This window comes from Pseudomonas sp. RIT-To-2 (assembly GCF_029623465.1).
Lineage (GTDB): Bacteria > Pseudomonadota > Gammaproteobacteria > Pseudomonadales > Pseudomonadaceae > Aquipseudomonas > Aquipseudomonas silvicola.
Genome location: NZ_JAPYKM010000035.1, coordinates 1 through 56,568 on the forward strand (window position 1 = coordinate 1; position 56,568 = coordinate 56,568).

At 62.4% G+C, this 56,568-nt stretch carries 54 protein-coding genes and 1 pseudogene (1 of these 55 only partly in view); 31 read left to right on the forward strand and 24 right to left on the reverse strand.

Translation table 11 applies throughout. The features are described from left to right. Positions 1–452 (forward strand): hypothetical protein (locus QBK88_RS24620; RefSeq protein WP_445764994.1); only part of this gene is annotated, 452 nt, incomplete at its 5' end. Positions 453–514: 62 nt separating this feature from the next. Here the strand turns inward: QBK88_RS24620 and QBK88_RS24625 are convergent. Then, the gene (locus tag QBK88_RS24625) at positions 515–688 is read right to left on the reverse strand and encodes a hypothetical protein (protein ID WP_277964058.1); all 174 of its coding nucleotides are present in this window, start codon (positions 686–688) and stop codon (positions 515–517) included. Between the two features lie 237 nt (positions 689–925). On the opposite strand from QBK88_RS24625, the gene QBK88_RS24630 reads away from it, so the two are divergent. From QBK88_RS24630 to QBK88_RS24670, 9 genes are all read left to right on the forward strand, one after another. Continuing rightward, positions 926–2,329, forward strand: coding sequence for an MBOAT family O-acyltransferase (locus QBK88_RS24630; RefSeq protein WP_277964059.1), 1,404 nt, complete (start codon positions 926–928; stop codon positions 2,327–2,329). After that, on the forward strand, positions 2,316–3,362 hold the full coding sequence (locus QBK88_RS24635; RefSeq protein ID WP_277964060.1) for an SGNH/GDSL hydrolase family protein: 1,047 nt from the start codon (positions 2,316–2,318) through the stop codon (positions 3,360–3,362). The genes QBK88_RS24630 and QBK88_RS24635 overlap by 14 nt, the downstream gene beginning before the upstream one ends. Continuing rightward, on the forward strand, positions 3,363–4,577 hold the full coding sequence (locus tag QBK88_RS24640; protein WP_277964061.1) for an SGNH/GDSL hydrolase family protein: 1,215 nt from the start codon (positions 3,363–3,365) through the stop codon (positions 4,575–4,577). Between the two features lie 305 nt (positions 4,578–4,882). After that, positions 4,883–5,473, forward strand: a complete 591-nt coding sequence (locus QBK88_RS24645) for an amino acid synthesis family protein (protein WP_158158722.1) — start codon at positions 4,883–4,885, stop codon at positions 5,471–5,473. Positions 5,474–5,491: 18 nt separating this feature from the next. Continuing rightward, complete coding sequence (locus QBK88_RS24650; RefSeq protein ID WP_277964062.1) at positions 5,492–6,325, forward strand: alpha/beta fold hydrolase; 834 nt, start codon at positions 5,492–5,494, stop codon at positions 6,323–6,325. Then, on the forward strand, positions 6,322–7,803 hold the full coding sequence (locus QBK88_RS24655) for an aldehyde dehydrogenase (RefSeq protein WP_277964063.1): 1,482 nt from the start codon (positions 6,322–6,324) through the stop codon (positions 7,801–7,803). The genes QBK88_RS24650 and QBK88_RS24655 overlap by 4 nt, the downstream gene beginning before the upstream one ends. A 13-nt stretch (positions 7,804–7,816) precedes the next feature. Then, on the forward strand, positions 7,817–8,302 hold the full coding sequence (locus tag QBK88_RS24660; RefSeq protein WP_277964064.1) for a flavin reductase family protein: 486 nt from the start codon (positions 7,817–7,819) through the stop codon (positions 8,300–8,302). Positions 8,303–8,490: 188 nt separating this feature from the next. Further along, on the forward strand, positions 8,491–9,243 hold the full coding sequence (locus tag QBK88_RS24665; RefSeq protein WP_277964065.1) for a GntR family transcriptional regulator: 753 nt from the start codon (positions 8,491–8,493) through the stop codon (positions 9,241–9,243). Positions 9,244–9,245: 2 nt separating this feature from the next. Then, positions 9,246–9,809 (forward strand): NUDIX hydrolase, encoded by a 564-nt coding sequence (locus QBK88_RS24670; protein WP_277964066.1) that lies wholly within the window; start codon positions 9,246–9,248, stop codon positions 9,807–9,809. Here the strand turns inward: QBK88_RS24670 and QBK88_RS24675 are convergent, their stop codons facing one another. Beyond that, a complete protein-coding gene (locus QBK88_RS24675) occupies positions 9,810–10,121 on the reverse strand; it encodes a DUF1330 domain-containing protein (protein WP_268145590.1) in 312 nt (103 codons plus the stop codon). 83 nt (positions 10,122–10,204) lie between these two features. Here QBK88_RS24675 and ribBA point away from each other — a divergent pair, with 83 nt between their 5' ends. The 5 genes from ribBA to QBK88_RS24700 all read left to right on the forward strand — a co-directional run bounded on the left by ribBA (position 10,205) and on the right by QBK88_RS24700 (position 15,502). Next, positions 10,205–11,314 carry a bifunctional 3,4-dihydroxy-2-butanone-4-phosphate synthase/GTP cyclohydrolase II gene (gene ribBA, locus QBK88_RS24680; RefSeq protein ID WP_277964067.1) on the forward strand — a complete coding sequence of 370 codons (1,110 nt, stop codon included), beginning with the start codon at positions 10,205–10,207 and terminating at the stop codon, positions 11,312–11,314. 251 nt (positions 11,315–11,565) lie between these two features. Next, positions 11,566–12,591: an ABC transporter substrate-binding protein gene (locus QBK88_RS24685; protein WP_277964068.1), complete on the forward strand. Its 1,026-nt coding sequence runs from the start codon at positions 11,566–11,568 to the stop codon at positions 12,589–12,591. Continuing rightward, complete coding sequence (locus QBK88_RS24690; protein ID WP_277964069.1) at positions 12,576–13,526, forward strand: ABC transporter permease; 951 nt, start codon at positions 12,576–12,578, stop codon at positions 13,524–13,526. The genes QBK88_RS24685 and QBK88_RS24690 overlap by 16 nt, the downstream gene beginning before the upstream one ends. 6 nt (positions 13,527–13,532) lie before the next feature. Continuing rightward, positions 13,533–14,354 carry an ABC transporter permease gene (locus QBK88_RS24695; protein WP_277964070.1) on the forward strand — a complete coding sequence of 274 codons (822 nt, stop codon included), beginning with the start codon at positions 13,533–13,535 and terminating at the stop codon, positions 14,352–14,354. Continuing rightward, positions 14,351–15,502: an ABC transporter ATP-binding protein gene (locus tag QBK88_RS24700; RefSeq protein ID WP_277964071.1), complete on the forward strand. Its 1,152-nt coding sequence runs from the start codon at positions 14,351–14,353 to the stop codon at positions 15,500–15,502. The genes QBK88_RS24695 and QBK88_RS24700 overlap by 4 nt, the downstream gene beginning before the upstream one ends. A gap of 125 nt (positions 15,503–15,627) precedes the next feature. On the opposite strand, the gene QBK88_RS24705 is transcribed toward QBK88_RS24700, so the two are convergent. Together QBK88_RS24705 and QBK88_RS24710 are read right to left on the reverse strand one after the other, a co-directional pair. Further along, entirely contained in the window at positions 15,628–15,918 is a 291-nt protein-coding gene (locus QBK88_RS24705; protein ID WP_277964072.1) for a DUF3077 domain-containing protein, read from the reverse strand. 382 nt (positions 15,919–16,300) lie between these two features. Further along, entirely contained in the window at positions 16,301–17,716 is a 1,416-nt protein-coding gene (locus tag QBK88_RS24710; protein ID WP_277964073.1) for a cytosine permease, read from the reverse strand. A gap of 183 nt (positions 17,717–17,899) precedes the next feature. Between QBK88_RS24710 and QBK88_RS24715 the strand changes: the two genes are divergently transcribed. Together QBK88_RS24715 and QBK88_RS24720 are read left to right on the forward strand one after the other, a co-directional pair. Next, positions 17,900–18,385 carry a flavin reductase family protein gene (locus tag QBK88_RS24715; protein WP_277964074.1) on the forward strand — a complete coding sequence of 162 codons (486 nt, stop codon included), beginning with the start codon at positions 17,900–17,902 and terminating at the stop codon, positions 18,383–18,385. A gap of 118 nt (positions 18,386–18,503) precedes the next feature. Next, positions 18,504–19,541, forward strand: a complete 1,038-nt coding sequence (locus QBK88_RS24720) for an LLM class flavin-dependent oxidoreductase (RefSeq protein WP_158158707.1) — start codon at positions 18,504–18,506, stop codon at positions 19,539–19,541. Between the two features lie 136 nt (positions 19,542–19,677). On the opposite strand, the gene QBK88_RS24725 is transcribed toward QBK88_RS24720, so the two are convergent. Continuing rightward, positions 19,678–20,985, reverse strand: coding sequence for an MFS transporter (locus QBK88_RS24725; RefSeq protein ID WP_277964075.1), 1,308 nt, complete (start codon positions 20,983–20,985; stop codon positions 19,678–19,680). A 237-nt stretch (positions 20,986–21,222) separates the two neighbouring features. On the opposite strand from QBK88_RS24725, the gene QBK88_RS24730 reads away from it, so the two are divergent. Further along, entirely contained in the window at positions 21,223–22,041 is an 819-nt protein-coding gene (locus QBK88_RS24730; protein ID WP_277964076.1) for an NAD-dependent epimerase/dehydratase family protein, read from the forward strand. A gap of 178 nt (positions 22,042–22,219) precedes the next feature. On the opposite strand, the gene QBK88_RS24735 is transcribed toward QBK88_RS24730, so the two are convergent. Then, positions 22,220–23,428 (reverse strand): MFS transporter, encoded by a 1,209-nt coding sequence (locus QBK88_RS24735; protein WP_277964077.1) that lies wholly within the window; start codon positions 23,426–23,428, stop codon positions 22,220–22,222. A gap of 146 nt (positions 23,429–23,574) precedes the next feature. On the opposite strand from QBK88_RS24735, the gene QBK88_RS24740 reads away from it, so the two are divergent. Further along, positions 23,575–24,534, forward strand: coding sequence for a bifunctional helix-turn-helix transcriptional regulator/GNAT family N-acetyltransferase (locus tag QBK88_RS24740; RefSeq protein WP_277964078.1), 960 nt, complete (start codon positions 23,575–23,577; stop codon positions 24,532–24,534). Between the two features lie 43 nt (positions 24,535–24,577). Here the strand turns inward: QBK88_RS24740 and QBK88_RS24745 are convergent, their stop codons facing one another. The 9 genes from QBK88_RS24745 to glnT form a co-directional block, all read right to left on the reverse strand. After that, positions 24,578–24,871: a DUF1330 domain-containing protein gene (locus QBK88_RS24745; protein ID WP_277964079.1), complete on the reverse strand. Its 294-nt coding sequence runs from the start codon at positions 24,869–24,871 to the stop codon at positions 24,578–24,580. Between the two features lie 47 nt (positions 24,872–24,918). Further along, complete coding sequence (locus QBK88_RS24750) at positions 24,919–25,725, reverse strand: hypothetical protein (RefSeq protein WP_277964080.1); 807 nt, start codon at positions 25,723–25,725, stop codon at positions 24,919–24,921. A 57-nt stretch (positions 25,726–25,782) separates the two neighbouring features. Continuing rightward, entirely contained in the window at positions 25,783–26,772 is a 990-nt protein-coding gene (locus QBK88_RS24755; protein WP_277964081.1) for a methyltransferase, read from the reverse strand. Between the two features lie 169 nt (positions 26,773–26,941). After that, entirely contained in the window at positions 26,942–28,192 is a 1,251-nt protein-coding gene (locus QBK88_RS24760) for a glutamate carboxypeptidase (RefSeq protein WP_277964082.1), read from the reverse strand. Between the two features lie 277 nt (positions 28,193–28,469). Next, positions 28,470–29,786, reverse strand: coding sequence for an ammonium transporter (locus QBK88_RS24765; RefSeq protein ID WP_277964083.1), 1,317 nt, complete (start codon positions 29,784–29,786; stop codon positions 28,470–28,472). A gap of 223 nt (positions 29,787–30,009) precedes the next feature. Then, positions 30,010–31,332, reverse strand: coding sequence for an FMN-binding glutamate synthase family protein (locus QBK88_RS24770; protein WP_176569868.1), 1,323 nt, complete (start codon positions 31,330–31,332; stop codon positions 30,010–30,012). An 11-nt stretch (positions 31,333–31,343) separates the two neighbouring features. Further along, a complete protein-coding gene (locus QBK88_RS24775) occupies positions 31,344–32,027 on the reverse strand; it encodes a GltB/FmdC/FwdC-like GXGXG domain-containing protein (RefSeq protein WP_268145608.1) in 684 nt (227 codons plus the stop codon). Between the two features lie 11 nt (positions 32,028–32,038). Then, entirely contained in the window at positions 32,039–32,944 is a 906-nt protein-coding gene (locus QBK88_RS24780; RefSeq protein ID WP_277964084.1) for a class II glutamine amidotransferase, read from the reverse strand. 59 nt (positions 32,945–33,003) lie between these two features. Further along, positions 33,004–34,338, reverse strand: a complete 1,335-nt coding sequence (gene glnT, locus QBK88_RS24785) for a type III glutamate--ammonia ligase (RefSeq protein ID WP_277964085.1) — start codon at positions 34,336–34,338, stop codon at positions 33,004–33,006. A 257-nt stretch (positions 34,339–34,595) separates the two neighbouring features. On the opposite strand from glnT, the gene QBK88_RS24790 reads away from it, so the two are divergent. From QBK88_RS24790 to QBK88_RS30985, 9 genes and pseudogenes are all read left to right on the forward strand, one after another. Continuing rightward, complete coding sequence (locus QBK88_RS24790) at positions 34,596–35,201, forward strand: helix-turn-helix domain-containing protein (RefSeq protein WP_158154074.1); 606 nt, start codon at positions 34,596–34,598, stop codon at positions 35,199–35,201. Positions 35,202–35,490: 289 nt separating this feature from the next. Continuing rightward, positions 35,491–36,357 (forward strand): formyltetrahydrofolate deformylase, encoded by an 867-nt coding sequence (gene purU / locus QBK88_RS24795; protein ID WP_277964086.1) that lies wholly within the window; start codon positions 35,491–35,493, stop codon positions 36,355–36,357. Then, positions 36,354–37,247: a bifunctional methylenetetrahydrofolate dehydrogenase/methenyltetrahydrofolate cyclohydrolase FolD gene (folD, locus tag QBK88_RS24800; RefSeq protein WP_277964087.1), complete on the forward strand. Its 894-nt coding sequence runs from the start codon at positions 36,354–36,356 to the stop codon at positions 37,245–37,247. Before purU ends, folD begins: the two co-directional genes overlap by 4 nt. Continuing rightward, positions 37,229–38,470 carry an FAD-dependent oxidoreductase gene (locus QBK88_RS24805; RefSeq protein ID WP_277964088.1) on the forward strand — a complete coding sequence of 414 codons (1,242 nt, stop codon included), beginning with the start codon at positions 37,229–37,231 and terminating at the stop codon, positions 38,468–38,470. The genes folD and QBK88_RS24805 overlap by 19 nt, the downstream gene beginning before the upstream one ends. Positions 38,471–38,480: 10 nt before the next feature. After that, a complete protein-coding gene (locus QBK88_RS24810; protein ID WP_277964089.1) occupies positions 38,481–38,777 on the forward strand; it encodes a sarcosine oxidase subunit delta in 297 nt (98 codons plus the stop codon). Then, entirely contained in the window at positions 38,774–41,668 is a 2,895-nt protein-coding gene (locus tag QBK88_RS24815; protein ID WP_277964090.1) for a 2Fe-2S iron-sulfur cluster-binding protein, read from the forward strand. The genes QBK88_RS24810 and QBK88_RS24815 overlap by 4 nt, the downstream gene beginning before the upstream one ends. 3 nt (positions 41,669–41,671) lie before the next feature. Beyond that, complete coding sequence (locus QBK88_RS24820) at positions 41,672–42,232, forward strand: sarcosine oxidase (RefSeq protein WP_277964091.1); 561 nt, start codon at positions 41,672–41,674, stop codon at positions 42,230–42,232. Positions 42,233–42,428: 196 nt separating this feature from the next. After that, positions 42,429–43,430, forward strand: a pseudogene (locus QBK88_RS30980) (methyl-accepting chemotaxis protein); the annotation flags it as partial. A 198-nt stretch (positions 43,431–43,628) separates the two neighbouring features. Beyond that, positions 43,629–44,333 (forward strand): methyl-accepting chemotaxis protein, encoded by a 705-nt coding sequence (locus tag QBK88_RS30985; protein ID WP_445764995.1) that lies wholly within the window; start codon positions 43,629–43,631, stop codon positions 44,331–44,333. Positions 44,334–44,413: 80 nt separating this feature from the next. Here the strand turns inward: QBK88_RS30985 and QBK88_RS24830 are convergent, their stop codons facing one another. From QBK88_RS24830 to QBK88_RS24855, 6 genes are all read right to left on the reverse strand, one after another. After that, the gene (locus QBK88_RS24830; RefSeq protein ID WP_277964093.1) at positions 44,414–45,841 is read right to left on the reverse strand and encodes a hypothetical protein; all 1,428 of its coding nucleotides are present in this window, start codon (positions 45,839–45,841) and stop codon (positions 44,414–44,416) included. A gap of 71 nt (positions 45,842–45,912) precedes the next feature. Then, positions 45,913–47,370: a hypothetical protein gene (locus QBK88_RS24835; protein WP_277964094.1), complete on the reverse strand. Its 1,458-nt coding sequence runs from the start codon at positions 47,368–47,370 to the stop codon at positions 45,913–45,915. Between the two features lie 125 nt (positions 47,371–47,495). After that, positions 47,496–49,163 (reverse strand): gamma-glutamyltransferase, encoded by a 1,668-nt coding sequence (gene ggt / locus QBK88_RS24840; RefSeq protein WP_277964095.1) that lies wholly within the window; start codon positions 49,161–49,163, stop codon positions 47,496–47,498. A 116-nt stretch (positions 49,164–49,279) separates the two neighbouring features. Beyond that, positions 49,280–50,173, reverse strand: coding sequence for an NAD-dependent epimerase/dehydratase family protein (locus QBK88_RS24845; RefSeq protein WP_277964096.1), 894 nt, complete (start codon positions 50,171–50,173; stop codon positions 49,280–49,282). Between the two features lie 95 nt (positions 50,174–50,268). Then, complete coding sequence (locus tag QBK88_RS24850) at positions 50,269–51,174, reverse strand: LysR family transcriptional regulator (protein ID WP_277964097.1); 906 nt, start codon at positions 51,172–51,174, stop codon at positions 50,269–50,271. A 76-nt stretch (positions 51,175–51,250) separates the two neighbouring features. Next, positions 51,251–51,841 carry an NAD(P)H-dependent oxidoreductase gene (locus QBK88_RS24855; protein ID WP_277964098.1) on the reverse strand — a complete coding sequence of 197 codons (591 nt, stop codon included), beginning with the start codon at positions 51,839–51,841 and terminating at the stop codon, positions 51,251–51,253. A gap of 152 nt (positions 51,842–51,993) precedes the next feature. Between QBK88_RS24855 and QBK88_RS24860 the strand changes: the two genes are divergently transcribed. Then, positions 51,994–52,308, forward strand: a complete 315-nt coding sequence (locus tag QBK88_RS24860) for a putative quinol monooxygenase (RefSeq protein ID WP_277964099.1) — start codon at positions 51,994–51,996, stop codon at positions 52,306–52,308. A 31-nt stretch (positions 52,309–52,339) separates the two neighbouring features. On the opposite strand, the gene QBK88_RS24865 is transcribed toward QBK88_RS24860, so the two are convergent. After that, positions 52,340–53,104 (reverse strand): sulfite exporter TauE/SafE family protein, encoded by a 765-nt coding sequence (locus tag QBK88_RS24865; protein WP_277964100.1) that lies wholly within the window; start codon positions 53,102–53,104, stop codon positions 52,340–52,342. A gap of 86 nt (positions 53,105–53,190) precedes the next feature. Between QBK88_RS24865 and QBK88_RS24870 the strand changes: the two genes are divergently transcribed. Then, positions 53,191–54,078 (forward strand): LysR family transcriptional regulator, encoded by an 888-nt coding sequence (locus tag QBK88_RS24870; protein ID WP_277964101.1) that lies wholly within the window; start codon positions 53,191–53,193, stop codon positions 54,076–54,078. Positions 54,079–54,180: 102 nt separating this feature from the next. Beyond that, positions 54,181–54,525, forward strand: a complete 345-nt coding sequence (locus tag QBK88_RS24875; RefSeq protein ID WP_277964102.1) for a cupin domain-containing protein — start codon at positions 54,181–54,183, stop codon at positions 54,523–54,525. A gap of 131 nt (positions 54,526–54,656) precedes the next feature. Here QBK88_RS24875 and mmsB read toward each other — a convergent pair whose 3' ends face one another. After that, on the reverse strand, positions 54,657–55,544 hold the full coding sequence (mmsB, locus tag QBK88_RS24880) for a 3-hydroxyisobutyrate dehydrogenase (RefSeq protein ID WP_277964103.1): 888 nt from the start codon (positions 55,542–55,544) through the stop codon (positions 54,657–54,659). Between the two features lie 10 nt (positions 55,545–55,554). Then, positions 55,555–56,568: the 3' portion of a CoA-acylating methylmalonate-semialdehyde dehydrogenase gene (locus QBK88_RS24885; protein ID WP_277964104.1), read on the reverse strand. It continues 504 nt past the right edge of the window; the window shows 1,014 of its 1,518 coding nt (coding positions 505–1,518); its start codon lies beyond the right edge, outside the window; the stop codon is at positions 55,555–55,557.

Here is a 56,568-nt window from a genome sequence, read left to right on the forward strand (position 1 = left end):
CCACCATGAACACCCTCCACACCCTCACCCTGACAGGCGCCCTCCTGGCAGGGCTTTGCTCTTCTCTCGCCCACGCCGCCTGCACCGACCCCGTGGATCCTGCCGGCGTCCAGCTTCAAGCTCAACAACAGAACGGCGTCACTTACCTGTCCGGAGGCATCGGGCTGGATGAGGCGTGCGCGCTCCAGCGCATGCCGGGTTATGACCTGCACATGACCTTTTCAGAAGGAACGGGGAACAAGTACGTACCGGTGAGCCACATTGCCATCCAGAATGCCCAGGGCCACGAAGTGCTCGACGTGAATGACGTGGGGCCCCTTCTGCTGGCACAGCTGCCCGCTGGCCGGTACGTGGTGGTCGCGCAACATGACGGGCGTGAAGCCCGGGGGACGGTTGAGGTGGCCACCGGCAAAGCCAACACCCTGAATCTGCACTGGAAGGATGCCAACTGAAGCCTTGAGACAACATGGCTGCCCCGCACTAGAGCCAGGCAGCCATGCCAAGGCTTGCCGACTTACTCTTCTTCCTCTTCCTCCTCCATGTCATACCCAGCCTCATGCTTCAGATAACCGCCGGCCTCGCCCCGCGCCGTACCCCATGGCTGCTCGATGAGCTCTCCGCTGTCCCACTCCTGGTACAGGGTTTCCCTGATTGCTGCGCTGTCCATACGATTGCCTGTGCGGTTCATAACCACCTCCTTTGGTTGAAAGGAGAAGACTAGTGCAGCTTTTGGAAGATGGATCCCAATTACTGCCTGCCTGTCGAATTGTCCGACAGACGTAAGGTGGCCTAGTGCAATCTTCATCCAAGGTCGGCTTGTTGGGCCATCTGGCACTCTGACATAATCCGCGCCCCTGATTTGCGGCGATGCGCCTGAAAACGCCCCCCCTTCCTGCTGCCGCAGACAGCGTAACGGACTACGTTGATGAGCTACTTCTCGATCGAATTCGGCCTGTGCTTCATTCTGTTCTTCCTGCTGTACTGGTGCCTCAACTTCAGCCTGCGCGTGCAGAACGTACTATTGCTGGTGGCCAGCTACGCGATCCTGGCCAGTTTCAACCTCACGTTCCTGTACGTGCTCCTGGGCTATAGCGCCGCGGTATTCGCGCTGGGCCACCTGAGTGCGCGCTACCCGGGGCGAAGGTTCACCTACGGGGCCATCCTGGCGCTGGTGCTGGGCTGTTTCTATTTCTTCAAATACCAGGACTTCTTTGCCACCGGCTTCCAGCAAGGCTTGCAGGCGCTGGGCATTGATGGTTCGTTGCCTATCTGGGAAGTACTGCTGCCTGTAGGCATGTCTTTCTATATCTTCCACTCGGTCAGCTACCTGATGTCCATCAACCGCGGCACGCTCAAGCCCGCCGCGCCCTTGGACCTGGCCCTGTACCTGGCGTTCTTCCCCAGCCTGATCGCCGGCCCCGTGAACCGCGCCGAGCACCTGCTGCCGCAGATCAACCCCAGCGCCCCGCGCCAAGTGCTGGAGCCACAGCGCGCCCTCGGGCTGGTGGCCCTGGCCGTGGTGAAGTTGTTCCTGTTCAGCACCTGGCTGGCCAACAATTGGGTGGACCCGGTATTCGACACACCCAGCGGCTTCTCCCCCGAACAGATACTGCTGAGCATCTATGGCTACTCGCTGCAGATCTACTTCAACTTCAGCGGCTACACCAACCTTGTTACTGGCATCGCGTTGCTGCTGGGCTTTCGCCTGCCACGCAACTTCGACTACCCGTACCTGGCGCGCAACCTCAAGGAGTTCTGGGACCGCTGGCACATCAGCCTGTCGACGTTCATCCGCGACTACCTCTACATTCCCCTGGGCGGCAACCGCAAAGGCTACTGGCGCGGTAACCTGAACCTGTTCCTGGCCATGGTGATCTCCGGCCTGTGGCACGGCGCAAGTGTCAACTTCCTGATATGGGGCGCCCTGCATGGCGCTGGGCTGATCGTCTACCGACTGTATGCGCGGACGTTCCCCGGCCCTCGCACCTGGCCGGGCGCTGACCTGCTGGCCCGTTTGCTGACCTTTCATTACGTGGCCTTTGCCTGGATCTTCTTTCGCAGCGCCACCCTGGAAGACACCCAGGACATGCTTGTGGGCCTCACCCACCTGTCTTTCGAAGGCTTGGCGCAAGGCCCCTGGGCAGGTGTGCTGGCGTGCCTGACACTGATCGCCGTTTACCCCTGGCTCGTACAAAGCCTGCGCCAAGCCTTCGCCGCCAGCCGACGAATTCCCTGGCTGGTATACCCGATACCGTTGGGCCTGTTCATTTCCTTGGTCATTTTCGCGTCGCCCTCAGGCGTGCCGGGGTTCATCTATGCCAGCTTCTGATAACGTGGGCAGCCAATTCATCAAGGCCTTGCAGGTAACCCTGGGCCTGCTGGTAACGGCATTGATTCTGGTGTGGCTGAACCAGACGTCGATTCGCCTGTACTGCCAGCAGAAGTACCACGCCGACTGCAGCGTGCCGGGGCTGGGTGACAACGCGTCATGGGGCTTCGGCGCCCGCCTGACCGCCGCCATGGACGACGCGCGCAACGCCTTCTTCGCACGCCTGGAAGAAACACCGGCCAGCGACCAGCCCGCTTCGCCAGTCGCCGCTGCGGAACCGGAGCCAGAAACCATCGTGCAAGCCGCGCCGGTGCAGGCGCCGGTAGCCGCACCGGAGCCCCCGGCACCGGTCAAGATCACCCCGCTGACCATCGCCAACCTCAACCCCAGCGACGAGGTGTTCTTCGTCGGCGACTCATTGATGCAAGGCGTGGCACCGCACCTGGCCAACACGCTGCTCAAGCGCTACAAGATCAACAGCATCAACCTCAGCAAGCAGAGCACCGGGCTTGCCTACCCGGGCTTTTTCAACTGGCCGCTGACGGTGGAGCAAACCCTGCTGGCCAACCACAACATCCGCCTGATCGTGGTGTTCCTCGGCCCCAACGACCCCTGGGACATGCCGGTGGCCAAGGGCAAGCCTTTCCTGCGCTTCCACAGCGCGGACTGGGAAGCCTCGTACCGCCAGCGGGTGGAGCGTATCTATGACCTGGCACGGGCACACAATGTGCAGGTCATCTGGGTAGGCCCGCCGAACATGCGCAAGGACAAGCTGTCCACTGCCATGGCTTACCTGCGCGAACTGTATAAAAGCGAAGCCGAGCGCTACGGCCAGTTGTACTTGTCGGCCAACGACGTGCTGGGCTACCACGACGAGACCAGCTTCTCGCCGTACCTTGAAAGTGCGGACGGCAAGAAGGTCAAGACTCGCGTGGATGACGGCATTCACTTCACCACCACCGGCCAGAAGCTGATCGCCGAGCGGGTGATGTCCCTGATCAATATCCAGAACCACGACCTTACGGAGCGCTGAATGAAACGACTGCCTGGCCCCATGACGCTGCTGAGTGCCGTGCTGTTGAGCGGCTGCAGCCCGGTCTCGGCCGTCGCCACGCAAACTGCGCCAAGCCCCGCCAAAGTGGTGCGGGCCGCCAAGCCGACCGCCGCGGAACCCAACCTGCGGCTATTGCAGAACAAATTGAAGAATGCCCAACGCTCGGCGGTGACCATCGTCCAGTTGGGCGACTCGCACACCGCCGCGGACCTGTTGACCGGCGAACTGCGTACCCGCTTCCAGCAGGACTACGGCAACGGTGGCATCGGCTTCATCGCTGCTACCCCAGTGCCGGGTACCCGTTACGACCAAGTGCGTATTACCGCCGCCAGAAGCCAGTGGAACCTGACCTCGGCGCGCAACCAGCACAGCGACCGCTTCCCTCTGGGTGGCTACTTGTCGGTGCCGCAAACCGCCGGCGCCCACGTGCACCTGGAACCGACACCCCCCACCGACATGCGCTACCGGGTCTCGACCCTGTACCAGGCCGGCAGCAACAACCGCCTGCAAGCCCGCGATGATTACACCCAGGCCGCACGCCCCCTGCCCCTGACCAATGGCCAGTGGCGCCTGAGCCCGGCCATCGGCAACCTGGCGCTGCCCATGGACCTGACCTTCGCCAGCAGCCAGAACCTGGCGGTGGGCGGTTGGAATATCCTGGGGCAGAACAACAGCGGCGTGGTGTTCTCTACCTTGGGCATCAACGGTGCCCAGTTCAGTGTGGTGGACAAATGGCAACCCGGTTGGCTGGATACGCTCAAGGCGCTCAAGCCTGACCTGCTGATCGTGGCCTATGGCACCAACGAGGCATTCGACGATGACCTGGATATCGGCCTGTATGAAAGTCAGCAGACTCAACGTATCCAGCAACTGCGCCAGGCACTGCCAGGCACCGTGCTGCTGATCGTCGGCGCGCCGGACTCGATCAAGAACAAAGGTGCCGGCAGCTGCCAGGCTCGCCAGCCTCGCAGCCTGCACCCCGTGATCGACGTGCAGCAGCGAGTTGCCAAGCAGAACCGTACCCTGTACTGGAACTGGCAAGCCTTCATGGGGGGGGACTGCGCCATCGTCAACTGGCAAGCCCAGGACCTGGCCCGCCCCGACCTGGTGCACTTCACCAAGGAAGGCTACATCAAGGTGGCGGATGCGCTGTATGACTACCTCAATGGCGTGATCGCCCCTGCCAAGCGCTAAAGCCCGCAAAATATGTGTGAGCTGGAATGCCAGCGAGTTTTTCAAGGGCCTGAAAAGCTCGCTGGCCAGCCAGCTCCCATAACGCATCGGCTGCCAGCGCTTCTGACCCGCTTTATCCCCGCCCATCTGCTCCTTATCGCCCACGCCCCTTCTGCGCTATGATCCATGGAATGCCATCTTTTGGCATACCACATACCTTTTATCGCCAACCCGCCCCACCAACGCGCACAAGGGGCTTGCATCGCAAATATTATGGTATACCATCAGACAACAACATCCATCCCAACTCTAGAATGGAGCAGGCCATGAGTTTCGAAATTCGCAAGATCGTGAGCTACACCGAGGAAACCCTGATCGAAGGCGGCAAGGCCACTGACAAGCCAGTGACCATGGTCGGCCTGGCGGTGGTGATCAAGAACCCTTGGGTTGGCCAGGGTTTCGTCGAAGACCTCAAGCCGGTGATCAAGGCCAACTGCTCTGCCCTGGGCGCACTGATGGTCGAACGCCTGACCGCCGCCATCGGTGGTGCCGACAAGATCGAAGCCTATGGCAAGGCCGCGGTAGTGGGTGCCGACGGCGAGATCGAACACGCCTCGGCGGTTATCCATACCCTGCGCTTCGGCAACCACTACCGCGAAGCGGTGCAGGCCAAGAGCTACCTGAGCTTTACCAACAAGCGCGGCGGCCCAGGCACCTCGATCCAGATCCCGATGATGCACAAGGACGACGAAGGGCTGCGTTCGCACTACATCACCCTTGAAATGCAGATCGAAGACGCCCCGCGCGCCGACGAGATCGTGGTGGTGCTGGGCGCTGCCAACGGTGGCCGCCTGCACCCGCGCATCGGCAACCGCTACATCGACCTCGAAGAACTGGCCGCAGAAAAAAACAACTAAGGCTTGCAGGAGCGTTCCATGATTCGGCCTACCGCTGAAACCACCCCGGCCGGCACCAGTTACCTGGCTACCGGCCAAGGCCACCCAGTGATCCTGATACACGGTGTGGGCCTGAACAAAGAAATGTGGGGCGGCCAGATCGTCGGCCTGGCCCCGTATTACAGCGTCATCGCCTACGACATGCTGGGCCACGGCGCCAGCCCGCGCCCGGCTGCCGGTACCTCGCTGGGTGGGTATGCCGACCAATTGCTGGAACTGCTCGACCACCTGCGCATCCCCCAGGCCATCGTCATCGGCTTCTCGATGGGCGGCCTGGTGGCACGTGCCTTCGCGCTGCACTACCCCGAGCGGTTGTCGGGGCTGGTGGTGCTCAACAGTGTGTTCAACCGCAGTGCCGAACAGCGGGCCGGTGTCATCGCCCGCACTGCCCAGGCTGCGGAGCACGGCCCGGACGCCAATGCCGAGGCAGCCCTGTCGCGCTGGTTCAGCCGCGAATACCAGGCCGCCAACCCGGCGCAAATCGCGGCGATCCGCCAGACGCTGGCCAGCAATGACCCCCAGGGTTACCTGACCACCTACGAGCTGTTCGCCACCCAGGACATGTACCGCGCCGACGACCTTGGCAATATCCAGGTCCCGACCCTGATCGCTACTGGCGAGCTGGACCCCGGCTCTACCCCGCTGATGGCACGGCAACTGGCCGAGCGCATTCCCGGCGCGCAAGTTGCAGTGCTCGATGAACAGCGGCATATGATGCCCGTGGAGTCGCCGCGCCTGGTCAACCAGGTGCTGCTGGACTTCCTCGCCCATGCGCTCACTACCCAGAATCAAGCCAAGGGGATCGTTGCATGACTCTCGCCCGCTTCCAGATGTGCATCGACGGCCAATGGGTCGATGCCCTGTCCGGCAAGACCTTCGAAAGCCTCAACCCGGCCACGGCGCAAGCCTGGGCCGTGCTGCCCGACGCCGACGAAGCCGATGTGGAACGCGCCGTGCAATCGGCGCAAAAAGCCTTTGAAAGCCCCGCCTGGCGCGGCCTGACCGCCACCGCGCGGGGCAAGCTGCTGCGCCGCCTGGGCGACCTGATCGCCGAGAACAAAGAGCAACTGGCGCAGCTGGAAAGCCGCGACAACGGCAAGCTGATCCGCGAGACCCGCGGCCAGGTGGGCTACCTGCCAGAGTTCTTCCACTACACCGCAGGCCTGGCCGACAAGCTTGAAGGCGGCACCCTGCCGCTGGACAAACCCGACCTGTTTGCCTACACCGTGCACGAGCCCATGGGCGTGGTGGCGGGGATCATTCCCTGGAACAGCCCGCTGTACCTCACCGCCATCAAGCTGGCCCCAGCCCTGGCGGCGGGCAACACCATTGTCCTCAAACCCTCGGAACATGCGTCGGCGACGATTCTGGAGCTGGCCCGCCTGGCCCTGGAAGCCGGCATTCCGCCCGGTGTGGTCAACGTGGTCACCGGTTACGGCCCCAGCACCGGCGCGGCGCTGACCCGCCACCCGCTGGTACGCAAGATCGCCTTCACCGGCGGCGCCGCCACGGCTCGCCATGTGGTGCGCAGCAGTGCCGAGAACTTCGCCAAACTATCGCTGGAACTGGGTGGCAAGTCGCCCAACATCATCTTCGCCGACGCCGACCTGGACAGCGCCATCAATGGCGCCGTGGCCGGCATTTACGCGGCTTCCGGACAGAGCTGCGTTTCCGGTTCACGCCTGCTGGTACAGGACGATATCTACGACGAATTCGTCGCCCGCCTGGTGGAACGCGCCCAGCGCATCCGCATCGGCAACCCCCAGGATGAAACCAGCGAGATGGGCCCCATGGCCACCGCGCAGCAATTGGCCGTGGTCGAAGGTCTGGTCGCGGCGGCAGTGGCCGAGGGCGCTACCCTGCGCACCGGCGGCAAGCGTGCGCAGACCGGCAGTGACGGCTGGTACTACGAGCCCACCCTGTTCGAATGCGACAGCAACTCGATGAAGATCATGCAAGAAGAAGTGTTCGGCCCCGTGGCTTCGGTGATCCGCTTCAAGGACGAGGCCCAGGCGCTGGCGATCGCCAACGACTCGCAGTTCGGCCTGGCCGCCGGCATCTGGACCCGCGACCTGGGGCGCGCGCACCGTTTGGCGCGCGATGTGCGTTCGGGCATCATCTGGGTCAACACCTACCGCGCGGTCTCGGCCATGGCCCCGATCGGCGGTTTCAAGAACAGTGGCTACGGCCGCGAGAGCGGCATCGATTCGGTGCTGGCCTATACCGAGCTGAAAACGGTATGGATCAACCTCTCGCAGGCACCCATGCCCGACCCCTTTGTAATGCGCTAGGAGTGTTGCTGCCATGATCGAACCCGGCATCTATAAAGAAGTGATGGCGTCGTTCCCGTCCGGTGTAACGGTGGTCACCACCCTGGACCCGGACGGCGGTATCGTCGGCATCACCGCCAGCGCGTTCAGCGCCCTGTCCATCGACCCGGCGCTGGTACTGTTCTGCCCCAACTATGCCTCGGACACCTACCCGGTGCTGCGCGACAGCAAGCGCTTTGCCATTCACTTGCTGTCCGCCGACCAGAAAGCCGAAGCCTATGCGTTTGCCGGCAAGGGCAAGGACAAGGCCCAGGGCATCGAGTGGCACCTGAGCGAACTGGGCAACCCGCTGCTGGCCAAGGCCACGGCGATCATCGAGTGCGAGTTGTGGCGCGAATACGACGGTGGCGACCATGCCATCATCGTGGGCGCGGTAAAGAACCTGATATTGCCGGCCGAACCGGTGACGCCGATGGTTTATCACAAGGGCAAGTTGGGCGCATTGCCGAATATTGTGTAAAACCTTTCCCGAGCTTCGCCCGGTCCCACATCGGATAGGCAAGCCCTTGTGGGGCCGGGCGAAGCCCAGGAAGAGGCCGGCCCATTCAATACAGCTGTTTGCATGATAAACTCGCCCATGATTTTCGGCCCTTGTCCGGCCCCCATTCCGGCCCTGAGGTACCTCCCCAACTCATCAGAGCGGACCCAATGAAACGCCTGCCACTCGACGACAGCTTCAAGGTCAATCGCAACCCGGTCACCCTGCGCGAAATCGTGCTGGATAAACTGCGCAGCGCCATCATGAATTTCCAGCTGCTGCCCGGCGACCGCCTGGTGGAGCGCGACCTGTGCGACCGCCTGGGCGTCAGCCGCACCTCGGTGCGCGAGGCCCTGCGCCACCTGGAATCAGAAGGCCTGGTGGAATTCGCCGACGCCAAAGGCCCCCGCGTGGCCATCATCACCCTTGAAGACGCCCGCGATATCTACGAGCTGCGCTGCGTGCTCGAAGGCCTGATCGTGCAACTGTTCACGCTCAACGCCAAGGCCAAGGACATCCGCGCCCTGGAAAAAGCCCTGGACGAGAACCGCAAGGCCCTGGCCGAGGGTGAACTGACCCAGGTGCTGGATTCGGTGCAGGGTTTCTACGACGTACTGCTCGAGGGGTCGGGCAACCGCGTGGCCGCCGCTCAACTGCGCCAGTTGCAGGCCCGCATCAGCTACCTGCGCGCCACCTCGGTGTCCCAGGAAAACCGCCGCGGCTCCAGCAACCAGGAAATGGAGCGGATCGTGGCCGCCATCAAGAGCGGTGACCCGCAGGCTGCGCACCAGGCTTCCGTGGACCACGTTCGCGCCGCAGCCAAGGTGGCGCTGGAATACCTGCGCTTGAAACAGAACGAGACTGCCAAGCTGCGCGACATCGCCACACCCATCGTCCAGAAAGAACCCCGCATAGGGAGTTGAACATGCCCAGCCCGCGCTTCTGCCCGCAATGCGGTGCCGCCCACCTGGTTCACCAGGTGCCCGACGGCGATACCCATGAGCGGCTGATGTGCACGGGCTGCGGCTACATTCACTACATCAACCCGAAGATCATCGCCGGCTGCATCATCGAGCAGGACGGCAAATACCTGCTGTGCCAACGCGCCATCCCCCCGCGCCCGGGCACCTGGACCTTGCCGGCCGGCTTCATGGAGGCCGGCGAGACCACCGAGCAGGCCGCCGTGCGCGAAGTCTGGGAAGAGACTGGCGTGCGCGCCGAGATCATCTCGCCCTACTCTATCTTCAGCGTGCCGCGCATCAGCGAGGTCTACATCGTCTTCCGCGCCCTGGCCGTGGAAATCACCGGTGCCTTCGGCCCGGAAACCCTCGACTACCGCTTCTTCGCCCCCGAAGACATTCCCTGGGACGCCATCTACTACCCGGCCATACGCCAAATCCTCGAACGCTATATCGAGGAGCGCCGGGCCGGGGTTTACGGCATCTACATGGGCAACGACGACAGCGGCAAGATCCACTTCATCCGCTGATCAAACCGCGTCATCGTCACCCAGCGGGTACCCCTCGACTATGATGATTTCTGCCGTGGCCACGCCTTCGCGCTGGGCCTTGGCCTGCTGGTATTCGGGCGAGTTGTAGCAGTCGATGGCCTGTTGATACGAGGGAAACTCGATCACCACGCTGCGTTGCGGTGTCTCGCGCCCTTCCATGGCAATGCTGCGCCCGCCTCGGGCAAGAAACTTGGCGCCATACAGCGCAAACGCGGTCGGCGCGCGCTGGGTGTACTCGGTGTACTGCTCGGGGTCCGTGACATCGACCTGGGCGATCCAATAAGCCTTCATTACTACCTCGACGGTTCGGTTCAAGTTGTATTATGGTATACCAGAACTGTAATAACGCCTGCCAGCAATAAGTGAGACAACACATGGCCTTCAATAGCACCGAAGAAATCATCGAAGACTTCCGCCAGGGCAAGATGGTATTGCTGGTCGACGATGAGGATAGAGAAAACGAAGGCGACCTGCTGCTGGCAGCCGACCGCTGCACCGCCACCGACATCAGTTTCATGGCCCGCGAGGCCCGTGGTCTGATCTGCCTGACGCTGACCGACGAACACTGCCAACGCCTCGGGCTAGAGCAGATGGTGCCCGCCAATGGCAGCGTGTTCGCGACTGCCTTCACCGTGTCCATCGAGGCCGCCACCGGGGTGACGACCGGTATCTCCGCCGCAGACCGCGCTCGCACCGTGCAGGCCGCGGTGGCCCCTGGCGCCACCGCGCACGATATCGTCCAGCCCGGCCATATTTTCCCCTTGCGGGCGCGCGAAGGCGGAGTGCTCACCCGCGCCGGCCACACCGAAGCCGGCTGCGACCTGGCACGGCTGGCCGGCTTCACCCCGGCGGCCGTCATTGTCGAGGTCATGAACGACGACGGCACCATGGCTCGGCGCCCGGACCTGGAAGTATTCGCCCGCAAGCACGGCATCAAGATCGGCACCATCGCCGACCTCATCCACTACCGCCTGAGCACCGAGCACACTGTGGTGCGCAATGGCGAGCGCGACCTGCCCACGGTGCACGGCACCTTCCGCCTGATCACCTACGAAGACCGCATCGAAGGTGGCGTGCACATGGCCATGGTGATGGGCGACATCCGTCGCGACGACCCGACCCTGGTGCGCGTGCACGTGATCGACCCGTTGCGTGACCTGGTGGGCGCCGAATACAGCGGGCCAAGCAACTGGACCTTGTGGGCTGCGCTGCAACGGGTAGCCGAGGAAGGCCGAGGCGTGGTGGTGGTGCTGGCCAACCATGAATCGTCCCAGGCATTGCTGGAACGGGTACCGCAGTTGACCCAGCCACCGCGCCAGTACAGCCGCTCGCAGTCGCGCATCTATTCGGAGGTGGGCACCGGGGCGCAGATATTGCAGGACATAGGCGTGGGCAAACTGCGCCATCTCGGCCCACCGCTCAAGTATGCCGGCCTGACAGGCTACGACCTGGAGGTCGTTGAGAGCATTCCCTTCCAAGCCTGATACAGCGTCCCTGTGCGGGGTATATCGCTACCCCTGCAGATAGCCGGTATAGGGAAACTCTTGTACAAATCTTGGAATACCATAATATGATATTCCAGTAGACCGAATGAATGTGTCAGGTGCGCCCGCCAGGGACAGCACAAACAACAAGCCCTGACGCGGTCGACCATTACCAGGTCCCCTGGACCCACTGCTCCCGAAAGGCGGGCGATGTAGAGCCCGCTCAAAACACAACAAATGAGGGCGTACAAATGGTGTTCAACAAAGGTGCTACCGCGGTCCTTGCCGCCAGCATTCTGGCCGTCTCCACGAGCGTTGCATTTGCCGCCGACAGCATGAGCTTCGTGAGCTGGGGCGGCTCGACCCAGGACGCGCAGAAGGCTGCATGGGCCGAGCCGTTCAGCAAGGCCAGCGACATCAAGGTGGTGCAGGACGGCCCCACCGACTACGGCAAGCTCAAGGCCATGGTCGACAGCGGCAACGTGCAGTGGGACGTGGTCGATGTGGAAGCCGACTTCGCCTTGCGTGCCGCCGCCGAGGGCTTGCTGGAACCGCTGGATTTCAAGGTCATCGACCGCGACAAGATCGACCCGCGCTTCGTCGGCGACCATGGTGTGGGCTCGTTCTACTTCTCGTTCGTGCTGGGCTACAACGAAGGCAAGCTGGGCGCCGGCAAGCCGCAGGACTGGACCGCCCTGTTCGACACCAAGACCTACCCCGGCAAGCGCGCCCTGTACAAATGGCCCAGCCCCGGTGTGCTGGAACTGGCCCTGCTGGCAGACGGCGTCGCCGCCGACAAGCTCTACCCGCTGGACCTGGACCGCGCCTTCAAGAAACTCGACACCATCAAGAAAGACATCGTCTGGTGGGGCGGCGGCGCTCAATCGCAGCAACTGCTGGCCTCCGGTGAAGCCAGCATCGGCCAGTTCTGGAATGGCCGTGTCTACGCCCTGCAACAAGACGGCGCACCCGTGGGCGTGAGCTGGAAGCAGAACCTGGTCATGGCCGACTTCCTGGTTATCCCCAAGGGCTCGAAAAACAAGGATGCGGCGATGAAGTTCCTGGCCAACTCCAGCTCGGCCAAAGGCCAGGCGGACTTCGCCAACCTGACCGCCTATGCCCCGGTGAACAAGGACAGCGTGAGCCTGCTCAAGCCTGAACTCGCGCCGAACCTGCCCACTGCCTACGCTAAGGATCAGATCACCCTCGACTTCGCCTACTGGGCCAAAAACGGCCCGGCTATCGCGACACGGTGGAACGAATGGCTGGTCAAATGAAGATGTCGGCGGTCACTCACCGCCAGGGCAACGGCGGCGCTCCCAGCGTTGCCGGCGCCACCCACGCCAAGGCGGCCGTCATGCACAACACGCCTACCCTGGCCCAGCGCTGGCGCGGCAGCCGCAACTTGCTGCCGGCGCTGCTGTTCCTGGGCCTGTTCTTCTTCGCCCCGCTGATCGGCCTGCTGCTGCGCGGCGTGCTCGAGCCGGTGCCGGGCCTGGGCAACTACCAGGCGCTGTTCGCCAACTCGGCCTACGCCCGAGTGCTGTTCAACACCTTCTCGGTGGCGGGCCTGGTGACCCTGTTCAGCGTGCTGCTGGGCTTACCCCTGGCCTGGGTCATTACCCTGGTGCCGCGCGGTTGGGGCCGCTGGCTGCTGAACATCGTGCTGCTATCGATGTGGACCAGCCTGCTGGCACGTACCTACTCGTGGCTGGTGCTGTTGCAGGCCAGTGGCGTGATCAACAAGGCGCTGATGGCCATGGGCATCATCGACCAGCCGCTGGAGATGGTGCACAACCTCACCGGCGTGGTGATCGGCATGAGCTACATCATGATCCCGTTCATCGTGCTGCCGTTGCAGGCAACCATGCAGGCCATCGACCCGATGGTGCTGCAGGCCGGCTCCATCTGTGGCGCCAGCCCGTGGACCAACTTCTTCCGGGTGTTCCTGCCGCTGTGTCGGCCGGGGCTGTTTTCCGGTGCGCTGATGGTCTTCGTGATGTCGCTGGGGTACTACGTGACGCCGGCGCTGCTGGGCGGTGCGCAGAACATGATGCTCCCCGAGTTCATCATCCAGCAGGTGCAATCGTTCCTCAACTGGGGCCTGGCCAGCGCGGCGGCCGCATTGCTGATCGTCATCACCCTGGTGTTGTTCTACTTCTACCTGAAGCTGCAACCGGAAAGCCCGGTCGGCTCCAGCAACGCGAGGTAAGCCGACATGCTGCTGACCCCCAATGCCATGAGCGCACGCATGCGCTTCGGGCTCTACACCACCACGGGCCTGATCGCGCTGTTCCTGTTGCTGCCGATCGTGTTCATCGTGCTGCTGTCGTTCGGTTCGTCCCAGTGGCTGGTGTTCCCGCCACCGGGCTGGACCACCAAATGGTACGTGCAGTTCTTCTCCAACGCCGACTGGATGGACGCTGCCCTATCGAGCCTCAAGGTAGCGATTCTGACCACGATCTTCTCGGTGGCCCTGGGCCTGCCCACGGCGTTCGCCCTGGTACGCGGTCGCTTCCCCGGCCGCGAGTTGCTCTATGGGCTGTTCACCCTGCCCATGATCGTGCCGCTGGTGATCATCGCCGTGGCGGTGTACGCGCTGTTCCTGAAGCTGGGCTACACCGGCACGCTGTTCGCCTTCGTGGTCAGCCACGTGATCGTCGCGCTGCCGTTCACCATCATTTCCATCATCAACTCGCTGAAGCTGTTCGACCAGTCCATCGAAGACGCCGCGGTGATCTGCGGTGCGTCGCGGCTGCAGGCCGTGTTCAAGGTGACCTTCCCCGGCATCCGCCCGGGCATGGTGGCCGGCGCCCTCTTCGCTTTCCTGGTCTCGTGGGACGAAGTGGTGCTGAGCGTGATGATGGCCAGCCCTACCCTGCAAACCTTGCCCGTGAAAATGTGGACCACCCTGCGCCAGGACCTGACCCCGGTGATCGCCGTCGCTTCGACGCTGTTGATTGCCCTGTCGGTGCTGGTGATGGTCATCGCCGCCGCCCTGCGTCGGCGCAATGAAATGCGTCTGGGAGTTGCTAAATGAGTGCCGTGATCAACGAAACCGCGCAACCAGGCAAGACCCTGGTCAGCCTGCGCAACCTGAACAAGCATTACGGCGACTTCGCCGCTGTGGATAACATTTCCCTGGACATCAAGGACGGCGAGTTTCTGACTTTCCTGGGCTCCAGCGGCTCGGGCAAAAGCACTACGCTGTCGATGCTCGCGGGCTTCGAGACGCCCAGCAGTGGCGAGATTCTGGTACAAGGCCAGTCGCTGGTGAACGTGCCGCCGCACAAACGCGACATCGGCATGGTGTTCCAGCGCTATTCATTGTTCCCGCACTTATCGGTGCGCGACAACATCGGCTTCCCGCTGAGCATCCGCAAGCACTCGGCCGACGAAGTGAAGAAGCGCGTGGATGCCATGCTCAAGCTGGTGCAACTTGAAGCCTTTGCCCACCGTCGCCCTTCGCAGATGTCCGGCGGCCAGCAACAGCGCGTGGCCATCGCCCGCGCGCTGGTATACGAGCCGCGTATCCTGCTGATGGATGAACCCCTGGGCGCACTGGACAAGAAACTGCGCGAAGACCTGCAGGACGAACTGCGCCAGTTGCATCGACGCCTGGGCATCACCATCGTCTATGTCACCCATGACCAGGAAGAAGCCATGCGCCTGTCCCAGCGCATCGCCATCTTCAGCCACGGCAAGATCGTCGGCTTGGGTACCGGCTTCGACCTCTACCAGAACCCGCCCAATGCCTTCGTGGCGTCGTTCCTGGGTAACTCCAACTTCCTCAAGCTCAAAGCCCAGGGCAACGCCACGGCGCACTTCGGCAACCAGCCGTTGGCCATCCGGCTCACCGCCGGGCTGCACACGGACCAGGACATTCTGCTGATGATCCGCCCGGAAAAGGCCCAGGCATTGAGCGTGGACCAGGCGGCTGCGTCGCCCCTGCAAGCAGGGTGGAATGAAGTAGCAGCCAAGGTGACCGAAGTGCTGTTCCTGGGCGAGAGCCAGACGTGCAGCGTGGTCACCACCGGCGGCACGCCGATGACCGTCAAGGCCCTCAGCGCCGCCGGCATGCCGCTCCAGGCGGGTGATGCCGTGCGGGTACGGTGGGCGGCGGCGGATGCCTGTGTTTATACCGAATGGGCGGAGAGTGATTTGAGCAAGGGCGCTGGGGTGCATTGATACCCTTGCTGCATGCTGTTGTCGTTCCAGTCCCCTTGAGATCGAGCGCCGCCCATGCGGTGCTCGATCTGGAACACGCTCAATTGCTAAAAACCTGGCACCGCACTGCCTTGATACGATCTAAATCAGCCCCCTCCACTGCCCCCATCAATCAATGCATCCGCCAGCGCCTTCGCCGCATCAACCGAATGCAGCGTCGACCATAGCAGGCCGCGTTGCGCCACGCCGTAGTCACCCAATTCCTGAGCTGACTCAGAGGCGCATTTCAACAACAGGGAAATCTGCACCAGCGCATCATCAATCGGGATGCCGGCACGGACGTTGAAGATGGGCAGGTGGTGGGAGTCGCAATAGCCGAAGGGAGTGCAGGCTGTTTCGCGAGGTGCAGTAGCCGATAAATCAGTTTCGTGAGTCATGGTAGATCCTTGGTGAACATCAATGCCGCCGCATCGCTACCAAACGATGGGTGGCGGCTGTAAGCAGGTTGGTAGACCGGTTCACCGAGCCGGCGCACACACGTGTGCCCTGCACACAGCCGCCATGTGGCAGCGTTGCACGCCTGGTGAACCGGGCTACCAAACCCGATCGCTGTCCTTCAGCGACCGCAGGAGAGTATTCATCAAGCGCCCCGTTCACAAGGCAGTAGCGACCATACCTGAGCAAATCAGAAGCGTCCTACTTCTAGTCCTACAGAAGTTATTTCGGGATATCTCACTAGCATCCACGACGCGGTACCGGTAGCAGCAACTACCTCTGTGGGAGATGGCAGCCTGTCCGCGTCGAAGGCGCCGCGCTATGTCAACGGTTGCGCATAACAGCAGGACGTTGCCTGACGGCAGTTGCCATGGGGCTGCTTCGCGTCGCCAGGCACCAGTACAGCGGGCATGTCACCGCCAGGCCCATCAGCCACGACAGGTCCACACCATCGATCAGATTGGCCCACGGCCCCACGTACAGCGACGTGTTGGCAAACGGCAGTTGCACAAGAATGCCGATGAAATAGGCCACGATCGCATGGGGGTTGAAGCGCCCGTAGATGCCGCCATCCGCCGCGAAAATCGAGACAATGTCATAGCTGCCACGCTTGATCAGGTAGAAGTCGATCAGGTTGATCGACGCCCACGGCACCAGCACCAGCAACAACGCCAGAATCAGCCCGATGAAGTGCGAGATGAAGTTCGACGACGCACCCAAAGCCATGAAGCAGCAGCCGGTCAACACGATGGCCGACAACACCACGCGCACCTTGATGCTCGGCGTCCAGCTACCGGCAAACGTCTGGATCGAGGTCACGATGGAAAGCGTGGCGCCGTACAGGTTCAGGGCGTTGTGGCTGATGATGTTGAGCAGGAACAGCACCATCAGCACCGGCCCCAGCCCACCGGTGGCCTGCTTCACCGCCGCCATGGCTTCGGTGCCTTCCGGGGTGGCCAGTACCGCCACGGCGCCGAAGCTGAATGACAGGATGGTGCCCAAGCACGCCCCTGCGTAGGTGGCCAGGAACGGCCGGGCAATACCGATATCTGCCGGCAGGTAACGTGAATAATCCGATACGTAAGGCGAAAAGCTGATCTGCCAGATGATCCCCAGCGACACCGTGGCCAGAAACCCCGAGAGGTTGAAGGCGCCACGGCTGAAGAAGTCCAGCGGCAGGTCGTGGCTGAAGATCATGAAGAAGCCTGCCAGCAGCGCGCTACCCATCACCCAGGTTCCGATGCGATTGAGGGTGTGGATAAACCGATAACCAATCACCCCGATGGCGGTGGCGCTCAGGGCACCGATGATGATGCCCGCGGGCAGCGGCACGGCGTTGACCATGCCGTGAATCGATTCACCTGCCAGGACGATATTGGAGACGAAGAAGCCGACGTAGATAATCGCCGCGAAGAACACAATCAGCAGAGCACCATAGCGGCCGAACTGGCCACGGCTCTGCACCATTTGCGGGATGCCCATGCGCGGCCCCTGGGCCGAGGCCAGGGCAATGACCACCCCGCCGATCAGGTGGCCCAGGACGATGGCCACCAGCCCCCACAGCAGATTGAGGTGAAACACCTGGACCACCATGGCCCCAGTGACGATAGGCAGTGGCGCAATGTTGGTACTGAACCACAAGGTAAAGAGATCGCGCGCCTTCCCATGGCGCTCAGCTAACGGTACGTAATCCACCGTATGGTTTTCGATCAGCTGCGTTTGTTCGGTCTTTTCGGACATGGGTGCACTCGATTCTCTGTTCTTGTCTTTGTATGGAAATGCAATTCGGGGGCCGTTCATCGACGCCCTCTCGAACGAACACCATATTATGGTATTCCAAACTTTTCACAAGCCGAAACTCGGTATACCATCAGACAACAAAGCCGCATAAAACCAATTCAGCTGCTCACTGAGGAACACGCAATGATCGACGCCACCGTCTACAAGAACGTCATGGGCTCCTTCCCCTCGGGCGTGACCGTGATCACCACGCTGGACGACGACGGTCAGGTCGTGGGCCTCACGGCCAGCGCCTTCAGTTCGCTGTCCATCGACCCTGCCCTGGTGCTGTTCTGCCCCAACTACAGCTCGGACTCCTACCCCGTGCTGATCAAGAACAAGCGCTTCGCCATCCACCTGCTTTCCGGCCAGCAACAGGCCGAAGCCTATGCCTTCGCGCGCAAGGGCAAGGACAAGGCCGCCGGTATCGAGTGGACCCTCAGCGAACTGGGCAACCCGCTGCTGGCCAACGCCGTGTCCATCATCGAATGCGAGTTGTGGCGTGAGTATGAAGGTGGCGACCACGCGATCATGGTCGGTGCGGTGAAAAACCTGATCGTGCCGCAGCACGGCAACAGCCCCCTGGTGTACTGCCGCGGCAAGATGGGCGCGCTGCCGGCCCTGGCATAAATCCATTGCAGATTATTGGTATTATGGTATACCAATAATCACGACCGCAGCGCCTAGCGCTCCTACCGCATCAGGCCCGCTTTCGGCGGGCCAAAACAAAAGATCCGAGGTACGCGTCATGAAGTTTTCCCTGTTCGTGCATATGGAACGCTGGGATGAGCAAGTCAGCCACCGGCAACTGTTCGAGGACCTGACCGAGCTCACCCTGATGGCCGAGAAAGGCGGCTTCAGCACCGTCTGGATCGGCGAACACCACGCCATGGAATACACCATTTCGCCGAGCCCGATGCCGTTGCTGGCGTACCTGGCCGGCAAGACCACCACCATCCACCTGGGTGCTGGCACCATCATCGCGCCGTTCTGGCACCCGCTGCGGGTAGCGGGTGAATGTGCCCTGCTGGATGTGATCAGCAATGGCCGCATGGAAGTGGGCCTGGCCCGTGGTGCCTACCAGGTCGAATTCGACCGCATGGCCGGCGGCATGCCGGCCAGCAGCGGCGGCAACGCCCTGCGGGAAATGGTGCCGGTGGTGCGCAAGCTGTGGGAAGGCGACTACGCCCACGACGGCGAGATCTGGAAATTCCCCACCTCCACCAGCGTACCGAAACCGGTGCGTACCCCGCCCATCTGGATCGCCGCCCGCGACCCGGATTCGCACAACTTCGCGGTGGCCAACGGCTGCAACGTGATGGTCACGCCGCTGATGAAAGGCGACGAGGAAGTGGTGGACCTGAAGAACAAGTTCGAAGCGGCGCTGGCCAACAACCCCAGCATCCCGCGCCCGCAACTGATGGTGCTGCGCCACACCCACGTGCACGCCAAGGATGATCCGGACGGCTGGCAAGTGGGCGCCAAGGCCATTTCGCGCTTCTACCGTACGTTCGATGCCTGGTTCGGTAACAAGACGGTGCCGGTGAATGGTTTCCTTGACCCAAGCCCGGAAGAGAAATTCGCCGAGCGGCCGGAGTTCCAGCTGGAAAACATCCGCAAGAACACCATGATCGGCACCCCGGAAGAGATCGTGGCGCGGATCAAGCACTACCAGGAACTGGGGGTGGACGAGTTCAGCTTCTGGTGTGACAACAGCCTGCCCCATGAGGAGAAGAAGAAGTCCCTGGCGCTGTTCATCGAACAGGTGGTTCCGGCGTTTCGCTGAGCGCGTCCCGGATGCCGCGGATTGTTTGATGCACCGCGTCAAGCAGACGCGGCCAGGTCCGCTGCTACGCGTTGGTGACCAGCCTAGGAGGAGCCGGCCACAGCGGCCGGCTCCTCGTTGCCATTCATGCCCTACATCAAGAACCCGCGACAATACCGGTACCGACAGGGGTGCCTGCATCCTCCACCGGCTTGATCCGCACCACTTCCCGCGCCACCGTCCAGACAATGATCGCTGCAATGATGTCGAAAATCGCCAGTACCACGAACAGCGGGCTGTAACCCACCTGGGTCACCAGCACACCAAACACAGCGGTAAACGCCGCTGCGCCGAGGAAGCCAAACATGCCGCCTGCGCCGGTAGCCGTGGCCACTTCATTCTTGCCGAAGGAGTCCGAGGTGATGGCGTACAGCGCACCCGACAGGGTCTGGTGAGCGAAGCCGCCCACGCACAGCAGGGCGATGGCCATGTACGGGCTGTCGACCAGGCCGATGCAGGCCGGGCCGATCATGCAGGAACAACCGAACAGCATGACCATTTTACGCGAGGTGAACAGCGACACCTTGCAGTAGCGATGGAACAGCGGGCTCAGGTAGCCACCCAGCACGCAGCCCAGGTCAGCGGCCAGGAACGGCAGCCAGGCGAACATGGCGATTTCCTTGATGTTCATGTGCCGTTCGGTCATCAGGTACAGCGGGATCCAGGCGTTGAAGGTCTGCCAGGCCGGCTCCGAGAGGATGCGGGCCGAGGCGATAGCGTAGAAGTTGCGGCTGGCGACGATCTTTTTCCAGCTGCCACGTTGCTTGGGCTCTTCCTTGAAGTGCGCTTCCTGGCCGCTGAGGATGTATTCACGCTCTTCATCGCTCAGGCGTTTCTGGTCGCGGGGGTGTTTGTAGAGGAACAGCCAGCCCACGCTCCAGACGATGCCGGCGGCGCCGACGATAAGGAACGCCAACTGCCAGCCACTGTGCAGAATGGCCCAGACCACCAGCGGTGGTGCCAGCAACGCGCCGACCGAGGAGCCAATGTTGAACCAGCCAATGGCGACCGAACGCTCCTTGGCCGGAAACCACTCGGTGGTAGCCTTGACGCCTGCCGGCAGGCCGGCGGCCTCGGTCAGGCCCAGCAGGCCGCGCAGGAACGCAAGGCTCTGCCAGCCGGTGGCCAGCGCCGCGCCGGCGCAGGCCAGCGACCAGGCCACGGCGAATACCGCGAACCCCATCTTGGTGCCAATGGCATCGAGAATATAACCGGCAACGGGCTGCATCAGCGCGTAGCAGATCTGCCAGGCTACGACGATGTGGGAGTACTGCTCGGTAGAGATGGTCAGCTCGCTCATCATCGTGGGCGCTGCGACCGACAGGGTGTTACGGGCCAGGTAGTTGACGATCAGGCCGCCCATGACCAGGGCCACCATCCACCAACGGATGCCTTTAATCTTCATCACTTCACCTTGATTGTATTTTTGTTAGGTGAGCGTTACCCACAGAAGGGAGTCGCGCTTTGAAACAATTGGTCATACGTTGTCGTATAACTACCTTATAACGATACTGGCGTTTAGGTGTCAATGGCCGTTTGGTGCTTTGCCGATTGACAGCAGACCGCCATGATCTTGATAATTTGTTTCAAGTTGTACGATGACACCGAGCGAACAATAATCCAAAAAACGAGGCCCGTGCCCATGACTTCCCCCGCCAAACCCTTCAATCGTCTGCTGCTGACCGGTGCCGCCGGCGGCCTGGGCAAGGAACTGCGCCAGCGCCTGAAACCCTTCTGCAACACCTTGCGCCTGTCTGACATCGCCAACATCGCCCCGGCGGACGACGATCAGGAAGAAATCCAGTTGTGCGACCTTTCCGACAAACAGGCGGTGCACCACTTGGTGGAGGGCGTGGACGCGATCGTGCATTTCGGCGGGGTATCGGTAGAGCGGCCGTTCGAGGAAATCCTCGGTGCCAATATCTGCGGGGTGTTTCACATCTATGAAGCGGCACGGCGCCACGGCGTGAAGCGGGTGATCTTCGCCAGCTCCAACCACGTGATCGGCTTCCACAAACAGACCGAAGTACTCGACGCCCTCAGCCCGCGCCGCCCCGACAGCTACTACGGCCTGAGCAAGTGCTACGGCGAAGACACCGCCAGCTTCTACTTCGACCGCTACGGCATCGAAACCCTGACCATCCGCATCGGCTCCTCCTTCGCCGAGCCACAGAACCGCCGCATGCTCAGCACCTGGTTGAGCTTCGACGACCTCACCCAATTGATTGCCCGCGGCCTCTACACCGATGCCATCAGCCACACCGTGGTGTACGGCGCGTCGAACAACACGCCCAACTGGTGGGACAACCGCTACGCCGCGCACCTGGGCTACCAGCCGCAGGACAGCAGCGAACAGTTCCGCGAGAAGGTCGAGGCGCAACCCATGCCGCCTGCCGATGACCCGACCCTGGTCTATCAAGGCGGGGCTTTTGTGGCGGCGGGGCCGTTTGGGGATAACTGAGCCGGGCAACCTGGCTACATTCGCTGCGGTCTGTACCAGCAGTACGGTGGTGTTGAAGCGAGGTGGGACTGGCTAGCCAGTTCCACAGGCATACCAAGCGTGGCGCCGATGACCTGCAGCGGAGCTGGACGCGTGACAGGCACCGTGTAGTGCCTGATACACCCCATGGGTGACGCACTCAAGGTAACCTCAACCGCGTTTCGCTCACCGGCAAAAGAAAGCTGATGGCAAATCCGAGCAACGCTAGCGCCCACATCCCCGACAGCAGCGCTGTGGGCCCTGAAGCACTCAACACCAATGCAGCGAGCAAGGGCCCACAGGCCTGGGCAAATAGCATCGGCCGTGCAAGCAACCCCAGGTATCTGCCATAAGCTGCTACCCCGAATAACGACAGAGGCAACGCCCCTCGGGCGATGGTCAACATGCCGTTGCCAGCGCCGTAAAGGATTGCCGCCAACAAAGCCATCCGAGCAGGTTCCACTACCAGGCAGGTCATCGCCAGGAAGCTCGATAGCATGGCCAAACGGGTGCTCCAGGTCGGGTGCCATCTGTGCCCCGCCAAGAATTCCAGCGCCAAGGGAAGCCCCTGCGCCGGGCCAATGGCCATTGCCACCAGCAGTACCGAATCGGCATTGACACCTGACATTCTCAGCACCTCCAGCAGGTGCACTGAAAGGCAGGAAACGATGAACGCCTGGCAGGTCAGCAACGTAGCCAGGTAAAGGAATAACGGGCTGTCTCGCGTTTTTACAGCTGCCAGCGGCAACGTTGTGGCCGCAGGTGAAGCCACGGATATCGAGGGCCCTGCCACGGGGATCAGCAGCAGGTGGGTAGGTAGCCCGATGAAAACGTGCAAGCCTGCCAATACAAGGCAAGCACAGCGCCAGCCCATGGCTGCCTGCAACTGGGTGATCAGCGGCCAGCCCAGGGTGCTGGAGAAACTCGCCAGCACTACCACGACCGGTATCAAGCTGCGAGCGCGTGCACCGAAGAGTCTCCCGAGTGTGGCGAAGGCTGCGTCATAAAGACCCGCGGCCATGGCGCCCCCCAATACCGTCCAGGCAACATAGTAAGTAAGCAGGTTAGTGGCACCGGCCACCCCCAATAGCCCGAAAGCGAGCAATACCGAGCTGGAAGCCAGTACTCGTCGGCCGCCGAACCGGTCTACCATCCTTCCCACCGAGGGCGCGCACACGCCCGCGACCAATAGGCCCCACGCCAGCCCACCGACGATGACCGGCAGGGGGGCGACCAGAGATTGGGCCACCGGTGGGGCCATCACCGCCAGCAAGAAGTAGGTACAGCTCCACGCCATGATCTGCATGAGCCCGATCACACACGCTATACGACCGGATGCTGGCAATGTCACGGGCGAGGGCAAGGTCATGATATCGGGCAACCAGTTGTACCGTACAACCAATCTAGAAGACCTTGCCCTCCTTGTCAAAAGCCATCTTGAGGCCCGGCCCGCTTGACATTCAGCACCCATGACATATGGTTGTATTGCACAACTATATCCAAGGATCTTTCACCATGCCTGCACCCGACCTGGTACTTGTCGATAGTATCCGAGACGCTTCCCGCCGAATTGTCCGACTTCTGGGGTTCATGCAGTCTACCCTCGCAGCCACCCAGTACCCCCCCTCGGCGGTGCATTCCATTCTGGAAATTGGCAAGCTAGGGGAACTGACCGCGGCGCAACTCTCTGAAACCTTGGGGCTGGAGAAATCCAGTGTAAGTCGCATGGTGCGCAAACTCGTGGACGCAGGTGAACTGGAGGAGATGTCGAGCCATGACGATGGCCGGATGAAGTTGCTGTCGCTGACGCCACAGGGGCGGCAAACACTGGACGCCATTACCCGCTATGGCCGCAAACAGGTCATCAGCGCCATGGACCATCTGCTCGACAAGGAACGTGACGCGGTTAATCAGGGGCTGACGACCTACGCCCGGGCACTGGAGGCAAACCTCGCAGGGCAATGTGCCCCGCTGGCCCACGGCGTCGAAATTCGGTCAGGTTACATGCCGGGAGTGGTTGGGCGGGTAACTGAGATGCACGCTATGTTCTATGCGCGCCATTCGGGCTTCGGCCAGTTTTTCGAAAGCCAGGTCGCGACCGGAATGGCCGAGTTTGTCGGCCGCTTGGTGTCGCCGCGCAATGGTCTGTGGGTGGCAACGCATCAAGGCGCTATCGTCGCCTCGGTCGCTATCGACGGTGAAGACCTGGGCGGCAACGTTGCCCATCTACGCTGGTTCATCGTGGCCGACGGCTTGCGCGGCGCCGGCGTCGGCAGAACACTGCTGCGTGAAGCCGTTGCCTTTTGCGACCAGCAACAATTTGAAGTGATTCGGCTGTGGACGTTCAAAGGCCTTGATGCCGCCAGGAAACTCTACGAAGAAGCCGGTTTTGTCCTGGCCGAGGAGTATGTGGGCGAACAATGGGGCGCGCGCATCGTGGAACAGCGGTTCGAGCGGGCAAGGTCCAACGGCTGACGGGAGTGCGAGCCCGACCTGATGGCTCGCACTTGAGCTGTACCTACTCGTGGCCCTCGATGATGAACAACTGCATATGCGCTGCGGCCCCATTGCGCAGTGAACGGGCGGCGGCGTATTCCACTGAATCGTAAAACTGCCTGGCTTCGCGTACCGATGGAAACTCCACCAACACAACCCTGCGTGTTTCGTCGTCCCCTTCCAGCATGGTTTTGTCGCCACCGCGCGACAGAAACCGCCCACCGTGTTTTTCAACGATTTCAGGGGTCAGCTTTTTGTATTCACCGTACCGGTCGGCGTCGGTGACATGCATTTTTCCAATCAGATAGGCAGGCATGGCGCCGCTCCCTATTAAACAGCGCGCCCGCAGGCGCGCCGTGATGCTCAAACGGCTACCGTGTGCTGGCGTGGCTGGATCAGGGCAGAATCAAGTGAATCCCAGAAAGCCCCCAGTGAATCCAGGAAGTCTTCCGCCCCCGTGACGGCGGATTGAGCATACGTGCGATCGTCAAAGGCACTTGCCACGGCCTCGATCGCGTTCTTCTCATGCTGTTGTTCTGCACCTACCTCACCCCAATGCTCCAGCAGGTAATGCATTTCCGGCGTCTGCAGGTCGGCACGGTAGAGTTTACTATCGATGAGGCAGTGCTTTTCTCCGGGAATCAGATGCCGGTTCGAGATGATTTCCAGCGCAAGCGCGGTACCCAAATTTCGATAGGTGCTGGAAAGGTCGCTGCGGCTGCGATAGTCAAACACGCCAATCGCGCGGCGCGTCTGTGGTGTAAGGCCTGTCGCCTGCTCGTAGCCCGCCACCCCACCAAAAATCTGATCGGAAAACTCTTTCAGCTGCGCCTCTACTGCTTGTTGATCATAGACATCCCGGCATACAGGTTTGCCCGCGGCCTGGTTGACCACGTAACCTGCCATCGTAGCCAGCTCCGGACCATGACCGTCTTCACTTTCGACGATTTCATTGAGCAGTTGGCTTTGCTTCAACAGACCGTGATCTTTTAGTGCGCCTGGAAATGCACCGCCCGGGCGGGTGGACGCGCAAAAATTCTGAATCTGATGGAACAACGCCCCTACCACCTGGGCATCAGGTTTGACCCTTGCCCAGTTATGGAAAAAGGGGTGCGAGTAGGTGCGATGGGTTTTAATCTTTTCAACAAGTTCGTTTACGGTAGAAGCCATTTTGTCTCACCTGCTAATCGAATAGTTGTAGGGTGTTATTGGCGGATAGCGCGCTATTTATGGGCTGGCAATTATCATTCTGCCTCCTGGGTGGTTGAGTGTTTCGATAACTACGTGACGGAAACCGGCAGCGGTCAATTTTTCACGCCATTCATCTTCAGCCAGTAAGCGGCGAGACATGAAATGCGCGTGCAGATGATTGAAGGCGGCGGCGAAGGTACGCTCCCATTCATCCGGCGCGGCCGGAATGGCATCGACGATCACAAATGCACGTACGGACGCCTGCGCGCGGATAGCCCGCATTAAGCCTTCCAACGCAGCTTCTTCTGCCGGCAATAAATCATGCAGTACGAAGCCCGCATGGACGACCTCAACGCCTTCCAGGTAATGTGGGTTATCAATAAGGGCCTGGATCGGGCTGTGGATAAACTCCAATCGGTGAGCCAGGTTGTTCAACCGCGCCAACTCCTGCGCTTGGGCAGTTGCCTGGCCACTGAGATCGATGCCGATACCACTACTACCTTCAACCCGATTCAATAACCGCGTCAATAAACTACCGGACCCAGAGCCCAGGTCCATGATCCGGCTAGGCACCATTCGAACAATGGCATCTTCAGGTTGTGGATAAAATGATGTTGCTCCCATCCACTGTGACGTGCGCGCGACAACGCCACCCTCTCTTGGATAACACGCCTGCGCGGCCTCGTTATCGGTGGCGAATGCCAAGGCGTTATTAAGCAGCGGCGCGCACGCATTCAATGCCCACGCCACGTAACCAACGTGGTTCACGACGGTTTCAAACTCGGCGGTTACTTGATACACCACAGACGCCGAGTTTCCCTCCCGGCGCAGCAAACCAGCCTGCGCCAGGGCGTCGAGATAATCCGCTAAAACAGTTCCATTGACTCGGCTTATTTTTTGCAGTTTACCCACACTTACCTGATCGGTTTCACGCAGTGCATCCAGCACGCCATACTGTGACCCCAACTCCATTAAAATGGCAGCCCCTCCCAACTTGGAGCCGGTTAAACCACTTATTTTTTGCATAGCAATCCTCTCTCAGGCCGAGTGTGTGATTATTGACAGCACGCAATAAATTTATTTAAAACCGGGTGATGCATTCACGGGCATGCACGGACGCGCCCCGCCAATGGCAGCACGGCACGACACTTAACTACGGGTGACGCCAAGGTGGCGCTATGAAGGTATTGCTGTATCAGACCTCACACACGCGCTTGGGCGTGGGCCTTGTCAGTTCCTCGATCAGCCGCACCCCCAGATAGATTCGCGGTACCACCGTATCGAGGTCGGCCCACTCATCAAGCGAATGCAGGTTTGCCCCCGAAATCCCCATTCCGTCGAGAATAACCGGGGCGCCTTCGGCACCGGTGTACATGAAGCCGGCGTCAGTGCCGTAGCGCATCACCGAGTAGTCGAGATTGCGGCCAAGTTCCTGGTAAATCTGGCGCGCATTCGCCGCCAGGCAATCAGTGTTGCGGTTGCGCGCCAGCGGCGGCACGACGGGGACGACCGCGATATCCACCTGCGTCTGCTCAATGGCCTTGTGTGCAATGGCAGCATCGGCGTCCTTTTGAACTCGCGCAAACTCTGAAGTGTCGTAAACCCGCACATCCGCCGTGGCAGTGGCTCGATCCGGGATCACATTGAAACGCGAGCCGGCGTTAAGCACGGTCCAGTTCACACTGGTGTCTTTGGCGGCACTTCCCAACGCCTGCAAGTTACCGATCTGATTAACCAGCTCGACTGCTGCGTTCCTGCCTTCTTCCGGGTTCGCGCCCGCGTGCGCTGTGCGTCCCAGGACCTTGAGTTCAAGGCGGGCGACCCCGCGTGTACCGACAGTGACCGAGTCCCCTTTGGGCGGCTCGTAGATAAAGATGTAGTCCTGGTGCCGCGCAATATCGGAAAATATCCTGTTTGACCCAGGCGACCCTATTTCTTCGTCAGGGTTGAACAGCAATGTCAGGGTTTTGTATTCGTCGAACTTACTCTGCTGGAGAATTTTGGCGATATAAAGAATCAGCAGAACCCCGCCCTTTGCATCCGCCACACCCAGGCCGTGAGCAATATTGCCCTCTACCGAAAAGGGGCGCTTTTGGGTGTCTCCCTTCTGAAACACGGTATCGTAATGAATCATCAGCATGATGTTTTTATCACCATGGCCCTGAAACTCTCCTACCACGATGTTGGAGGTTGCGGGGGACGCTGGGTAGGTGCTGACCTGTGCGCCCAATTGTTTGAGCTGCGCACTGATAAGTTGCTCCACGCTTGCCAGACCGGCCATGTCAGACGTGCCCGAGTCCATATTGGAGAAGCGCTCCAAGTCTTCCACATAGGCGCTGTGCCACTGCTCGGCAGTTGCATAAAGCCTGGTATCTTTGACGGGCTGCGCCGATAACGCACCTAGCGGGACGGCGGCCAGGAAGGCCCATAGCAGACAATATCGCATTTCAACTCTTCCTTAAGCAGCACTGGCTGATGACGTAGGTCCTTGGCTACTGCTGAAATGCCATATGGTTGCAGCATACAACGGAAAACCGGATTTTCAAGTTTTTCCTGAACTTTCCATGCTGCCCCCAAGTTAATTTGATCATGAGAAAAAATCATCGCAACATGAGTCATGTTGAAAACAAATTTTCGTCGCTGCCAGTGCATGTATCAACAATGAAAAAAGGCGCTACAAGCGCCTTTTATCACTACCAGCCTTCTGGCGCTCACCCTCGACTTCAGGGGTGATAAGCACTCTCGTTATGCTCACCCAGATCCAACCCCAACTCCTCCGTCGCTTCATCCGCCCGCAAGCCGATCACCACCTTGATCACCTTCAGGATGACCCAGCTCACCGCAAAGCAATACACGAAGGTGAACGCCACGCCCTTGAATTGCGCGAGCAGTTGCTCGGCGATGCTGACGTTTGGCACATATCCACCCAATGACGGTACGCAGAACACCCCCGTCAGCAACGCCCCGACGATACCGCCAATGCCATGCAGGCCAAACACGTCCAGGCTGTCGTCATAACCGAAACGGCGCTTGAGGCTGGTGGCCCCCAGGTAGCAGATCACCCCGCACAGCAGGCCGATGGCCAACGCGCCACCCGTGCCGACGTAGGCGCACGCAGGCGTGATACCGACCAGGCCCGCCAAGGCGCCACTGGCCAGGCCCAGTGCACTGGGGCGGCCGGCCTTGAACCATTCGGTGAACATCCAGCCGATGATGCCGGCGCAGGCTCCCAGCTGGGTGTTGATCATGACAATGCCCGACAGGCCGCTGAGGCCGCCGCCCGAACCGATGTTGAAACCGAACCAGCCTACCCACAGCATGGCCGCGCCGACCATGGTCAGGCTCAGGTTATGGGCGGGCATGGGCGTGTGTGGGTAGCCCTTGCGCTTGCCCAGCAGGATGCACGCCGCCAGGGCGGCAACCCCGGCATTGATGTGCACGGCGGTGCCACCGGCGTAGTCCAGGGTGCCCCAGTTGTGCATCAAGGCACCGGCGCCGCCCCACACCATGTGGGCGATAGGCGCATAGACCAGGGTGAACCACACGGCCATGAAGATCAGCGCCGCGGAGAATTTCATGCGCTCGGCGAACGCGCCGGCGATCAGCGCCGGGGTGATGATGGCGAAGGTCATCTGGAAGGTCACGAACACCCCTTCCGGGATATCGCCCACGAGGCTGTCGGCGTTCATGCCCGCCAGAAACACGCGGCTCAGGCCGCCGACGAAGCTGTTGAAGGTGACCTGGCCATCAACCATGTTGGTGGTGTCGACCACCATGCTGTAGCCGTAGATCACCCACAAAACGCCCACCACTCCGGCGATGCCGAAGCATTGCGTGAACAACGAGAGCATGTTCTTCGCCCGCACCAGGCCGCCGTAGAACAGGGCCAGCCCGGGCAGGCACATGAACAGCACCAGCACGGCGGCCGTGATCATCCATGCGGTACTGCCCAGGTTCAGCGTGGGCGTATCGGCGGCGTTGGCCAGGGGAGATAACAGAGTCAATGCAAGGAGGGAAATGCCAGGTAGACGGTTGACCATTTTCAAAGCTCCTGCGAGGAATGGAAGGTTGTCTGGCAGCAAGCGAAATGGGGTGAAGCGCTGGGCCATGCATGGCCTCTTGGAATGGAACCGACAACCGTCGGATGACGCAAAACCTGTGGGACCGGGCGAAGCTCGGGAACGGCGCACCGCGTAGTATCAGATACTGCGCGGTGCCTGCTTCCCGAGCTTCGCCCGGTCCCACAGGGTTGGTGCGGTACTTTTAATACCCCGAACCAGGAACCCAGCTGGTGCCCGCCAGCGGCACACGGGCCATGGCCGCCGCTTCCACGGTCAACGCCACCAGGTCCTCGGGGTCCAGGTTGTGCAGGTGCGACTTGCCACAGGCGCGGGCCATGGTCTGGGCTTCCAGCACCAGCACACGCAAGTAGTTGGCCAACCGCCGGCCGCCTTCCACCGGGTCCAGGCGCTTGGACAGCTCCGGGTCCTGGGTGGTGATGCCCGCCGGGTCGCGACCGTTCTGCCAGTCGTCATAGAAACCGGCTGCCGAGCCGATTTTTTTCAGTTCCTCGTCCAGACGCGGGTGGTTGTCGCCCAACGCGATCAACGCCGCGGTGCCAATGGCCACGGCATCAGCGCCCAGCGCCATGGCCTTGGCCACATCGGCGCCGTTGCGAATGCCACCGGACACAATCAGCTGAACCTTGCGGTGCATGCCCATCTCCTGCAAAGCCTGTACCGCCTGCGGAATGGCCGGCAGAATCGGGATGCCCACGTGCTCGATGAACACTTCCTGGGTGGCTGCGGTGCCGCCCTGCATGCCGTCGAGGACAATCACGTCAGCACCGGCCTTCACGGCCAGTTTCACATCGTAGTAAGGGCGGCTGGCGCCGATCTTCACGTAGATGGGCTTTTCCCAGTCAGTGATCTCGCGGATCTCGGCGATCTTGATGGCCAGGTCATCCGGCCCGGTCCAGTCCGGGTGGCGGCAGGCCGAGCGCTGGTCGACGCCGATGGGCAGGGTGCGCATGCCCGCCACCCGTTCAGTGACTTTCATGCCCAGCAACATCCCACCACCGCCCGGCTTGGCGCCCTGGCCGAGGACGATCTCGATGGCATCGGCCTTGCGCAGGTCATCGGGGTTCATGCCGTAGCGCGACGGCAGGTACTGATATACCAGGTGCTGGGACTGGCCGCGCTCTTCCGGGGTCATGCCGCCGTCGCCAGTGGTGGTGCTGGTACCGGCGATGGTGGCGCCACGGCCCAGGGCTTCCTTGGCGTTGGCTGATAGCGCGCCGAAGCTCATGCCAGCGATGGTCACCGGGATCTTCAGGTGGATGGGCTTCTTGGCGAAACGGTTGCCCAGGATCACGTCAGTGCCACATTTCTCCCGGTAGCCTTCCAGTGGGTAGCGCGACACGCTGGCGCCCAGCAGCAACAGGTCATCGAAGTGCGGGACCTTGCGCTTGGTGCCGCCGCCGCGAATGTCATAGATGCCGGTCTCGGCGGCGCGCTGGATTTCCTGAATGGTCAGGCGGTCGAAGGTGGCGGACTCGCGCAGCACCGGAGGGTTCTTCTCGCTCATATCAATGCTCCTCAGTACGCGGACGCGTTATCGACTTTGAAGTTGTAAAGCTGACGGGCCGAGCCGTAGCGCTTGAAATCGCTGGCCTGGTGGGCAAACCCTGCGCGGTTGAGCAGTTCCTGCAGCTCTTCCAGGTGCTCGGCGCGCATCTCTTTCTCGATGCAGTCCGAGCCCAGGGACTCGACCTTGCCCTTCACGTAGATGTGGGTTTCATACAGCGAATCGCCCAGCGCATCGCCCGCATCGCCGCACACCACCAGGCGCCCAGCCTGGCCCATGAAGCAGCTCATGTGGCCGATGCTGCCACCGACGACGATGTCGATGCCCTTCATGGAGATGCCGCAACGCGCGCCGGCATCGCCTTCGATCACCAGCAGGCCACCGTGCGCCGTAGCGCCGGCCGCCTGCGAAGCGCTGCCCTTGACCCGCACATAGCCGCTCATCATGTTCTCGGCGCAGCCGACGCCGACATTGCCGTGCACGGTGATCGAGGCCTTCTGGTTCATGCCCGCGCAGTAATAGCCGGCATGGCCCTGGATATCGATGGACACCGCTTCGTTCACACCTACCGCGAGGTTGTGCTTGCCGTTGGAATGGGTGACGACCCACTCGCGGTCTTCAACGTTGTTCACTTGATCGTGCAGCGCCTGGTTGAGGTCGCGCACGCTGGCAGTGGAAAGATCGATGGTTTTCATGTGCGTGCTCCTTAGGCCGACTCGCGTTCCCAGACGTAAAGGGTGGCCGGTGCCGGCTCCCAGATTTTCGCGTTTTCGATGCCCGGCAGGCTCGACAGCGCCTGATACTCCGAGGCCATGGCCACGTAATCGTCGGTCTCGGCGAGGATCGCCGGTTTGCAGGCGATCGGGTCGCGGATCACCGCGAAGCCGTTCCGGGTGCCGATGGCGAAGGTGTAGAAGCCGTCGAGGTTTTCCAGCGAGTTATCCAGCGCTTCCTTCAGCGAGTCACCTTGCTGCAGGCGCCAGGTGAGGTAACCGGCCGCCACTTCGGTGTCGTTGTCGGTCTCGAACGTGATGCCTTCGCGCTTGAGTTCCTGGCGCAAGCGGAAGTGGTTGGACAACGAGCCGTTGTGCACCAGGCACAGGTCGGCACCGGTGGAAAACGGGTGGCTGCCTTCCATGGTCACCGCGCTCTCGGTGGCCATGCGGGTATGGCCGATGATGTGGCTGCCCTTCATGCCGGCCAAGCCGAAGCGTTGGGAAATTTCCCGTGGCAGGCCCATGCCCTTGAGGATTTCGATGCTCTGCCCAGCGCTCATGATGCGCAGTTCAGGCGCCAGTTCGGCCAGGGCGGCGCGGGCGCTGGCCTCGTCGATGTTGACCTTGAGCACGGCGGCGGTAGCATTCTGGAACCAGTCCAGCGAGCAACCCAACTGCCCTTCAAGGGCGCTCATCAGCGCGTGAAAATCGAAACCGTCGGTGGTGCTCTGCAAGGTCAGCTTGACCCAGCCATCGGCCACTTCGTCGCCGTAGATGGCAAAGCCGGCGCTGTCCGGGCCTCGGTCGGTCATGGCCTCCAGCATCGGTTCGAACAGCTTGCCCAGTTGGGCTTCGAGCTGCGGGTTCTTCAGGTACAGCCCCACGATTCCACACATAACAGGTCTCCTTCACTGTGCGGCACAGGCGCCGCCAGCGCTTTATTGAAGGGAAAGAATCAGAAGAATTCGGTGTAGCGCTGGATCTCCCAGTCGGAGACGTGGCGGCTGTATTCCACCCATTCCATGCGCTTGAGCTTGATGAACTCGCCGACGATTTCCTGGCCCAGCACCTCGCTGAACAACGGGTCGGCTTCCAGCGCGTCGCAGGCTTCCTTGAGCGATTGCGGCAGGGTCTTGATGCCGCGCGCAGCGATTTCTTCCAGGCTCAGCTTGTAGAGGTTTTCGTTGCACACCTGGTCGGGCATCAACTGGCGGTCGATACCGTCCAGGCCAGCGGCGATGATGGCGGCGGTGACCAGGTACGGGTTGCACCCGGCATCCGGCAGGCGGAACTCCAGACGGCCGTAAGGCACGCGGACCATGGCCGAACGGTTGTTGGAACCGAAGGCGATGAACGCCGGCGCCCAGGTGGCGCCGGACAACGAATTGCCCACCACCAGGCGCTTGTAGGAGTTGACCGTGGGCGCAGCAAAGGCACACAACGCCGGGCCGTGGGCCAGCAGGCCGGCGGCGAAATGGTAGGCCAGCTTCGACAGGCCCATGCCACTGGGGTCACTGGCGTCGTGGAAGAGGTTCTTGTTCTCGGCGCTGGCGATGGACAAGTGGAAGTGCATGCCATTGCCGGCGCGCTTGGGGTCCGGCTTGGGCATGAACGAACAGATCATGCCCAGGTCGTTGGCGATCTCACCGGCGGCCATGCGGAAGAAGGTGAAGCGGTCGGCCGAGGTCATGGCGTCGCTGTAGGTGTAGTTGATCTCGAACTGGCCGTTGGCGTCCTCATGGTCGATCTGGTAGATCTCGAAATCGACTTTCTGCAACGCTTCGGTCAGGCGCTCCAGGAACTCGCGCGAGCGGGACAGGCCTTTATAGTCGTAGCAAGGCTTGTCGAGGTTGTCGCTGGCGTCCACCAGTTGCAACTTGCCGCTGGCGTCGCGGCGCATCAGGTTGAATTCCGGCTCCAGGCCGGTGTTCAGGGTCCAGCCCTTGTCAGCCAGGCGCTGCACTTGCTGTTGCAATACGTAGCGGCTGTCATAGGGGTGAGGCTTGCCTTCCACGTGGCCGATGCACACCACCCGGCCGTAGCCTGGCTGCCATGGCACCGGGGTCAGGGTGGACAGGTCGCCACGGGCCATGAAGTCCGGGCCGTGGGGCTCCATCCCCATGCCACAGATGGCGAAGCCGGCGAAACCCGCGCCTTCCTCGGCCACGGTCTTGAGGCCACACACCGGTACCGACTTGGTCTTGGCGGCACCGTGGATATCGACGAACTGCGCCAGCACGTACTTGATCCCGTGCTGCTCGATAATGCGCTGGGTCTCTTCTGGCAACATGTGCACTTCACTCCTCGCAACTGGCTGGCTGGTCGTTTATTCCGCTAAAGAAACTTACTTTCCCAATGGGAATGCAAGCGGCTTGCCAGTTTTGCTGAGCGAGGAACACACTCGTAAAAAGAAGCTTTTTGCGCTGTCTATATGGGAATATAGTTTTCCCATGGGGAATACCAGCAAACGCCGAACGGCGGCGCTCCCCTTTTTGCACATTCCTGGTGCGAAACTATTATTAACGAACAGAAACCGTGCAGGCCTTTATGAATATGCCCATCGAGCCCCAACCCCGCCTCAAGCTCGAGCAATACCTGGGGATGCAGATCAAGCGCCAGCGCCAGGCGCAGGAACTCAAACTGGCTGATGTAGCGCGTATCGCCGGCATCAGCCAGGGCATGCTCAGCAAGATCGAGAACGCCCAGGTGTCCACCAGTCTCGACACCCTCAGCCGCCTGTGCGATGTGCTGGGCATGCCCATGTCCAAGCTCTTCAGCCAATACGACCAGCAAGGTAGCAGCGCGCTGCTGGTCAAGGCCGACGAAGGCCTGGAGGTGGTCCGCCGGGGAACCGAGAAGGGCCACACCTACCACTTGCTCAACCATACCCGCGGGCCGAAGAAGAGCTTCGAGGCGTACATGGTCAGCATGGACGACGCCAGCGAGGAGTTTCCGACCTTCTCGCACCCAGGCACCGAGTTCCTGCACCTGTTGGAAGGTGAACTGATTTACCGGCACGGCAACCAGCTGTACCGCATGGAGGCGGGTGACAGCCTGACCTTCGATGGCGAGATACCCCATGGCCCCGAGCAATTGGTGCAGGTGCCGATCAAGCTGTTGTCGATCATGAATTACGGCACCGACACCCCCTAGTCAGCACACCGCCGCCCCCCTCTGTGGGACCGGGCGAAGCTCGAGAAAAGAACACCGCTGACGCCAGCCAGACCGTGGGGTTTTCTTCCCGAGCTTCGCCCGATCCACAAGCGCCCAAAAAGCAAAAAAATTCCTGTCAGTTAAAAAAGTTTCCAGAACCTCTGGACGCCCTCCTCGCTTTCCCCTATAAATCCCATCCAAGAATATTTTATTCCCCACAGGCAATTCCCGGTGGGACGCTTTTTTTCGCCCTGCGATGCGCTGCCGCCACCTTTCCCGAGGACAAGCCATGCAACACGAAAAACACCAGTTCATTCTCAAGATCAGCTGCCCGGCCACGTCGGGCATCGTGGCCGCCGTGACGTCGTACCTGGCCGGCAACGCGTGCTACATCGGCGAGATGGCGCAGTTCGACGACGAACTGAGCGGGCGGTTTTTCATGCGGGCTGTGTTCCGCTTCAACGATGGCCACGCGGGTGATATCACCCAGCTCAAGGCCGGCTTTGTCGACGTGGCGGGCAGGTTCGACATGGACTGGGAGCTGCACGACAACAGCCAGCCCATGCGCGTGCTGCTGATGGTGAGCAAGTTCGACCACTGCCTCACCGACCTGCTGTACCGCTACCACAAAGGCGAGATGGACATGACCATCACCGCCATCGTCTCCAACCACCTGGACCTGCGGCCCATGGCCGAGCGCGAGGGCATTCGCTTCATCTACCTGCCCGTGGCCAAAGAAACCAAGGCCCAGCAGGAAGCCGAACTGATGAAAGTGGTGGACGACACCCGCACCGACCTGGTGGTGCTGGCGCGGTACATGCAGATTCTGTCCGACGACCTGTGCCGACAACTGTCCGGGCGGGCCATCAACATCCACCACTCGTTCCTGCCCGGCTTCAAGGGTGCCAAGCCCTACCACCAGGCCTACCAGCGCGGCGTGAAACTGATTGGCGCCACGGCCCACTACGTCACCAGCGACCTGGACGAGGGCCCGATCATCGAGCAGGAAGTGCAGCGCGTGGACCACGCGTACCTGCCCGACGACCTGGTGGCCATCGGCCGCGACACTGAAACCGTGGCCCTGTCCAAGGCAGTCAAGTACCACCTGCAGCACCGGGTGTTCCTCAACCAGGACCGCACGGTGATCTTCCGGTGAACAGCCTCAAAGTAATCGACGGAAAGGCCGCCGCAGCCCGCGTGCTGTCGCAGGTCAAGCACGATATCGCCGCCCTGGGCATCCAGCCGGGCCTGGCGGTGATCCTGGTGGGCGACGACCCCGCCAGCCAGGTGTACGTGCGCAATAAGGTACTGCGCGCTGAGGAGACCGGCATTCGGTCGCTGGAACACCGCCTGCCGGCCGACACCGGCCAGGCCACGCTGCTGGCGCTGATCACACGCTTGAATGCCGATGCCCAGGTCAATGGCATCCTGCTGCAACTGCCGCTGCCGGCCCATATAGATGAAAACCGCGTGCTGCAGGCCATCGCCCCCGGCAAGGACGTGGACGGTTTCCACAGTGAAAACGTCGGCGGCCTGAGCCAGGGTCGCGAGGTGCTCACCCCCTGCACGCCCAGCGGCTGCATGCAGCTGCTGCACGACACCCTCGGCGACCTGAGCGGCAAGCATGCCGTGGTCATCGGCCGCTCCAACATCGTCGGCAAGCCCATGGCCGCCCTCTTGTTGCAGGCCCATTGCTCGGTCACCGTGCTGCACTCACGCAGCCAGAACGCCGCGCAACTGTGCCGCCAGGCCGACATCGTCATCGCCGCCGTAGGCCGCCCGCGCATGGTCGACGCCAGTTGGCTGAAGCCCGGTTGCGTGGTCATCGACGTGGGCATCAACCGCATCGAAGACCAAGGCCGCAGCCGCCTGGTCGGCGACGTCGACTTCGACAGCGCCCTGCCCATCGCCAGCGCCATCACCCCGGTACCCGGTGGCGTGGGCCCCATGACCATCGCCTTTCTGATGAAAAATACCCTGACCGCTGCGCTGCAGCAGGCCACCCCACGCAGTCTGCCGGAGGCCCCATGCCCTTCAATCTGCTGAAATACGGGCTCAGCTCGGAGTACCCGGTCGAGGTCGACCTGCCAGCGCCCAAGGAACTCAAGCCCTCCTATGACGTGGTCATCATCGGCGGTGGCGGCCATGGCCTGGCCACGGCCTATTACCTGGCCAAGTACCACGGCATCACCAACATTGCCGTGCTGGAAAAGTCCTACCTGGGTGGCGGCAACACGGCGCGCAACACGGCCGTGATCCGCTCCAACTACCTGACCAGCGAAGGCGTGAAGTTCTATGCCGAGTCGGTACGGCTGTTCGAGGGCCTGTCCAACGAGTTCGATTTCAACATCATGTATTCGCACCGGGGCCAGTTGACCCTGGCGCACACCGACGCCACCGTGCGCTCGTTCCGCCAGCGCGCCGAGGTGAACAAGCACTTTGGCGGGCGTACCGAAATGATCGACCGCCAGCAGATCCGCGAACTGGTGCCCAGCCTCAACCTGGACCCCGGCCACCTGCCGGTGCTGGCCGGCCTGTGGCACATGGACGGCGCCACCGCCCGCCACGACGCCGTGGCCTGGGGCTATGCCAAGCAGGCGGCCAAACGCGGGGTGGAGATCCACCAGCTCACCGAAGTGCAGGAACTGGTGATCGAGAACGGCGCCATCACCGCCGTGAAAACCAACCGCGGCACCATCCGGTGCGGCTGCGCGGTGCAGGCTATCGCGGGGCACAGTTCGCTGATGATGGCCAAGGCCGGCATCCGCTCCCCCATCCAGACGTTCCCGTTGCAGGCCATGGTCACCCAGCCGTTCAAGCCGTTCCTCGACCCGCTGGTGAGTTCTTCGGCGTTGCACTGCTACGTGCAGCAAACCAGCCGTGGCGAGGTGGTGTTCGGCGGCGGCTCCGACCCTTACCCGCTGTTCAATACCCGCTCTACCCTGGACCTGAAGGAAAGCCTGCTGGCCCACGCCATCGAGATGTTCCCGTTCCTGGCCAACGCCAAGCTGATGCGCCAATGGGCGGGCATCACCGACATGACCCCGGACTACAGCCCGATCATGGGCTTGTCACCGGTGAAGAACTATTACCTGGACGCGGGCTGGGGCACCTGGGGTTTCAAGGCCACACCCATCTGCGGCAAGACCATGGCCGAACTGGTGGCCAGCGGCGGCAAGGTGCCGGAGCTGATCAAGCCCTTCGGCCTGGCCCGCTTCAGCACCTTCAAGCAAGTCAACGAAATGGGCGCCACCGCGGCCAGCCACTGAGGACCGGACGATGAAAATCATGAATTGCCCGCTCAACGGGCCGCGCAACATCAGCGAATTCACCTACGGCGGCGAATTCAAGGCCATGCCCGATCCCGTCACCTGCACCGACGCGCAATGGGCCGACTACGTGTTCAACTGCGACAACATCGCCGGCGTGGTGCGCGAATGGTGGATGCACACGCCGTCCAGCTACTGGTTCCTGGCAGAGCGCCACACGGTCACTGACGAGATCATCCGTACCTTCGACCCGAAGGAAGTCTTCACCACCCGCGTGGCATTCGCCTCCAAGGAGATCGCAGGATGAGTCGCCTCCCCGCCCCGATGGGCCTGCTGATCGACCGCGACCAGCCGCTGACCTTCAGTTTCGACGACAAGCCCTACCAGGGGTTCGCCGGTGACAGCATCGCCAGCGCGCTGCTGGCCAACGGGCGCTTCCTGCTGTCGCGCTCGTTCAAATACCACCGCCCGCGCGGCCCGCTGAGCATGGCCGGGCAAGACGCCAACAGCCTGGTACAACTGCCGAGTGAGCCTAATGTACTGGCCGACATGCAGCCACTGGTACAGGGCCTGGCCGCCACCGGGCAGAACTTCAACGGCACCCTGGATAACGACAAGGACGCCTGGCTGGGCAAATTCTCCAAATTCATGCCGGTGGGTTTCTACTACCGCTCGTTCTACAAGCCCAAGGGCATGTGGAAGGTGTGGGAGCCGATCATTCGCAAAAAGGCCGGGCTAGGCGTGCTGGACCTCAAGTTCCAGCCCGAGTATTACGACAAGGCCTACCTGTTCACCGACCTGGCCGTGATCGGCGCCGGGCCTGCCGGCCTGCAAGCCGCGCTCAGTGCGGCCAATGCCGGGGCCAAGGTGCTGCTGATCGAGCAAAGCCCGGTCCTCGGTGGCTCGCTGACCTATGCGCGCTTCGATATCGACGGCAGCCGCGCCGAAATCCTGCGCCGCGAACTGGTGAGCGCAGTGGAGAACCACGCCAATATCCAGATCCTCAAGCAAGCCACCTGCAACGCCTGGTTTACCGACAACTATCTGCCGGTGATCCAGGGCAAGCGGATGTACAAGGTGCGTGCCGAGCAGTGCCTGGTTGCCAGCGGCTCGTTCGACCAGCCGGTGATTTTCCGCAACAACGACTTGCCCGGGGTGATGCTGACCAGCGCCGCCCAACGGCTGATGAAGCTGTATGCGGTAAAACCGGGCAACACCGCCGTGGTGCTGACCGGCAACGATGACGGCTACCTGGCCGCCCTGGACCTGCACGACCAGGGCGTGAAAGTGGCCGCCGTGGTCGACCTGCGCAACGGCCCCGCCGACCGCGCCCTGCTGCGCGCACTGGAGCAGCGCGCCATCGCCTTGCATGTCGACACCACCGTGTTCGAAGCCCTGCACGAAAGCGGCATGCGCCACGTCAGCGGCGTAGAGCTGCGCAAGATCACCGGCCAGGGCCAGGTGGCCAGCAGCGCGCTGAAACTGGACTGCGACCTGCTGTGCATGTCCGGCGGCTACATGCCCGTCTACCAACTGCTATGCCAGGCCGGGGGCAAGCTGGCCTATGACGATCAACTGGCCGAATTCACCCTCAGCGGCCTGCCGAGGATTCTGCATGTGGCCGGCTCGGTGAACGGCTGCCACAGCCTGGACAACGTGCTCAGCGACGCCACCAACTGCGCTGCCGACATCGTCACCGCTTTGGGCCTGAACGCCCAGGTACGCGTCAACCTGGCGCCCGAGGCGCGGGTCAACTTCCCCTGGCCGATTTTCCCGCACCCCAAGGGCAAGGACTTCGTCGACTTCGATGAAGACCTGCAAGTGCAGGACATCATCAACGCCACCAAGATCGGCTACCGCGACGTGCAACTGGTGAAGCGCTACTCCACCGTCGGCATGGGCCCATCCCAGGGCCGCCACTCGGCCCTGCCTACGGCGCGGCTGGTGGCGCAGGCCACCCAGCGCAACATCAGTGAAACCGGGGTCACCACCGCGCGCCCGCCGTTCGTGGCGGAGAAACTCGCCCATGTCGCCGGCCGTGCCTTCGACCCCTACCGCCAGACGCCCCTGCACCGCCGCCACCTGGAAGCCGGGGCGAAAATGATGCCTGCCGGTATCTGGCAGCGGCCGGCGTTTTACGGCAAGGCTTCGCAACGCGAGCAGTGCATGCAGGCCGAAGCGCTGCATGTGCGCAACAAGGTCGGCATCATCGATGTGTCCACCTTGGGCGGCCTGGACGTGCGCGGCCCGGACGCCGCCGAACTGCTCAACCGCATGTACACCTTCGCGTTCCTCAAGCAGCCGGTGGGCCGTTCGCGCTACGCACTGATGACCAACGAGCACGGCGTAGTAATCGATGATGGTGTGTGCGCACGCTTCGCCGAGAACCACTTTTACGTCACGGCCACTACCAGCGGCGTCGACCGCATCTACCAGCAGATGCTCAAGTGGAACGCCCAGTGGCGCCTGGACGTGGACATCGCCAACGTCACCGCAGCCATTTCCGCCGTCAACGTAGCGGGGCCGGACGCGCGCAAAGTGCTTGAACGGGTGTGCACCGACCTGGACCTGTCCCCCCAGGGCTTTCCCTACCTGGCCGTGCGCCAGGGCACCGTGGCCGGCATCAAGGCGCGGCTGCTGCGGGTGGGTTTCGTGGGTGAACTGGGCTACGAGATTCACGTACCGGCCCGCCATGCCGTGCGCCTCTGGGATGCACTGATGGAAGCTGGCAAAGCCTTCGATATTCGCCCCTTCGGCGTGGAAACCCAGCGCCTGCTGCGCCTGGAAAAAGGCCACGTCATCATCAGCCAGGACACCGACGGCATGACCCACCCCGCCGAGATCGACATGGGTTGGGCGGTTAGCCGCAACAAGCCGTTTTTCGTCGGCCGCCGCTCGGTGGACATCCTCGAGGCCCAGCCCATGACGCGCAAACTGGTGGGTTTCACCCTGCCCAAAGGCTCGCTGCAACCGCTGGAAGGCCACCTGGTGCTCAGTGGGCCGGACATCAGCGGCAACGTCACCTCATGCGAATACTCCGAAACCCTGGGACAGGTCATCGGCCTGGCCTATGCGGGCTTTGACCAGAGCCAGCCTGGCCAACACATTCCCATCCGTGTGGAAGGCGGCATCATGGTCCAGGCCACCGTAGTGAAACTCCCCTTCTTCGACCCTGACAACCTGCGCCAGGAGCTGTAAGCCATGTCCAGTCTGAAAGCTGAAACGTACATCGGCCAGCCGGCCCTGCAACGCTGCGTTCTTCTCGACCTCACCGACGTGCCCAGGGTCGGTTTTCGTGGCGCCCAGAGTGCCGACTATCTGCGCCAGCGTGGCTTCTTGTTGCCAGATGCTCCCAACCGGGCGGTCACCCAAGCCGATGGCAGCCACATCGCGCGGCTCTCGCCCACCGAATACTTTCTGCTGGGCAGCCTGGCCGACGCTGGCCAGCGCATCGCCGACGAAGAAGCGCGCTGGGAACTGGACCACAGCGCCAACTACCTGTTGCCGCGCCACGACAGCCACGCCTGGATACAGCTCAGCGGCAATCAGCTGCCGGCGCTGATGGCCAAGCTGTGCGGCGTCGACCTGCGGCCCGAAGCTTTCGGCCCCGGGGCGGTGGCCCAGACCTCAGCGGCGCGGATCAACGTGATCGTGATCAACGTCGGCCACGACACCGTACCCACCTTCCAGATCCTGTTCGACCGCGCCTCCCACGAGTATTTCCTCGCCGCCGTGAACGACGCCCTGCAAGAGTTCGCCTGAACGCCCTGCCCCCCGTTGGGGGGCAGGGAGCGATTCAATCGCCCCGCCGAACGGTCATGACTAAATTTTCATGTTTCCCCTGCCCCCGCCGATACTCCGTGCCTAAGAAGAGAAAATCTGCTGGCCGCCAACGATAAGAAAATGACCCCCAGCAACCAACGATCAAGTAGCGCACAAACGTTTCTGGAGGGAATGCATGAACAGTTGGTTTGCCAACATCAGCGTGAACAAAAAACTCGGCCTGGGCTTCGGCCTGGTGCTGGTCCTGACTACCTTGCTGGCCCTGACAAGCTGGAACAGCATGGGCGGGCTCATTGACCGCAGCAACTGGATGAGTGACATCACCCAGCTCAACTCTGCCCTGACCAAACTGCGCGTGGCGCGCCTGCAGTACATGCTCGCCAACGGCGACGACACTGCCGCGCAACTGGTACAGACCACCCTGGACGGCTTCGAAGCCCAACAGCAGAAAATCCTCGGCACCTTCAAGAGCCCCGACAACATCAAGCTGCTCAAGGAGCAGAATGGTCAGCTGGAAGCCTACAAGGTATCGCTGAACAAGATGCGCGCCGCTTACCGCACCAGCAATACCGCGCGCCAGGGCCTGAATGACACTGCGGCCACCGCCTTCGCGGCGCTGGAAAAGATCAGCCAGGGCGTGCAAGCAGATCGCCGCCTGGATGAAGTACTGGCCGTGGACAAGGCCAAGGAATCGCTTCTGGTGGTGCGCTACGAAGTACGCGGTTACCTGGCCGATGCCAGCGCCAGCAATGAACAGTCCGCGTTCGCCCGCCTGGACGCCGCACAGTCCGGTTTGCCAGCGCTGGAAACCGCGCTGGCGTCGCAACCGGAGAACCTGCGCCAGTTCGAAGCATCGGTGGCCAGTTATCGCCAGGCCCTGACCAGCTTCAAGAACGCCAACGCCGACATCGTCCAGGCCCGCAAGGAAATGACCGACGAGGGTAACGAAATCGTGCGCCTGAGCGATGCCCTGTACCAGATCCAACTGGACCGCCGCGACATCGAGAGCGCCCAGGCCCGTACCGTGCAGACCATCGCTACCCTGCTGGCGCTGTTCTTCGGTATTGCCGCGGCCCTGATCATCACCCGCCAGATCACCCGCCCGCTGCAGGACACCCTGGTAGCGGTCAAGCGTATCGCCGATGGCGACCTGACCGAGACGTTGCGGGTCACCCGCAAGGACGAACTGGGTGTGCTGCAACAAGGCATCCAGAACATGGGCACCACCCTGCGCGAGTTGATCACCAGCATCCGCGACGGCGTGACCCAGATCGCCAGCGCCGCCGAGGAACTGTCCGCCGTGACCGAGCAGACCAGCGCCGGGGTCAACAGCCAGAAAGTGGAAACCGACCAGGTGGCCACCGCCATGCATGAAATGACCGCCACCGTGCAGGAAGTGGCGCGCAACGCCGAGCAAGCTTCCATGGCCGCCACCGACGCCGACGGCCAGGCCCGTGACGGTGACAAAGTGGTCAACCAGGCCATCGACCAGATCGAGCGCCTGGCCAGCGAGGTCAAGCGCTCTACCGAGGCCATGGGGCAACTGCAGAAGGAAAGCGACAAGATCGGCAAAGTCATGGACGTGATCAAGGCCGTGGCCGAGCAGACCAATCTGCTGGCCTTGAACGCTGCCATCGAAGCGGCCCGCGCCGGTGAAGCCGGCCGTGGTTTTGCCGTGGTGGCTGATGAAGTACGGGGCCTGGCCCAGCGCACGCAGAAGTCCACCGAGGAAATCGAAGGCCTGGTGGCCGGCCTGCAGGCCGGTACCCAACAGGTTGCCAACGTGATGCTCAGCAGCCGCGAGCTGACCGACAGCAGCGTAGCCCTGACCCGTCAGGCCGGCGTGTCGCTGGAAAACATCACCCGCACGGTGTCCAACATCCAGCTGATGAACCAGCAGATCGCCGCAGCGGCCGAGCAGCAGAGCTCGGTGGCCGAAGAGATCAGCCGCAGCATCATCAACGTGCGCGATGTGTCGGAACAGACCGCCGCGGCCAGCGAGGAGACTGCGGCGTCCAGCGTCGAACTGGCCCGCCTGGGTGGGCAGTTGCAGATGATGGTCAGCCACTTCCGCGTGTAGACAGCGGCGGCCTTTTCCCGAGCGTCGCCCGGTCCCACAGGCCTAACGCCTGTGGGACCGGGCGACGCTCGGGAAGGGGGTTACTGGACCGTCTTGAGCGTGCGCTCGTCGTAGTAGAGCGCGTTCTTGTCGGTGCCCTGCTTGAAGAAATACCCGTAGTCCTCCAGGTACCACACCGTGTCCACGCGGTTGTACTTGTCCCCTTCGCCGCTGCACCGCAGTTTCTTCGCCTGCCCGCTGAGGCTGGCATTGATCTGCGCCGCCGGTGCTTCGCTGTCCACCTGGCACTTGACCACTTGCCGGCTCTCGCCCAGGTCACCCATCATCGAGTTCTTGCGCTTGCCCTGGGTGGTGTAGGTCAGCTCCTTGCCAACGGGCATCTGCTGCCAGTCACCGGTGAAGGTCAGGTTGGTGAGCATGGATTCTTCGCTCATCGGCGTCTTGCCGAAGAATCGGGTTTTCTGCGCCAGGGAGATCAGGCCGCGAAAGCTCACTTCACTGCCTTCATAGCTGTCGGCGCGCAAGCGCACCCCCAGTTGGCCGCTGGCCTTGTCTACCTGAATGAAGCGTTCCTCGCGAATCGGCAGGTTGCTCTTGGCGGTATTGGCCATGCCGGTTTCCCGGGTTTGCCTGAGCTGCTTGGCCGGTGGCGCCAGGTTCAGGTGCTTGATGGCTGTGAGCGGTACCGCGCCTACCGCCGGCAGCGGCGCGTCCAGTGGCGCCTTGCTGCGCGGGCTATAGGCAGGCAGCGCCGCGAGGGCGTCGGGGCTGCCACAGACACTGCGAAACAGCGTCTGGTATTCGGCCACGCCACGGCTGATGGGCTGGGGTTGCGGGTCCTTGAACAGCTTGCCGTCCGTTACCTGGTTGCGCTCGTCCACGTCATAGCCCATCAGCAGGCGGTAGGTCTGTTTCGAGCAGTCCACCGCGTAATGCTCACGCTTCTGCGCGCTGGGCGCGCCATAGGGGCGGCCCAGGGTGATGGTGGGTTCGTCCAGGGCCGCCCAGAAGCGGGTTTCGCTACCGTCGGGCGCAAGACTGTTGCGGTCCAGCAGCACCCAGAACACATCGCTGCCCCCCTTGACCACCCGCCACTCTGGCGCGGCGGTGGCCTGGCAGGCGGCCTTGAAGGCGCTGTTGTTTTTCAGCGGCTCGGCCAGTTGCGCAGGCACGCTGCGCGGCGGCATGTAATGGCCGTTGGCACTGCCAAAGTAAACGCGCTTCTCGCCCTGCACATAGGCGATGCTGGCGTCGAACGTAACGCAGGAAGCCGCCACCTGGGTGACGAATGGGTAGGGCTGTTGCTCGGTGACCGCTGGCGCTACCAGGTAGCTGAGGGTATCGCCGTCACGCATCACCGACTCAGGCACCGGTGGCAGGGCCAGGGTGTCGCTGAGCATTTTTTCCGCTTCGCTCGGCTCGTGCGCCTTGGGTGTTTCAGGCTGGGGGGCTTGCTGGGCGCAACCGGCGACAAGGGCGATGAGCAGCGCTAGGGGCAGACGTTGCATAGGTATTCTCTCCATGAAGCACCTGTGGGAGCTGGCTTGCCACCTGCCACAGGTGTAGTCGCCGCTACAGACTAATGCACCGTGCGCAGCTGACGCTCGCTGTAGTAGTGGTCGTTCTTGTCGGTGCCCGACTGGTAGAAGTAACCGTAGTCTTGCAGGTAGTAAAGGGTGTCGACGCTCTGGTGTTTGTCACTGTCCACGGTACAGCGCAACAGTTTGGCCTGGCCGCTCAAGTGCGGGTTGACCTTGTTGGCGCTGCCTTCACTCTTGATGGTGCACTGCACGCTGGTACGGGTGATGACCGCACCCGTGCTGGCGCTGACGGCGCTGGTGTCCAGGTTCAGGCCCAGGGTGCTGCCCACGGGCATGGCACGCCAGTCGCCATGGAACTGCGCATCGATGACCGCGCTGCTTTCAAATACCGTGTCCAGGCCATGGAACGTGGTCTTGCTGGCCAAGGAGAACAGGCCTCGAAAGGATATTTCGCTGCTGTCGAAGCTGTCGCTGCGTGAGCGTACCGCCAACTGCCCGCTGGCAGCATCGCGTTGCAGGAAGGTCTCGACGTCCAGCGGCACCGGGCCGTTGGGGCCGTTGGCGGTACCCGTTTCGGCCAGGTAATTCAGCGCCTTGTGCGGGGCCGGCATGTTCAGCGCTTTGATAGCGGCCAGCGGCAAGGCCATCACGCCAGGGTATGGACCGGCCAAGGGGGCTTTCAGGCGCGGGCTGAACACGGGCAGCTTCGCCAGCGCCTCGGGGCTGGCGCATACGGCCTTGTAGGTGGCGCGGTTATCCACATCGCCGGCCAGCGGTTCGGCCTGGGGCACGAAATGGATGATGCCGTCGGTAACGCGGTTGCGCTCGTCCAGGTCAAAACCGGACAGTACCTTGAGGGTCTGCTGCTTGCAGTCCACGGCCACGTACTCACGCTTCTGCGCCATCGGCGCGTAGTACGGCAGGTCGAAGGTGGTCACCGGCTCGTCCCAGGCGGTCCAGAAACGCAGGCTGTCGCCTTGGGGTTTGAGGCTGTTGCGGTCGATCAGGGTCTGTTGGCCGTTGGCGGCGGTGCGCACCACGCGCCAGTCCGGCTTGGGGGTGTTGTTGCAGGCGTCGACGAAATCGGGGTTTTTCAGCAAGGCTTCAGCGACGTCCTTGCGCATGCGCACACCCGGCATGTACAGGCCGTCCTGGCTTTTCACGTAGGAACGCTTGCCGCCGTCCAGGTACATCAGCCTGGCTGATGGCTCCACGCAGGAAGCCTGCAGTTGCATGGCGATGTCCTGGCGCAAGGTGTCGTCCTTGGCGCGCAGCACCATGAAGCTCAACTGGTCGCCGTCACGCATCACGCTGTTGCTCAACGGCGTGCGCTTGACCATGTCGAACATCAGCTGGTTACCCTTGTCCACCGGTGCCGGCACCTTGAGCGTCGGCTGGGCCTTGGCCACGGGGGCGGCAGGCGCAGGGGCGGGCGCGGGCTGGTGGGCGCAGGCAGCGGTGGCTGCGAGGGCTACGGCAAGGGCGACGCGTTTCATGGGCATTCCTGGTTTTGCCGGCTGACTGCCCGGCCCAATGGCTGAAAAGGGGCCATCTTACCGCTAGTACCAGGGGAAATTCATGAACTTCCCGCCGGGGCCGCAGCCCCGGCGCAAAGCCCTGCCTACTTGGCCAGCAAGCCGACGCCACGGCCGCGTGGGTCGGAGGCGGTCTCGACTTTCTTGCCGGTGACCTTGATGGCCTGGATGTCGCCCATCTCCCAGCCCTGATCTTCCAGGGTATAGCCCATGGCCTTGAGCTCGTCGGCGACCGGGCCGGTCAGGGGCGCGAAGCTGTCGTAGTAAAGGGTGTCCTTGGGCAACAACTGGTGATGCACGCGCTGGGCTGCAACGGCCTTGGCCAACGGCAACTGATAGTCGTAGACGTTGTTGAGCACCTGGAAGATCGAGGTGAAGATCCGCGAGCCGCCCGGCGTACCGACCACCATCGTGACCCGGCCGTCACGGGTGACCAGCGTCGGGCTCATGGAAGACAACATGCGCTTGCCCGGTTCGATGGCATTGGCGTCACCGCCCACCACGCCAAAGGAGTTGGCGACGCCCGGCTTGGCGCTGAAATCGTCCATTTCGTCGTTGAGCAGGAAGCCCGCGCCCTTGACCACCACGCCGCTGCCGTAGTCCCAGTTCAGGGTGTAGGTGTTGCTCACGGCATTGCCGTCATGGTCGACGATGGAGAAGTGCGTGGTCTGATGAGCTTCCAGGCCGGGCTTGACGTTATCGGTCGCCGAGATAGCGCTGGGGTTGACCTCGTCAGCACGCTTGAGCAGGTACGCCGGGGCCACCAGCTTGTTCACCGGCACATCGTTGAAATCCGGGTCGCCCAGGTAGTTGGCACGGTCGGCGAACACGCGTTTTTCGATTTCGGCCAGCAGGTGGATATAGCGCGCGGAATTGAGGGGCACGCCCTTGAAGTCGTTTTTGCGGATGTCCTTGATGCCCAGCAGCTGCGCCAGGGCAATCCCACCGGAGCTGGGCAGCGGCGCGGTATAGATGATGTTGCCGCGCCAATCGATGTGCAGCGGCTCACGCCAGTTGACCTTGTAGTCCTGCAGGTCCTGCGTGGTGATCAGGCCCTTGTCGGCCTGCATCTGCGCCACCAGCAGTTCGGCAGTCTTGCCCTGGTAGAAGTCCTTGGCGCCCTGGTCGGCGATGCGCTCCAGGGTCTGCGCCAGCTCCGGCTGGCGGAAGGTCTGGCCAGGCTTCATGGTGCCGAAGTAATCATTGAAGTTGGTCTTGCCGCTGAACAGCTTCAGCGCGTCCTGGCGGTACTGGAACTGTTTGTCGGCGACGGTGAAGCCTTCCTTGGCGTAGCCGATGGCCGGGGTCAGCAACTCGGCCCAAGGCAATTTGCCGAAGCGCTTGTGCGCCTCCCACAGCCCCAGCACGGTACCGGGCACGCCGCTGGCCTTGGCGCCTACCAGGCTGAGGTTTTCGATGACTTCGCCTTTTTCGTTCAGGTACATGTCGCGGCTGGCGGCCTTGGGCGCAGTCTCGCGGTAGTCGAGGAAATAGGGTTTGCCCTTGACGTAGAGGGTCATGAAACCACCGCCACCCAGGTTACCCGCCTCCGGGTAGGTGACCGCCAGGGTGAAAGCCGTGGCCACGGCGGCGTCGACGGCGTTACCGCCTTTCTCGAGGATTTGCGCCGCTACCTTGGCGCCGTATTGGTCGGGGGCCGCCACCGCGCCATGGTCCAGCAACGCGGCCCAGGACGGGGTGCTGGCGAAGATGGCTGCACTCAGGGCGAGGGTCTTGAACAACACAATACGCATCGGGTGTCCTTACTGTTGTTATTGGTTCGAGGCAACAGTTAGGCCCATGAAGGCGAAGGATACAACCCCTACATCGGAAAAATCGGCCGCTGGCCGCGGCCGTTTTCCGGGTGACGTCAGAGCATTTCGTCGAGAATCCAGGCCTCCACGGACGTGCGCTTTGGCGTCCATCCCAGCAGCTCCCTGGCATGTCTGCCCCGCACTCGGCTGTTGGACCCCAGCCCATAGTTGGCCATCTCGTAGCCCCATTCCTTCTCCGCTTCGGCCAGCGGCCAGTCCTGCGGCTCGCCCAGGCCCATGGCCTTGGCCATGGCGCGGGTCATGTCGATGAAGGCCGCCTCACCGCTTTCGACAAAGTAGAACGTACCTGCCGGCGTTTTTTCCAGTGCCAGCAGGTACAGGGCGACGACGTCCTCGATGTGCACGTTGGACCAGATGTTCTGGCCAGGGCCGACATGACGGACGACGCCGCTCTTGCGCGCCTGCTTGAGTAGCCGCGGCAACTGCACGCTGTCACGGTTCACACCCAGGCTGTGGCCGTAGATCAGGGTGTTGCACAACACCGTCGAACGCACGCCTTGCTGCGCGGCGGCCAGCACCAGATTATCGATGGCCACCCGCGCGGCTTTGTCCACCGTCGGTTCGGGCAATTGGTCTTCGTAATAGATCACCTCACTGCCCTTTCCGCCCGATGCGTCACCGACAATGCTCGACCCACTGGTGTGCAGCAAGGGTTTGCCGGAGCCGCGCAAGCCTTCGATCAGCGCTTCGACGGCACCACGGTGGTCGCTGCTGGCAGCATTGATCACCCCGTCGCTGGCCTGGGCCTGGGCGATCAACACGTCGCGGTCATCGAGGCTCCCCACCACCGGCGTGATTCCCAGGGCCTTCAATTGCTCTGCCTGTTCAGCGCTGCGCACGAGGCCAGTGACCGCATGGCCGGCCTTGACCAGGCCGGTGGCGATGGAACCGCCGATAAAGCCGGCGGCGCCGGTGACAAATAGGTTCATGGTGAGGCTCCCGTTCAATGAATGACGAAAGCCAGTATCGGGGGGTTATCCGTGCGGAAACAGCCGGTGACAGCCAATTGACTTTTGCCCGGCCGTCACGAATCGGCGTGGGCGTAGTGAGCCAGCTTTTCCTGCATGAAGTCCAGGAAACACTGGATGCGCAAAGCCAACTGCGAGTTGCGGTAATACACCGCATGGATCGGCTGCCGGTAGCCGCTGTTGGCCTGAGCCAGCAGCGGTACCAGGCGGCCCTGTTCGATGTCATGGCGGGTCATGAAATCGGACAGGCAGGTAATCCCTTCGCCAGCCAACGCCAACTGGCGCAGGGTTTCACCACTGGACGCGGACAAGCTCGGGGTGGCTGGCCAGCGGTCACCGTCGTCGTGGCGCAGGGGCCAGTGGTTGAGGTGGTCGGGTTGAGTGAACCCCAGCAGGCTGTGCTCACTGAGCGCCTCCACATGCCGGGGCGTTCCGTGACGGCGCAAGTAATCGGGGCTGGCCAGGATATTCAACGGGCTGCGGCCCAGCAGGCGAGCGTGCAAGGTGGAGTCCGCCAGCACACCGATGCGGATGGCCACGTCCGTGCTCTGCTCCAGCAGGTCGATCAGCAGGTCGTCGGTGTTCAACTCCAGGCTGATGTCGGGGAAACGTGCGCGAAACTCCCCTATGTGGGGAACGATGGCATGCAGCATGAACGGCGCGGCGGCATTGACCCGCAAGCGGCCGGACGGGGTTTGCTGACGCAGGGCCAGGCGCTCTTCCAGCTCTTCCATTTGCTGCAGGATCTGCTTGGCGCGCTCGAAGAAATATTTGCCCTCTTCGGTCAGATCCATGCGGCGGGTGGTGCGGTTGATCAGGGTGGTATCGAGCTTTGTTTCCAGCCGCGACAGGGTTCGGCTGATAGCCGAGGGCGTCTGGCCAACCTGTTCGGCGGCCGCCGAGATGGAACCGCACTCGATGACCGAGATGAATACCTGGAGTTCGTCGGATCTGGCTTTCAACCTGGTTTTTCCTGAAAAGCTGGCCGACAGGGCGGCGCCCACACTGGTCATGTACTTTACCCTGTGGGCCGGCTTTTTACAGGTTGAAACCCAGCACCTGGGCCAAGTGGGCCTTGTAGCGCTCAACGTCGGCCTCGATGTTCGGGCGCTTCATCACGTCCACGGCCAGGAACGTCGGCAGGCCACTCATGCCCAGGAACTGGTTGGCTTTGTGGAACGGGAAATACACGGCGTCAACGCCCTTGGCCTCGAAGAAGTCGGTAGGGTCGTCGAACGCTTGCTGTGGGGCATTCCAGGTCAGCGACAGCATGTAGCGCTTGTCATGCACCAGGCCACCGCTTCCGTACTTCTGCGAGGCATCGGAACGGGTGCGGCCGTCGTTGGCGTACAGGCTGCCGTGGCCTTCGGTGAAGACTTCGTCGATGTACTTCTTCACGGTCCACGGCGCGCCCATCCACCAGCCCGGCATCTGATAGATGATCACGTCGGCCCAGAGGATTTTCTGCACTTCTTCAGCAACGTCGTAGCCGCCATCGATGAAGGTGGTTTTCAGGTCGAACCCGGCATGGTCGAGCACAGCCACGGCGGCTTCGTGCAGGGTGGCGTTGTAGCGGCCATCGGAATGGGCGAACTGCTTGCCGCCATTGAGCAACAGAATCTTTTTCATGGAAAAGGTCTCGGTAAAGGAATGGAGCGCACTTTACCGGCCTCACGCGGGCGGAGTAAGCCAGGCCAAGGCAAAATACATTTGCCGTGAAAGCACGAATGCGGGTTTATTATTGCCGGTAGACTGGAGGTCACCCTATCTGGAGACACCCCATGACCGAGCAATATGGTTTTATCGTCAAGGCCAAGACCAAGCCGCACATGGCCGACGCCTTCCACCAACTGTTCCTCGGGCATGTGCAGGCCAGCCGAGGTGAACCCGGCTGCATCGAGTACCACATGCTGCGCGACCTGAACGACCCCACCCTGTTCCTGTTCTACGAAATCTGGGCCACCAAGGCGGACCTGGACGTGCATTCGGCGCTGCCGCACATGGCAGCCTTTGCCGAGCAGCGCATGGAATACCTGGAAGTGGATTTCGAATTCCAGCGCGTGGAAATGCTCAGCCCGTCCAGCGCGGTGGCGTGACCGCTACCACCCAGGGAGGCGCTACGAGCCCTCAGCCATTGATGAGCAAGTGTGCGCCCAGCAGCGCCAGGCCAACGAAGAACACCCGCTTGAATACCACGGCGCTGATGCGCTGGCGCAGCCACTGCCCCAACTGCATGCCCAGCAGGGCCGGCAGCAGCATCAGCAACGAGGCGCCCAGTGCGCCACTGCCCAATTGCCCGTGCCACAGCAAGCCCAGGGCCAGCGCCACGGTCGAGACCGTGAAGGAAAGGCCCAGTGCCTGCACCAGTTCGTCCCGGCTCAAGCCCAGGGCCTGAAGGTAAGGCACCGCCGGCATGACGAAGACCCCGGTGGCAGCGGTGACAATACCGGTCAGCACACCGCACAGCGGTCCCAGCCAGGGTTCATGCTTGCGCGGCACCCGCAGGGTCGGCAGGAACAGGCCGCACAGGCAGTACAGGACCAGCGCCGCGCCCAACGCCCGAACCACCCAAGGGCCGCCATCGATGCCCAGCCACAGGCTGCCTGCGGCGGTGCCGACGAATATCGCCAGCAGCATCGGCCATAGGCGCAGGAGCAGCCTGCGCAGGTGGCCGCCCAGCATCAATTGCCAGAGGTTGGTGAACGTTGACGGCACGATGAGCAAGGCCGCAGCCTGCGCCGGGGCCATAGCCAGCCCCAGCAGCCCCATCGACACGGTAGGCAGCCCGAGGCCTATCACCCCCTTGACGGTGCCGGCCAGCAGGAAGGTCGCCAGCACCAGCAGTGACAAGCCCCAGCCCATTTCCTGATACAGCGAAAACAAAGTATTCATGCGGTCATGGTGCACGGCGCCCAGGCGGTTGAAAATCTGCCATATACTGATTCAGCCTCTTGCAAGGATTGAGGCTGGAGCCTGACATGCACTTCGACCTCACCGACCTGAGGCTTTTCCTGCATACCCTGGACAGTGGCAACATGACCGCCGGTGCCCAGCGTAGCCACCTGTCCCTGGCCGCGGCCAGCGCGCGCATTCGTGCCCTGGAGGCGTCGCTGGGCATCGCCCTGTTCGAGCGCAACCGCCGCGGCGTGCGGCCCACCGCTGCCGGGCAGGCACTGGGCGAACATAGCCGACGGGTGCTGCGCCAGGTAGACCACCTGCAGTTCGACATGGCCCAGTATGCCCAGGGCCTGCAAGGCCAGATCCGGCTGCTGTGCAACACCGCCGCCCTCACCGAATACCTGCCCGAACTGCTGGGCGACTTCCTCAAGCGCCACCCCAGTGTCGACCTGGATGTCGAGGAATGGCCCAGCCTGCGCATTACCCAGGCCTTGCGCCAGGGTGCCGCTCCCCTGGGCATCATCTCCGACGCGGTGAACACGGATGGCCTGCAGACCCGGCAGTTTCGCGATGATCCCTTGATGCTGATCATGCCCTCCGACCACCCCCTGGCCGCGCACCCCGACGCCACCTTCATCGACAGCCTCGCCCACGGCCATGTCGCCCTGGCGGCGACCAACGCCCTGGGTATTCTGGTCGAGGAGCAGGCGCTGCGCTGCGGCCGACGCCTGCAGGTGCGGGTCCGCGCCGAAGGCTTCGATGGCGTGGTGCGCATGGTTGCTGCCGGCGCCGGCGTGGGTATCGTGCCACAAGCGGCGGTACGTCGCTGCCAGGGCGCGCTGCGGTTTTCCGGCCGGGCCCTGCGCGAAGCCTGGGCGGCGCGGCGGTTGTTGCTGTGCAGCGCCGACTTCGACACGTTGCCTGGCCATGCCCGGGCGCTGGTGGATTGCCTGGCGCCCCGAGCCTGACTGTCACGGCGCTGGCGGGCACTCGCATGTCGACCTCAGGCATTCATGCCACGCGCCAGCCGTTCAGCATGCGGGCTCCTTAACCCATCGCCGGAGTCTGTCATGTCCAAACCGCTCGTTGTGCTGCGCGACACCCATCCTTTGCCCGTGCTCGATGCCTGCAAGTGGGAGCGGCTGGAAGGTGAGCCGCACACCGTCAACCTCAACGCCTACACCAGTGAAGACGGCAGCAAGATCATGGGCACCTGGATCTGCACCCCAGGCAAATGGCGGGTGGACTACGTGAAGTGGGAGTACTGCCACTTCCAGGAAGGCTACTGCATCATCACCCCGGACGGCATGGAGCCGGTGCACCTGCGCGCGGGCGATATCTTCATTGTCGAGCCTGGCATGCAAGGGACCTGGGAAGTGGTGGAGACCGTGCGCAAATATTTCGTGTTTGCCTGAGCCTGCCACACGGAGGGCCGAACCCCGGTGGACCGGGCGAAGCTCGGGAAGCAGACGAGGCACAGTACCAGGCGATCTGCGTCGACTGCTTCCCAAGCTTTGCCCGGTCCTACGGAGGTTGATACCGGACCTTACCTGGGCTTCTGATAGCCCTTCACGATCGCCGAGAAGTCCAGCCCGCCCTCCCCGCGCAAACTCATGGCCTGATACAACTGCTGGGCCACCGCGCCGAGGATCACTGGCTGGCCAGCCTGGCGGGCCGCTTCGGTGGCCAGGCCCAGGTCCTTGAGCATCAGTTCGGCGCCAAAGCCCCCGGTGTACCCCCGTGCCGCGGGTGCGGTGTCGATGATGCCTGGCCACGGGTTGTAGGTGTCCGAACTCCAGCAACGCCCGGTAGAACTGTTGATGATCCCGGCCAGCACGCCGGTGTCGATGCCCAGCGCTGCACCCAGCGCCATGGCCTCCGATACGCCGATCATCGAGATGCCCAGCAGCAGGTTATTGCAGATCTTGGCGATCTGCCCCGTGCCCACTTCACCACAGTGCACGATGTTGCGGCCCATTTGCGCCAGCACCGGGTGCAGGGTGTCGAACAACGCCGCCGAAGCACCGACCATGAACGTCAGCGTGCCCGCCGCCGCGCCACCGGTGCCGCCGGACACCGGCGCATCGCCCAGGTCCACGCCCTGCTGCGCCGCCGCCGTGGAGATATCGCGGGCCGTCTGCGGGTCGATGGTGCTGCAATCCACCGCCGGCGTGCCGGCGCGAATCCCCGCCAGCACGCCATCGTCATTCAGATAGACGCTGCGCACATGGGCGGCCGCCGGCAGCATGGTGATGACCAGGTCCCCCGCTTGCGCGGCGTCCTTGGGCGAGGTGCTGATGGTGCCGCCCATGGCGGCCAGTTCCGCCAGCACGGCCTTGTTCAGGTCGAACAGGTACAGGTGATGCCCCGCTTTGAGCAGGTTGCGGGCCATGGGTGCACCCATGTTGCCCAGGCCAATGAAGGCGATATTCATGAGCAGGCTCCTAGCGCAGGTTGATGGTGGTGTTGACGCCGTCGTTGACGCTGTCGTCGTCGAACCAGCGGGCCGTCACCGTCTTGGTCTGGGTGTAGAACTGCACCACCTGCTTGCCATACGGGCCCAGGTCGCCAAGCTTGGAGCCACGCGAACCGGTAAAACTGAAGAACGGCACCGGCACGGGAATCGGGATGTTGATGCCCACCTGGCCGACATCGATCTCGCTTTGAAACTTGCGTGCTGCCGCACCGCTCTGGGTGAACAGGCCCGTGCCATTACCGAAGGGGTTGCGGTTGACCAGGGCGATGGCATCGTCGAGGGTCTCGACGGTAAGCACCACCAGCACTGGGCCGAAGATTTCCTGGGTGTAGATCAGCATATCGGTGGTCACCCCGGAAAACAGGGTGGGGCCGACGAAATTGCCTTCCTCGAAACCCGGTACCTGCACGTCGCGGCCGTCCAGCTCCAGGGTCGCGCCTTCTTTCACGCCGCTTTCGATCAGGCTCAACACCCGTTGCCGGGCCTGCCGTGAAATCAGTGGCCCAACGTCGGTGCCTGGCTCGCTGCCGGCATTGACCTTGAGTTTCTGCGCCAAGCTCTTGAGCTCCGGCAGCCACTGTTTTGCCGCGCCGACCAATACCGCCACCGACGTGGCCATGCAGCGCTGGCCAGCGGCCCCGAACGCCGCCCCTACCAGCGCATTGAGCGTCTGCTCACGGTTGGCGTCAGGCAGTACCACGGCGTGGTTCTTCGCGCCCATCATGGCCTGTACACGCTTGCCGTGCTGGCCCGCCAGGTTGTAGACATGGGTGCCCACCGCCGTGGACCCGACGAAGGAAATGGCTTTGATGTCGGCATGGGTGCACAGCGCGTCCACCACGTCCTTGCCGCCGTGCACGACGTTGAGCACGCCCTTGGGAATACCGGCTTCCAGCGCCAGCTCCACCAGTTGCACGGTGGACAGCGGGTCTTGCTCGGAGGGCTTGAGCACGAAGGTGTTACCGCAGACGATGGCCATGGG

Excerpts from the sequence above, each read along its gene's own strand:
- QBK88_RS24870 (WP_277964101.1), top strand. The coding sequence starts at position 53,191 with ATGCACTTCGACCTCACCGACCTGAGGCTTTTCCTGCATACCCTGGAC.
- QBK88_RS24730 (WP_277964076.1), top strand. The coding sequence starts at position 21,223 with ATGACTTCCCCCGCCAAACCCTTCAATCGTCTGCTGCTGACCGGTGCC.
- QBK88_RS24625 (WP_277964058.1), bottom strand. The coding sequence starts at position 688 with ATGAACCGCACAGGCAATCGTATGGACAGCGCAGCAATCAGGGAAACC.
- QBK88_RS24835 (WP_277964094.1), bottom strand. The coding sequence starts at position 47,370 with ATGAAACGCGTCGCCCTTGCCGTAGCCCTCGCAGCCACCGCTGCCTGC.
- glnT (WP_277964085.1), bottom strand. The coding sequence starts at position 34,338 with ATGTTGCCAGAAGAGACCCAGCGCATTATCGAGCAGCACGGGATCAAG.
- QBK88_RS24715 (WP_277964074.1), top strand. The coding sequence starts at position 17,900 with ATGATCGACGCCACCGTCTACAAGAACGTCATGGGCTCCTTCCCCTCG.
- QBK88_RS24695 (WP_277964070.1), top strand. The coding sequence starts at position 13,533 with ATGCTGCTGACCCCCAATGCCATGAGCGCACGCATGCGCTTCGGGCTC.
- QBK88_RS24760 (WP_277964082.1), bottom strand. The coding sequence starts at position 28,192 with ATGCGATATTGTCTGCTATGGGCCTTCCTGGCCGCCGTCCCGCTAGGT.
- ribBA (WP_277964067.1), top strand. The coding sequence starts at position 10,205 with ATGGCCTTCAATAGCACCGAAGAAATCATCGAAGACTTCCGCCAGGGC.
- QBK88_RS24670 (WP_277964066.1), top strand. The coding sequence starts at position 9,246 with ATGCCCAGCCCGCGCTTCTGCCCGCAATGCGGTGCCGCCCACCTGGTT.
- QBK88_RS24660 (WP_277964064.1), top strand. The coding sequence starts at position 7,817 with ATGATCGAACCCGGCATCTATAAAGAAGTGATGGCGTCGTTCCCGTCC.
- QBK88_RS24755 (WP_277964081.1), bottom strand. The coding sequence starts at position 26,772 with ATGCAAAAAATAAGTGGTTTAACCGGCTCCAAGTTGGGAGGGGCTGCC.
- QBK88_RS24815 (WP_277964090.1), top strand. The coding sequence starts at position 38,774 with ATGAGTCGCCTCCCCGCCCCGATGGGCCTGCTGATCGACCGCGACCAG.
- QBK88_RS24865 (WP_277964100.1), bottom strand. The coding sequence starts at position 53,104 with ATGAATACTTTGTTTTCGCTGTATCAGGAAATGGGCTGGGGCTTGTCA.
- QBK88_RS24745 (WP_277964079.1), bottom strand. The coding sequence starts at position 24,871 with ATGCCTGCCTATCTGATTGGAAAAATGCATGTCACCGACGCCGACCGG.
- QBK88_RS24790 (WP_158154074.1), top strand. The coding sequence starts at position 34,596 with ATGAATATGCCCATCGAGCCCCAACCCCGCCTCAAGCTCGAGCAATAC.
- QBK88_RS24650 (WP_277964062.1), top strand. The coding sequence starts at position 5,492 with ATGATTCGGCCTACCGCTGAAACCACCCCGGCCGGCACCAGTTACCTG.
- QBK88_RS24845 (WP_277964096.1), bottom strand. The coding sequence starts at position 50,173 with ATGAACCTATTTGTCACCGGCGCCGCCGGCTTTATCGGCGGTTCCATC.
- QBK88_RS30985 (WP_445764995.1), top strand. The coding sequence starts at position 43,629 with ATGACCGCCACCGTGCAGGAAGTGGCGCGCAACGCCGAGCAAGCTTCC.
- QBK88_RS24875 (WP_277964102.1), top strand. The coding sequence starts at position 54,181 with ATGTCCAAACCGCTCGTTGTGCTGCGCGACACCCATCCTTTGCCCGTG.
- QBK88_RS24820 (WP_277964091.1), top strand. The coding sequence starts at position 41,672 with ATGTCCAGTCTGAAAGCTGAAACGTACATCGGCCAGCCGGCCCTGCAA.
- QBK88_RS24740 (WP_277964078.1), top strand. The coding sequence starts at position 23,575 with ATGCCTGCACCCGACCTGGTACTTGTCGATAGTATCCGAGACGCTTCC.
- QBK88_RS24705 (WP_277964072.1), bottom strand. The coding sequence starts at position 15,918 with ATGACTCACGAAACTGATTTATCGGCTACTGCACCTCGCGAAACAGCC.
- QBK88_RS24655 (WP_277964063.1), top strand. The coding sequence starts at position 6,322 with ATGACTCTCGCCCGCTTCCAGATGTGCATCGACGGCCAATGGGTCGAT.
- QBK88_RS24855 (WP_277964098.1), bottom strand. The coding sequence starts at position 51,841 with ATGAAAAAGATTCTGTTGCTCAATGGCGGCAAGCAGTTCGCCCATTCC.
- QBK88_RS24710 (WP_277964073.1), bottom strand. The coding sequence starts at position 17,716 with ATGTCCGAAAAGACCGAACAAACGCAGCTGATCGAAAACCATACGGTG.
- QBK88_RS24810 (WP_277964089.1), top strand. The coding sequence starts at position 38,481 with ATGAAAATCATGAATTGCCCGCTCAACGGGCCGCGCAACATCAGCGAA.
- QBK88_RS24630 (WP_277964059.1), top strand. The coding sequence starts at position 926 with ATGAGCTACTTCTCGATCGAATTCGGCCTGTGCTTCATTCTGTTCTTC.
- QBK88_RS24665 (WP_277964065.1), top strand. The coding sequence starts at position 8,491 with ATGAAACGCCTGCCACTCGACGACAGCTTCAAGGTCAATCGCAACCCG.
- QBK88_RS24775 (WP_268145608.1), bottom strand. The coding sequence starts at position 32,027 with ATGAAAACCATCGATCTTTCCACTGCCAGCGTGCGCGACCTCAACCAG.
- QBK88_RS24805 (WP_277964088.1), top strand. The coding sequence starts at position 37,229 with ATGCCCTTCAATCTGCTGAAATACGGGCTCAGCTCGGAGTACCCGGTC.
- mmsB (WP_277964103.1), bottom strand. The coding sequence starts at position 55,544 with ATGAATATCGCCTTCATTGGCCTGGGCAACATGGGTGCACCCATGGCC.
- QBK88_RS24645 (WP_158158722.1), top strand. The coding sequence starts at position 4,883 with ATGAGTTTCGAAATTCGCAAGATCGTGAGCTACACCGAGGAAACCCTG.
- ggt (WP_277964095.1), bottom strand. The coding sequence starts at position 49,163 with ATGCGTATTGTGTTGTTCAAGACCCTCGCCCTGAGTGCAGCCATCTTC.
- QBK88_RS24700 (WP_277964071.1), top strand. The coding sequence starts at position 14,351 with ATGAGTGCCGTGATCAACGAAACCGCGCAACCAGGCAAGACCCTGGTC.
- QBK88_RS24720 (WP_158158707.1), top strand. The coding sequence starts at position 18,504 with ATGAAGTTTTCCCTGTTCGTGCATATGGAACGCTGGGATGAGCAAGTC.
- QBK88_RS24685 (WP_277964068.1), top strand. The coding sequence starts at position 11,566 with ATGGTGTTCAACAAAGGTGCTACCGCGGTCCTTGCCGCCAGCATTCTG.
- purU (WP_277964086.1), top strand. The coding sequence starts at position 35,491 with ATGCAACACGAAAAACACCAGTTCATTCTCAAGATCAGCTGCCCGGCC.
- QBK88_RS24765 (WP_277964083.1), bottom strand. The coding sequence starts at position 29,786 with ATGGTCAACCGTCTACCTGGCATTTCCCTCCTTGCATTGACTCTGTTA.
- QBK88_RS24735 (WP_277964077.1), bottom strand. The coding sequence starts at position 23,428 with ATGACCTTGCCCTCGCCCGTGACATTGCCAGCATCCGGTCGTATAGCG.
- QBK88_RS24675 (WP_268145590.1), bottom strand. The coding sequence starts at position 10,121 with ATGAAGGCTTATTGGATCGCCCAGGTCGATGTCACGGACCCCGAGCAG.
- QBK88_RS24725 (WP_277964075.1), bottom strand. The coding sequence starts at position 20,985 with ATGAAGATTAAAGGCATCCGTTGGTGGATGGTGGCCCTGGTCATGGGC.
- QBK88_RS24770 (WP_176569868.1), bottom strand. The coding sequence starts at position 31,332 with ATGAGCGAGAAGAACCCTCCGGTGCTGCGCGAGTCCGCCACCTTCGAC.
- QBK88_RS24860 (WP_277964099.1), top strand. The coding sequence starts at position 51,994 with ATGACCGAGCAATATGGTTTTATCGTCAAGGCCAAGACCAAGCCGCAC.
- QBK88_RS24750 (WP_277964080.1), bottom strand. The coding sequence starts at position 25,725 with ATGGCTTCTACCGTAAACGAACTTGTTGAAAAGATTAAAACCCATCGC.
- QBK88_RS24640 (WP_277964061.1), top strand. The coding sequence starts at position 3,363 with ATGAAACGACTGCCTGGCCCCATGACGCTGCTGAGTGCCGTGCTGTTG.
- QBK88_RS24690 (WP_277964069.1), top strand. The coding sequence starts at position 12,576 with ATGGCTGGTCAAATGAAGATGTCGGCGGTCACTCACCGCCAGGGCAAC.
- QBK88_RS24780 (WP_277964084.1), bottom strand. The coding sequence starts at position 32,944 with ATGTGTGGAATCGTGGGGCTGTACCTGAAGAACCCGCAGCTCGAAGCC.
- QBK88_RS24635 (WP_277964060.1), top strand. The coding sequence starts at position 2,316 with ATGCCAGCTTCTGATAACGTGGGCAGCCAATTCATCAAGGCCTTGCAG.
- QBK88_RS24830 (WP_277964093.1), bottom strand. The coding sequence starts at position 45,841 with ATGCAACGTCTGCCCCTAGCGCTGCTCATCGCCCTTGTCGCCGGTTGC.